Source organism: Demequina sediminis, from assembly GCF_039545075.1.
Lineage (GTDB): Bacteria > Actinomycetota > Actinomycetes > Actinomycetales > Demequinaceae > Demequina > Demequina sediminis.
Genome location: NZ_BAABRR010000002.1, coordinates 222,878 through 270,223, shown reverse-complemented (window position 1 = coordinate 270,223; position 47,346 = coordinate 222,878). Strand labels below are relative to the sequence as shown.

Genomic DNA, 47,346 nt, shown 5'->3' with positions numbered 1-47,346 from the left:
CCCTGGCAGGTCCAAGGCCGTGTTCAAAACATGGCTATCGGAACGGTCCAAGGCTTGGGCCGACGGAATCGAAACGATCGCGATGGACGGCTTCGCGGGCTTCAAGACCGCCGCAGCCGAAGAGTTGCCTGCCGCGACGGCCGTGATGGACCCGTTCCATGTCGTGCGTCTCGCCGGCGACGCCCTCGACCAGTGCCGACGCCGCATCCAACAGGCCATCCATGGACATCGCGGTCACGCGGGCGACCCGCTCTACATGTCCCGCCGGGTCCTGCACACAGGGCTCGAGTTCCTCACCGAACGCCAGTGGGATCGGCTCGACGCCCTCTTCGACGCCGACGACCACGCTGAGGTCGAGGTCACCTGGGGCGTCTACCAGCGCCTCATCACCAACTACCGCAACCCCGACCGGGCTGCTGCGCGCGCCGACTTCACGGCGCTGATCGAGTCGCTACGCACCGGCGTCCCTGCCGCACTGGTCGAGCTGCGACAACTCGGCCGCACCCTGAACAACCGCAAGTCCGACGTCCTCGCGTACTTCGACCGCCCCGGCACATCCAACGGACCGACGGAGGCGATCAATGGACGCCTCGAGCACCTGCGCGGCTCGGCCCTGGGCTTTCGGAATCTCACCCACTACATCGCCCGCTCACTCCTCGAGGCCGGCGGCTTCAGACCACTCCTACAGCCTCATCTGTGAAGAGCCCGTTTCGCGCCGACGAATCATCCAGGGTGCGGCGTGGGCGACGCCGGCGATCGTGCTCGCGACGGCGGTGCCGGCGCGTGCCACCAGCGACAATCTGGTCCACGTCGGTGCGTCGACCGATCCCGGCACGCTGACGCTTGACGTGACAGCGCCGCGCGCCGCCTCCGCGTACACCGTCACCGCGACGATCACCTACGAGTTGGGCCACTTCTCGTCTGCGGGCTCCTACAGCGGGGCGGCGTGGACCTTCGGCAACCCCGGAACCGTCGTGGCGCAGTTCACAGTGCCCGCCGGGTCGGGCGACGCCGTGTTCTCCGCGGAGTGGACGCCTGTATTCAAGTCGGCTCCTGACTCGGTTGTCCAGACGGTGACGTTCACTTCGGCTGGTCCGGCGGTGTTGAGCCCGAACCAGATCGTGGTCACGCTGACCGCGGCCTCCTAGGCCGTGTTGATCAAGAGGTTTCGTTCCTCGGTGGGCAAGTCTTGAACGGTGACGCGACAGGAGATCTCTGACGAGGTGTGGGCCGTGATGGAGCCGTTGATGCCGACGGCGACCGGGAGGTCGCGGCCGTGGACAGATCACCGACTCACTGTTGAGGGGATGGCGTGGAAGTACCGGACCGGGGCGCCGTGGCGGGACGTGCCGGATCGGTTCGGGAAGTGGAACTCGATCTACAAGCGGTTCAACCGGTGGGCCGAGGACGGCACCTGGGAGCGACTGCTCGCCGAGGTGCAGAAGCAGGCTGACGCTGCCGGGAAGATCGACTGGGTCGTCTCGATCGACTCCACGATCGCGCGTGTGCATCAGCACGGCGCGACCCTCGCCCGGGACACAGGGGGCTCTGCCGAATCACAAGAATCCGTGGTTCGAGCCGCCTGATCACGGGATCGGCCGCTCCCGGGGCGGGCTCACGACCAAGCTGCACCTGGTCTGCGACGGTCGCGGCCGGCCGCTGGGGATGATGATCACCGGCGGGAACATCAACGACACCACGATGATGACCGCCGTGCTCGAGGACATCCGCGTGCCCCGCGACGGGAAGGGCCGGCCCCGCACCCGCCCCGACCGTGTACTCGCCGATAAGGGCTACCCATCGAAGGCGAACCGGGCATGGCTGCGCGAGCGAGGGATCGCGGCGACCATCCCGGAGCGCGACGATCAGATCGCGCACCGCCGCAAGAAGCCGGGCCGGCCGATCGACTTCGGCGACCAGCAGCAGGAGCGATACAAGGGCCGCAACGTCGTCGAGCGCTGCTTCAACAGGCTCAAGCAGTGGCGTGGCATCGCGATGCGCTCCGACAAGCTCGTCCGCACCTACCGCGCCGCCGTCAGCCTCGCCGCCACGCTGATCTGGATCAAATCAGACTTGATCAACACGGCCTAGCCAGCCGGACCTCGCCCGCCCAGACGCTCGGCTCGCCCGGGCGTCTGGAAGGTAGCACCCCAGCAAGCGCTTCTTCAGATTCGCGCGCTGCATGCCGATACTCAGGTAGAGTTTCGTGCTCAGGATGTGGCGCTTGTCACATGCTTAGTTGATCTCTACCCTATGAGTGACCGAGTGGCAGCTGAGGGGCGGCCGCGGATCCCCGACCGAGGAGCGACATGACCGAGAAGACCACTGGCGTCTCCCGCCGACGCGTGATGCAGGGCGCAGCCTGGGCGACTCCGGCGATCATGCTCGCGGTCGCGAGCCCCGCGACAGCGAGTTCGACGGGCCTGACTGTCACGGGGGGGATCACCACGGGCCGTAGCAACGAAGTCAACTTGAACGCGAATGTTCCGCGCAACGTCACGTCGCTGTCACTGTCGCTTGTCTGGACCGTCACGTCGCCGGCGACGATCACGGGTGTGTCGATCAGCGGGTGGACGTATGTGAGCGGTGCTCTGGGCAACATGCAGTTCACGCGTTCTGTGACTGCGGGCACGGGAGCGACCGTAGATGTGCCGCTCGTCGCGGTATTCACCTACGCGAGCGGAACCGGCGCCTCGCCGATGGACGTGACGTTCCAGTTGACCTCGACGCCTTCGTACCCGAGCTGGAGCAACACGTTCAAGGTCAAGCGGCCATAGCGCTCCGAGGCGAGTTCCGCTTGACGGTTGTGACGCGCAGGTAAACTCTCGCGATCGCGCCTAGCGCATGTCCCATTTGTCACTTTAGAGTGCTGCCGTACCGGTGCGGGGCTCGGGGGGAGTTCACATGGGACGTCGACACGTGGGTCGCAAGAGGCATTCGCTCGACAAGCCGTGGATGATGCGTGATCACGCCGGTGCTCCTGGCTGGGCGATCGTGCTCACCGTTGTGGTGATCGCGCTGATCGCCGCGTACGCGTTCGTCGCCCCGGATACGGCGTCCCCGGCCTCGCTGGCTCCGACGCTCGGCGGGCTCGACCCGATCGCGTCCGGCGGCTGAACCGCCGCGCCCAGCCTCCGAACTTGCTGTGAGGTGCGTCTCGTTGCCGCACGTCCCAGGTATCACGCCGTGATGTTGGCGGGGTGTGGCGCTCGCTGAGGGGCGCCCCCGTCCTGCTGAGGTTGTGATGCCAGAGTCTGCACCCGCGACGTCGCGCCCGCGGTCCGTGTCGCGCCGGCGCGTCCTTCAGGGCGCCGTCTGGTAGGCCCCCGTGATCCTGATCGCCACGGCGGCTCCGGCCGCCGCCACCTCCGTGCGCGAGGCCGGCCAGCTCATCTTCGCGACGTCGGGCGCGACGTACGCGAACCAGACGGCGTCCAAGGTCAACGTCGGAGCGGTGCTCGGCTATCTCGACGACGGCGTCGCCCCCGACGGGTACCTCGTCGGCGACGTGACGCTCACGGTCGCGCTGCCCAAGTCGGTCGTCTCGACCAACGCCCCGAGCATCGTCGGCTCGGCGTGGACGCTCACCAGCGAGAGCAACACCTCGACCGACCGCGTGCTCGAGTTCACGTATCAGAGTGGATCCCTCGACGCGACCAGCTCGGTGACGGCCGCCCTCGAGTTCTCGGTCGACAAGAAGTCGAACGCCGGCCTGGGTGCCTTCACCGTCGCCTTCGCCGGCGACGGCACCTCGAACGGCGTGGCCGTTCCCCAGGTCACCACCACCCGCACCGCCGCCGTGCAGGGCGTGCTCGTCTGGAACAGCGCGTTCTCGTCGGGCCACAACGGCGGCGGCTACCGCGTCGGCTTCCGGTTTCGCCATGCCGGACCGTACAACCCCAATCCCGGCAGAGCGGTCTCGAGCATCGTCGCCATCGCATCGTTCCCCGCGACCGCTGCGGGCGCGCCGATGTCCGTGACCGGAGCCAACTGGACCTTCGAGGAGATCGGGGTCTCCGGCGGGGTGCGCAGCGTGCGCTTCCGCTACAGCGGGGCGGACCTGACGCCGAACGGGCAGACGTCCACCCTCAACGTCACGTTCCCCGAGGGCGCGAGCCCGACCGCGTCGCTCGCGGTCACGCTCAACGCCATGGCGAGCTCGGCGGGGTCCACGCTGACGCTGGCGCCCGTATCGCTCACGGTCCGCTGAGCCCGCGGCGTCGGGCCTCCCGGCGCGGTGTCCGCACTGTCCGAATCACCCCTGATGTTCCCCGGTGAGACGTTTCGCACTCGCGCTGTCGCACGGGCCGCATGACACGGTAATTTGCGTCTGTCAGGCACGACGACGGCCGCGGTGCCTGAGGGGGTACCCGGCCCGACTTACGGGAGAGGGCCCGGTGGACGCACATCTGACGCAGGGGCAGGCGCGCCGCATGGCGGCAGCCGCGCCGACCACCTTTGTCGACGCCACGCTCGCAGGCGGCGCCTCGCACGAGGCGCCGGTTGAGGCCGCGCCGATCGGCCAGCTGCACCTGTCCGACATCGCCGCGATGGAGGCCGCCGGCGACGGCGCCGCCGCACTGCTGCTGCGCGCGAGCGTGGTCTACGAATCCGCCGACGGCACCCCGATCCGTCGGGCCACCCTCACCGTCGACGCCCCCGGCGTGTGGTTCGACGCCGACCCCGCGTGGCACCTGCTCGACCGCGGCGCCGAGGAGGGCTGGAGCCTCGCCGTCGACGCCGCCCGCGGCCGCGCAACCTTCACCTACGTGGGCGCGCTCGGCCACTGCGGCAGCGCCGGGATCACCGCGCGGCTCGGCATCGAGCCGGGGACGCGGATCGCCGGGCGGGAGATCGTGCTCACGGCATCGGTGGACGATGCGGGCGCCGGGAACGCGGCGTCCGTGCGTCGCGTCACCGTCGCCTGACCGCTCGCGCACGCCCGATCGGGAAGGATGGGCGCATGAGCACGCCGTCCCCGTTGACCCGCCACGAGGGCCTCGCCGAGGTCACCTCCGAGACCCGCGCCACCGTGCTGAACCTCCCGCGGCTCGAGGAGCAGCAGGTGCCGTACATTTTCGAGGGCACCGCGTTCGAGATCTGGACGCGCATCGACGGCACGCGCACCGAGTCCGCCATCGTCGACGAGCTCGCCGAGGCCTACGAGGCGCGGGCCGAGGAGATCGCCCCCGAGGTGCACGCGTGCGTGCCATAGCCACTTGAGCGGCTCCGTTCGCGGTTGGAGCCTGGTTGTCGTTGGGCGCAACCGTGAAGTGTGGGCGAAACATCCAGGCGGTACACTTCCCGGGAAAAGCCCGAGCCGCGACGTCTGTGGCGCTGTCGGGACCGAGCGTCTCCGTGCCCGCGTCGTGCTCGGCAGGTTCGCAATCTGAGGGGGCTGCATGAGCGAGCGACGAAGTCCAGGCGCACCTGCCGTCGCCGATGCTGCCGCACCGAATGCCTCTGATCGGCCGAGGGCTGGGTCGCTCGTCCGCCAGATCATGGGCTACGGATGGACAGCTGCTGTCGGCCTCATCGTCGATTTCTGCACGTTGGCACTCCTTGCCGACGTGTTCTCTGTGCACTACCTCATGGCGAGCACGTCGGGTTTCTTGTCAGGCCTCGCAGTCGTCTTCGTCCTGAGCGAGCGGTTCGTGTTCCGGGACCCGCGCGTCGCTCATCCGTGGGTGCGTTTCTCGCTATTCGGCGTCATCGGCGCGATCGGACTCCTGCTGCTCAACGGTCAGATGTGGGTCTTTGTTGAGAAGCTTGGTTGGTACTACCTCGTCGCCAAGGCCGTCGCCACGGTGACCGTGTTCGCGTGGAACTTCCTCGCACGACGATGGATGTATCGCCGGTGACCGCACGCTCGGACGCGATCGTGATCGGTGCAGGTTTCTTCGGCCTGCGCATCGCGCTGTATCTGCGAGAGGAGCTGGGGCTGGCTCGGGTCACCGTCATCGAGGCCGAGTCCACGGCGATGGAGCGCGCCTCCTACGTCAACCAGGCGCGCGTCCACCACGGGTACCACTATCCGCGCAGCATCCTCACGGCCTACCGGTCGAGGGTGAGCTCGCGCGCCTGGTCCGACGAGCACTCGCCCGCGCTCTACACGTCCTTTCGCCACTTCTACGCCATCGCGTCGACCTTCTCCAAAGTCAATGCGCGTCAGTTCGAGACGTTCTGCGAGCGCATAGGCGCGCCGCTCTCCGAAGTGCGACCACCGCAGCAGGCGTGGTTCTCACCGGGACACATCGAGAAGGCTTGGGAGGTCGAGGAGTTCGCATTCGATGCGCGCGTCCTGCGCACGCTGATGCTCGACCGCGTCGCTCGGGCTGGCGGGGTGGAGATCCTTCATAACCGCAGGGTTGCGAGAATCGAGAGCTCCGGGTCGGTGGTCAGTATCACGACAGCGGACGGCGACGTCTATTGCGCTCCCCTCGCGATCAGCAGTGTCTACGCTTCCACCAACGAGCTCCACCGTTCCGCGGGGCTGCCGTTGATCCCTCTCCAACTCGAGATCACCGAGATGGCCCTGGTAAGGGTGCCCGACCAGCTGCGCAACGCTGCGATCACCGTCATGGATGGGCCCTTCTTCTCGCTCATGCCGTTCCCGGCGCGCGGGCTGCACACCCTCTCTCACGTCCGCTACACCCCTCACGCCCGCTGGTTCGACTCCGCGGAGGCGCCGGACCCCCGACCCATCGCGAGCCGGGTCGATCTGGCTGCACAGCCCTCCAACTTCCGCCCGATGATTGCCGACGCCCGCCGGTACGTTCCGAGTCTCGCCGATCTCGAATACGTCGATTCGGTCACTGAGGTCAAGGCGGTTCTCAGGTTGTCCGACGCCTCCGACAGCCGCCCGATTCTGGTTCGCAATGACGCGGGCATCGATGGCTACTACTATGTGCTGGGCGCAAAGATTGACAACGTGGACGATGTCCTCGAAGAGCTATCCCACGCCCTGGTCCAACACGGCAGAGGTGTGAAGACGGAGGTGCGCCAGTGATTCCCAGTGAGCCAGTCGTCGTGCGAGACGATGTGTTCGTGAGCGTGGTCGGAGTGTTCGATGCGACCACCTCGAACGCGATCGGGATCGTGAGCGATGTCCAGCGCACGCTGGCTGACCGCTACACGAACTTCGAGCTGGTAGTGGTGGACAACGGACTCGCCACCGCGCAGGTGGTGGCCCTGCGCGAGGAGTTGCGCACGCTGTCCTGTGTCCGCGTCATCCGACTCTCACGTCGCTTCGACTATGAGACCGCGCTCTTCAGCGGGCTGGACACCGCGATCGGTGACTTCATCGTGCTCTTCGATCCGTCTCTGGATCCGGTCGCGGAGATCCCTCTGGTCGTGGCGCGGGTGCAGTCGGCGGACATCGTGCAGGGCGTGAGCGTGGTTCCCCTCACTCGTGGCGCACGCGCCTGGGGCAAGGCGCTGTTCTACTGGTACAACAGCAAGATCCTCGGCATCCGTATCCCTGCTCAATCGACCTACCTGACCGGCTTCACGCGACGTGCCGCGAACACCCTGTTGAGCGCTCGACGCCGGCACCGCTATCTTCGGCACCTGATCCGCCACGTGGGCTTCGAAGTGGTCGAGTTCGACTACAGCCCGCAAACGCCGTCGGGCGAGAACACAAGTGCGGGCCGCAAGCGTCCCGGATCCGACTTCCGCGAAGCCGTGGAGATGATCACGAGTTACTCTCTCGCGCCCCTGCGGCTGGTCGCGACGACCGGAGTGATCGTCGCGCTCGCAAACCTCGGCTACGCGGGCTACGTGATCCTCACCTACTTGCTCGCTGATGGCGTCGAACGTGGGTGGGCGACCACCAACCTGCAGCTGGGGATCATGTTCTTCTTCACCTTCCTGTCGCTCGCGGTCGTCTCCGAGTACATCGGTCGGCTGTTGTCGGAGGCGCGGAACGAACCGGCGTACTACCTCATGGAGGAGATCGTGAGCGACCAGCTCATCGCTGACGAGACCAGGAGGAATGTTGCCTGAGAGCGCGCTGACCCGCGAGGTGCCCGCGTACCGGACAGACAAGCTGCGGCCCCGCAACCATCAATACGCGGTGTGCGTGTTCGTGATCAACGAAGGCGACAAGGTGCGGGCGCAGCTGCGCCGGATGCAGGACGTGGCGCCAGCGGCCGACGTCATCGTCGCCGACGGTGGGAGCACAGACGGGTCGCTCGACCTTTCGTACCTGGAATCGGTGGGCGTGACGGCGCTGCTGACCAAGCTCGGGCCCGGGAAACTCAGCGCGCAGATGCGCATGGCGTTCGACTTCTGCCTCGAGCAGGGGTATGCCGGTGTGGTCGTGATCGACGGGAACGGCAAGGACGGCGTCGAGGCGATCCCCACCTTCCTGGAACTGCTCGAGTCGGGCGTCGACCACGTCCAGGGGTCGCGCTTCATCCCGGGCGGCCGGGCCATCAACACGCCGCTGTCACGGCTCGTCGGGCTCAAGGTGCTGCACGCGCCGCTCATCTCGCTGGCCTCGGGCGTCCGTCAGACCGACACCACCAATGGGTTCCGGGCGTACAGCGCACGCCTCCTCGGCGACGCCGAGGTGGACACCTTCCGGGATGTATTCGTCACCTATGAACTGCACTATCACCTGGCGATCGAGGCCGGTCGCCTCCCGAGATTCGCGACCGCTGAGACGCCCGTGACCCGGACGTACCCGAAGGGCAAGGTCCCCACGAAGATCAGCCCGATCAGAGGCAACGCCCACGTCCTCGGTGTCCTGTTCCGGGCCGTCGCGGGACGGTATCGCTCGACCCGGTCACAGGAGGCGACGACAGCATGACAACAGCATTGATCGGCTATACGGGATTCGTCGGCAGCAACCTGCGGGCGGCTCGCGAGTACGACGAGCTCTACAACTCGGCGAACGTGGCAGAGATCGCCGGTCGCTCCTTCGAGACGGTCGTGTTCACTGCGGCCAAGGCGGAGAAGTGGCGGATCAACCAGAACCCGGACGACGACGTCGCGCACATCGAGCAGCTCAAGCGGACTCTCGAGTCGATCGATGCGGAACGTCTGGTGCTGGTCTCGACGATCGACGTGTACCGGGACCCCGTCGGGGTGACGGAGGAGACCGAACCGCCAACCGACGGTCTCCATCCCTACGGGCTCCACCGGCTCGGGCTCGAGGCTTTCGCGACGGGGCAGTTCCCGTCGGTCCACATCGTGCGCCTGCCGGGCCTGTTCGGGCCCGGGATCAAGAAGAATGTGATCTACGACCTGCTGCACGACAACAACGTGGAGCGCATCCATGCGGACGGGGTGTTTCAGTACTACGACCTGCGCTGGCTCGCCGAGGACCTCGACCGGATCATCGCGCACAATCTGCCGCTGGTGAACCTCGCGACGGAGCCCGTCTCGACCCGGGACGTAGCGCGTCACGCCTTCGGACGCGACTTCGACAACCGGCCCGACGGTATGCGGTCCGGCCTCTATGACATGCGCTCGGTGCACGCGCATGTGTGGAACGGACATGACGGCTACCTCTACGGCCGAGATGCAGTGCTTGACGGCCTCGCAGCCTTCGTGCGAAGCGAGCGCGCGGCATGACCGCACCGCGCTTGGCGATCTCCAACATCGCGTGGCCCGCGGAGGAGGAGGCAGAGGTTGCCCGTGCGCTCCAGGGCCTGGGGGTCGCCGCGGTCGAGATCGCGCCGACCAAGGTCTTCAAGGATCCGACCAATGTCTCTGACGTCGAGCTTGGCAGCTATGTGTCCTTTTGGAGTGATCATGGGATCGAGGTCGTGGCATTCCAGTCCATGCTCTTTGGGCGTGAGGACCTGACCCTGTTCCAGGACGCGTCGACGCGGCGTGCGGCCATCGATCACCTTGCGAGATTCGTCGAGCTTGCGGGCCGCATGGATGTCGGCGTCCTGGTGTTCGGCTCGCCTCGCAACAGGCAGGTGCCTGACGGCGCGACAGAGGCGAGCGTCTGGCCTCTTGCAGTCGAGGTGTTCTCCGAACTGGGCGCGATCGCGGCCGCAGCGGGCACGTGCCTATGCATCGAGCCCAATCCCCCGCAGTACGCCTGCAGCTTCGTCACGACCGCCGCCGCCGGTGCTCGCCTGGTCGAAGATGTCAACCACCCCGGCTTCGGGCTTCACCTTGACGCTGCCGGCATGACCTTGGCGGGAGACCACATCGGTGACGCGGTGCGCGAGCACGCCAGCTTGCTACGGCACTACCACGTGAGCGCACCTCAACTTGGGGAGATCGAGAATATGGTGGTCGACCATGCGGCGGGATTCTCCGCGCTCGGCGACGTCGGGTACCAGGGCGCCATCTCGATCGAGATGCGCCCCGGAAGTCCGGGTGAGGGCGCGGCGAGGGCCGCGGCGGCGATCGATCTGACCCGCTCGCTGCTCGCTGAGTCGCGCGGCGAGGGAGCGCTCCCGTGACCACCCCCGTACCTGTCACGCGCAGTCGTCAGCGATCACGAGATTCGCAGGATGTGCCGCGCTCGGGGGTCCGGCTCGTAGCCGAGATCGCGCTGGCTGCGGTGCTTGTCGGCGCGCTCGTCGCCTTCGGACAGGCGTGGTTGCGCGCGCCCGCGCTGGGCTATGCGCTCAACGACGATGCTCCGTCGCACGTCGCAGCCACGGTTCTCGCACTCAGCGAGCACGAGGTTGACGAAACCCGCCTGCTGCCCGTGTTCACGTTCGGAGACATCGCCGACCGGGGGATCGACAACCTCCCAGGTTCGAGCGTGGAATCGGACGCTGGGCTCCTCTTCTATACATCCTTCCCGCCGGGCGCTTTCGTCCTGGCTGCGGCGGTATCTGCCGTCGCCGAGCCTTCGTTGGCCGTCATCAGAGGTTTGGGGCTGACGCTCGCGGCAGCAACGACAGCTCTGCTCTTCCTGACCGCGCGTCGTCTCCTCGTGGGCCGACCCCGCGGCACGGCCTGGGCAATCGTCATCGCGGCGGCCTACCTCGTATCCCCCGTGGGTCTACAATCGGCCTTCTTCGGCTACTGGGGCCACTCGGTGGTGCAGGTCGCGTTGGCTGGAACCCTCCTCCTCCTCGCGACAGCTCCCGAGGCACGGTACGTGCCTGCGGTGCTCTTGACCGCCAGTTTCGCCGCAGCTTATAGCGAGTGGACCGGAATCCTGATCTTCGTGGTCATCGCGGTCGCGCTCTGGTTCCGTCCTGGGAGCGTGCGGCTGAATCGTGCCGCGGCGCTGAGCATTGGTGCGGGCGTCCTGACTGCGCTCGCGTTGACCGCTTACCAATGGAGTGGCCTCGTCCCGCTCTCAGAGATCGTGGCGCACATGACGCAGCGAGCTGATGCTCGAGGTCTCAACATCGTGCGTCTGGCGAAGGTTTTCTGGGCATGGGCGCTCGCGATGGTGCCGCTGGTTGCGATCACCCTGATGCTCCGCCCGCGAGTGCACCGCGTGATGACGATTCGCCTCCACCGGATCGACTGGTACGCCCGCTTGCTGTGCACAGTGCTCCTTGTGGGTGTGGCAGAGAACCTCGTGCTCGCGGGTCACGCCGGCACCTATGTCTACGACACGAACAAGGTCACGCTCGCGGTGGCGCTCCTTGCCGCCGTGGCTGTGCGAAGCTCTGGCGCGCCTAGGCTCCGGTGGGCTGCCGTCGTGCTGGTCGCGAGTCTGGTGGTATCGGTGGCGTACATCGATCTGACAGTTCGCAGCGCGCTCGAACATGCGTCGGCTCGGGTTGCAGTGTGGAGCGCGGCGAGGCAAATTGCGCAGCCCGGCGATCTGGTCGTATCGAGCGACTGCTCGGTTCGCGGAGCTCAACTGATCTATGTCCAACGTAATGTGGTTGAGTGCGCCGATAGCGAGCTTGTGGACGAGCTGACGCAGAGCGGCGTCGGGCTGGTCGACGTCAGCCGCGCCGGGGGAGATGACTATGCCATCCATCGATATGTTGACGGTCAGCTCGTCAGCGATTGGCTCGAGTCCGAACGCAACTAGACGTATGGGCGGCGCGGGCTCCGACTACCAGGGAGGATCGATGCTACCGATGAGCGGCCAAAGCGACGAGTTGACACAGCGAACCAGTGCGCCGACGGAACCCCGTTTCGCAGGTCCGCATCGTAGTGTTGCGAACACACGAGCGATCTGGTGGGTCCTTGGCGGCCTCCTCGCCGCCAACGCGCTGATCGCAGTGGCTCTGCCGGGCCGCCCCGATGAGGTGACCTGGTACCTGCCGGTTGTCGAGCACAGCGGCGCGGTGTGGCCCGCGCTCAACACAGAGGTGGTCGGTCAGGGCATCAGCCCCCTGTATTCGTGGTTGGTCGGAGGGATCGTCGCTACGGGCGCCCCCGCCCTGCTCGTGGGACGCCTCGTCTCCCTCGCCGCGGCGACGTGCGCGGCTGTCCTGGTCGGGCGCCGGCTCGGCGTGGTGGCTGTCCTTCCTCTCGCCGCGTACTCGCTCGCGCTGTTCAGCGCTCGGGTGCATCCGATCTGGCCCGCGGTGCTCGTCCTCGTCCTCGCATTCCTGACACGAAGGCGCTGGGGACAGGTCGTCTTGGTGGCGATCGCGGTCAACCTCCAGCCCTCGCTCGCGCCGCTGGCGCTGGGACTCGCCATCGTGGTGGTGGCCGAGTCGACACGGCGCCGACTCGTGGACTGGGCTGTGTGGCTCGGGGCATTCGGGCTAGCGGCTGGCGCGGGCATCGTCGCCACGTGGGCCGTCTACGGCGGCCAGTACACCGAGGAGTTCCTCGAGACATTCCCGGAGGCGCGCGATTTCGACGGCGTCACCGTCGCGTACGCACCGCTCGTCGCTCTCACTGCGGGAGTGCTGCTTCTCGTGGTCCTCCCGACGTTGCGCATGCCTCGTGGTTGGTCGAACTGGCTCGCGGTGGGTGCCGCAGGCGCTGCCATGGCGGTTGTCGCGGTGCTCGCGCCGATGCCAGTCGGGCCGCTCGGAAGGGTGCTGGGCGCCCTGGGCGGTCTTGGGTCGGTCGCCTACGGGGCGATGGTCGCGTTGGCGACAGGTCTGCTGGTCGCGGGGTTGCTCGGACTGTGGCGGGAGCAGGGACCAGCCGGGCAGGTTGCGGACCCATGGAGGGTCATCGCCTTGGTCGCGACGCTCGTCGCGGGCTTCACCGTGCTCTCGCAACTTCCCTGGCTGTACGAGCGGTACGCCACATTTGTGGTCGCTCCCGCTGTTGCGCTGCTGATGGGACCGGTCATGGCGGGTCGTTCGCGCGGACGACACGTTGCGATTGCCGGGGTGCTGGCACTCAGCGCGGTCGGCATGAGCCTGGTCGGATCGCTCTAGCTCTAGAACTGACGGACGTTGTTGACAGTTGGGTCTCGTGATTGGGAGGAAGACCTCATGTCATCAACAGAACGCGAGCTCGAGCGGCCCGGCCGTCGCGTCGTCGAGCTCCTCGCCGGGCGCGGGGACAACATCGCGGCCGAGCGGTACCGCTCACGGTAGGTGAGCAGGCAGGATGAACCCATGACCGAGCCGACCCCGCTGACCCGCACCGAGGGGCTTGCCGAGGTGGCCTCGGAGACCCGCGCCACCGTGCTCAACCTCCCGCGCCTCGAGGAGCAGCAGGTGCCGTACATCTTCGAGGGCACAGCCCTCGAGATCTGGGTGCGCATCGACGGCACGCTGAGCGAGGCGGCCATCGTCGCAGAGCTCGTGGAGGCCTACGATGTCCCCGCCGAGCAGATCATGCCCGAAGTGCGAGCCTTCGTCGCCCAGCTGCTTGAGCTCGGCCTGGTGGTGGGGGAGGCTTGAGCGTTGTGTGATCGGGCTGTTCCGGCCCTGAGCGGAACAGCGCCGACGGGACATCGGCGGTTGCCGGGGTAGCGGCAAAATCCCCACTACTGCGATTGCGGGATATTTCCCACATCGGGCAGTGTGGCGACATTCCCACATCTCGGAGACCGGGGCCGACGCCACGCAAGGAACGGTGCCATGCCGAAACTGACCGCACGCAAGCCGCAGGACCTCGCCGCCGTCGTCACGGACGCGCGTGAGGAGGCGGGCATCAGCCAGGCAGCGCTGGCGGAGCGGCTCGCGCTCACCCGCGACTACATGGTCGATCTCGAGTCGGGGCGCACGACCTTGTGCATGTCGCGCATGTTCCGGGTGCTGAACGAGCTCGACGTCGCCATCGTGGCCAGCTACGGCCGCGACGACGCCTCATCCAGAGGTCCGACCTGCTTGCCGCGCCCTTGTCGAACCACCCCAGCGTGGACCGAGCGATGTTGGACTCGACGCTCTACGCGCCCACCCCCACCGCCACCCGCTCGAGCAGCCCGGCCACCGCATCGTTCAACCCCGAATCGGGCACCAGGAAGCCGTCGTGCCCGATGTCGCTGTGGAGCACCACCAGCTCGGCGCGCGGGATCGCACCGGCGAGCCGCTCGGCGTCGGCCAGGGGGTAGAGGCGGTCGGAGTCGATCGCGACCACCAGGGCCTCGCCCTCGTAGCGTGACAGCGCGGCCTCGACGCCGCCGCGGCCGCGGCCCACGTCGTGCGTGTTGATCGCGTGCAGCATCCGCAGGTACGAGTTCGCATCGAACCGCCGCGCCAGCTTGTCCGCGTGGTGGTCCAGGTAGGACTCGACCTGGAAGAACCCCTCCGGGCGCAGCGGGTCGCCGTCCTGGACGGACCGGCCGAACCGCTCGTTGAGCTCGGGCGCGGACCGGTAGGTGGTGTGCGCGATCACGCGCGCCAGCCCGAGCCCGTGGTGCGGGCCCTCGCCGTCGGGCGCGTCGTAGTAGTCGCCGCCGCGGAAGTTCGCGTCCAGCCGGATCGCGGCCGCCTGCGACGCATGCCAGGCGATCTGGTCGGCCGTGGTGGCCGCCGTTGTGCCGATCGCCGCGATGGCCCGCACCCGCTCCGGGTACGTGGCCGCCCACTCGACGGCCCGCATTCCGCCCATCGACGGGCCCAGGATCAGCGCCCACGCGTCGATGCCGAGCAGGTCCGCCAGGCGCGCCTCCGCGACCACCTGGTCGTGGAGCGTGACGTACGGGAAGCTCGAGCCCCACGGGCGCCCGTCCTCGGGGTGCGGGTGCGCGGGCCCGGTCGAGCCCTGGCAGCCGCCCACCACGTTGGCGCTCACCACGAAGAACCTGTCGGTGTCGATCACCTTGCCCGGCCCGACCAGGTCGGACCACCAGCCGCCGGTGGGGTGGCCGGGGCCGGCGTCGCCCAGCACGTGGCTGTCGCCCGTGAACGCGTGCGCCACGTACACGGCGTTGTCGCGCGCGTCGTTGAGCTCGCCCCACGTCTCGTACGCGAGCGTCACGTCGAGCGTGCCGCGAGGGTCGCCCTCGAGTGGGATCTCGCCCAGGTGCGCGAACCTGCGTTCGCCGGGGTGGTCGCCCGGGCGCCAGGCGGACGATGCGGGAATGGGCCCGGCCTCATCCCTCGCCTCGCCCGCCGGCGCCCAGGCGGTGTCGACGTGGTCGGTCACGCCGGTGCTGCCACGTTCGAAACCGCCTCTGCCAGCGCATCGTCCTGCCGCCGCGCGACCGCGGCTGCGGCCTCGAAGCCCAGGGCGAGGTCGCCCAGGATGTCGTCGATGTTCTCGATGCCCACCGCGAGGCGCACCAGCGCGGGGGAGACGCCCGCGGAGAGCTGCTGCGCCTCGTTGAGCTGCGAGTGCGTGGTGGTCGCCGGGTGAATCGCGAGCGAGCGCACGTCGCCGATGTTCGCCACCAGCGAGTGCAGCTGCAGCGCGTCGACGAACGCCTGGCCCGCCTCCTTGCCGCCCACGATCTCGAACGCGAGCACGCTGCCGCCGCCCTTGGGGGCGTACTTCTTCTGGAGGTGGTTCCAGCGGGAGCTCGCCAGGCCGCTGTAGGCGACCGACGTCACCTGGGCGTGACCCTCGAGGAAGTCGGCGACCTGCTTGGCGTTCTCGACGTGGCGCTCGACGCGCAGGCTGAGGGTCTCGACGCCCTGGGCGATGAGGAACGCGTTGAACGGGCTGATCGCGGCGCCGGTGTCGCGCAGCAACTGCACGCGGGCCTTGAGGATGAAGCTGAGGTTCACCCCGAAGATGCCGTCGACGCCCAGGTCGCGGCCGTAGACCAGGCCGTTGTAGCTCGGGTCGGGCGTGTTGTAGTTGGGGAAGCGCTCCGGGTGGGCGCCGAAGTCGAACGAGCCGCCGTCGACGATCACGCCGCCGATGGCGGTGCCGTGGCCGCCGAGATACTTCGTGGCCGAGTGGGTGACGATGTCCGCCCCCCACGCGAGCGGGTTCACGAGGTACGGGCTCGCGACGGTGTTGTCGACGATCAGCGGAACGCCGACCTCGTGCGCCACGGCCGCGACCGCCTCGATGTCGAGCACGTCCTGCTTCGGGTTCGAGATGGACTCTCCGAAGAACGCCTTGGTGTTGGGGCGAACCGCGGCGCGCCACGACTCGGGGTCGTCCGGGTTCTCGACGAACGTCACCTCGATGCCGAACTTGGGCAGCGTGTGCGCGAACAGGTTGTGTGTGCCGCCGTAGAGCGAAGGGCTCGACACGACGTGGTCGCCCGCCTCCGCGATGTTCTGGATCGCGAGGGTGTTCGCGGCGGATCCGCTGGCGACCAGAAGCGCGCCGACGCCGCCCTCGAGCGCCGCGATCCGGTCCTCGACCGCCTGCTGGGTCGGGTTGCCGATGCGCGTGTAGATCGGGCCCAGCTCCGCGAGCGCGAAGCGGGCCGCGGCCTGCGTGGTGTCCTCGAACACGAACGAGGTGGTCTGGTAGATGGGCAGAGCACGGGCGCCCGTCTCTGAATCGGGGGTCTGACCGGCGTGGATCTGCTTGGTCTCGAAGGCCCAGGTGGGGTTCGTCATGATGGCTCCTTGGAAGTCGGTGTCGGTGCGGGTCTGGCGTGTCGCGTCTGGTGAGACTGCTGCTGGACTCGGATCCGCGGCCCTCGGGAGCGGTGCCGTGTCGCTGGCCACCGGGCGTGCAAGCGCACCGGCAGTCCGCGACCCCGAGGGGCGCGGCGCGCGACGAGGCGGTGCCCGCTACGGGAGAGATCTGGCCTGCCACTCCGTCGTGAGGAGGAGGCCGGCGCCCGTCACGGGCGCACGCCGAACGTGCGCGGGGTCAGCGACACATTCGACGGAACATGGGTGGGACTGTAGCCCGGACGCGGCGTGGCTGGCAAGCGGGCGGCGAGTGAGTGCTCGCGCGTGCTGCGGCTCCGCCACACGCTTTCGCGGTTGCGCCGTGCTGCGGCTCCGCCACACCGTTTCGCGGCTGCGCCACACAGGGCTCGGCGTGTCGTCGGCGAGTCGGCCGCTGCAGCCGCTGATTGCGCCCGTGGGGAGGGCTGTTGTGTGGCGGAGCCGCGGGGCGGGGGCGGAGCCGCGGGGCGGGGGCGGAGCCGCGGGGCGGGGGCGGTCGCTTCGCCGGGGGCACCCCCGCGATACGCTCGGCGCACCATGAGCCGCATGCCTCGCGCCCCGCGCACTCCCCGCACCCGCTCCTCCCGTCTCGCCCGCTCCTCCCGTCTCGCCCGCGCCGCGCGGGCGACCGCCGCCCTCCTGATGGCCGCCGCGCTCGGTGCAGCGGGCATCGTCCCCGCGCAGGCCGCGGAGACCTACTCGCTCTCCGGCACGGTCACGCTTCCGCCGTTAGTGCCGCCCGAGGCCATGGACGCGATCCAGGTGCAGGTGCGGTCGTACGACCCGTGGGTCGACCAGACCGTGTCGCCCGACGCGACCGGCGCGTACGTGGTCGAAGGGCTGCCAAGCGCCGTCTACACCGTCGAGTTCCTGGTGGGCACCTACGTGGACCCCGCCACGGATCTCAAGGTGACCCCCAACGCCGTGGGCGAGTATTGGCGCGGCGCGTCCACGTACCACCTGGCCACGCAGGTGCCGGTGGGCCAGGGCGCGAACCCGGGTGACGTCACGGGAATCGACGCGGAACTCGAGCACGGCAGGACCATCGCGGGCACCGTGACTCTCGCGCCCGGCGCGGACCCCGCCCTGCTGGCCCAGGGGATCGAGGTCTTTGCTGAGCCGGTCGATGCGGGGATTTCCACCACCGCGACCGCGGCGGTCGACCCCGCGACGGGGGCCTACAAGCTCACCGGGCTCAAGCCGGGCACGTACATCCTGGAGTTCGACGGGGCGGGCGAGGGGGCGGACCGCACCAACGTGATCCGCGAGTTCTACGCCGACGCCCTCACTCGCGAGGACGCGACCCCGGTCAACGTTGGGGGGAGCAATTTCATCGGGGTGAACGCCGAGCTCGCGCAGGGCCGCACCATCACCGGGGCACTCGCCGTCGAGGACGGCGCGGACCCGGCGGCGCTGCGGGGAGTGCAGGTGATGGCGTTCGGGCCCACGGGCACGACGTTCGGCGTGGTGGATCCCGAGGCCGGCACGTATTCGCTGTCGGGGCTGGTGCCGGGGGAGTACACCGTCGAGTTCTCCGACTCCGGCTATCGCGACCCGGGCTCGGGCGCGTGGGTCGAGTCGAGCCTCGCGATCGAGTACCTCGAGAACAGGCGCACGCAGGGCACCGCCAACGTGATCGACGTGAGTGGCGGCAGCGTCGAGCGCGACGTGCGGCTCGAGCTCGCCCGGACCATCAGCGGGACGGTGACGCTGGCATCGACCCTCGACCCGCGCGAGGCGGACACGCTCCACGTCCACGTGCTTGACCCCGTCTCGAAGCTCAGCCGCACGGGCTGGGTGCGTCCCGACGGCACGTACGCGATCCCGGGGCTTCCGCCGGGCGAGTACACGGTGCGCTTCTACGGCGAGGGCTATTGGGACGATGCCACCGGCAGGGAGGTCTCGCGCGTCCAGTCCGAGTATTGGGACGATGCCGAGACCCTCGCATCCGCGACCGCCGTCGACCTCACCGCGGGTGACGCGCGCGGCATCGATGCGGAGCTCGCCGAGCGCCCGCGGATCGAGTTCGCCGACGTGGATGGCTCCGCGTTCACGACGGAGATTCAGTGGCTCGCGGACGAGGGCATCTCGACGGGTTACCCCGTCGCAGGCGGGCAGCAGGAGTTCCGGCCGCTCGGCAGGGTCACGCGCGACGCGATGGCGGCCTTCCTGTATCGCTTCGCCGGCTCGCCGCACGTGGACCTCGACGAGGGCTCGCCGTTCGTCGACGTGCCGACCTCGCACCCGTTCTACGAGGAGATCGTGTGGCTCGCACAGACCGGGGTCACCACGGGGTGGGAGGTGCCCGGCGGACGCGAGTTCCGACCGTCCCGGCCGATCACGCGTGACGCCATGGCCGCGTTCCTCTACCGCTTCGCGGGGTCGCCCTGGTGGGAGACCCCGTCGATCACGAAGTTCTCCGACATCAAGCCGAGCACGCCGTTCTTCCACGAGATCACGTGGCTCGCGGAGATGGAGATCTCGACGGGCTGGACCGTGGGGCGGCGGACCGAGTTCCGTCCGCTCGAGAACATCAAGCGCGATGCGATGGCGGCGTTCCTCTACCGCTACGCGGGGCTGGGGCTCGGCGCGCCCGCCTGAGCTGGGTTCCGCGCCCGGCATCTCCGCGGCTCCGCCACACGCCGGACCCCCCATGGGACGCTGGTGGTCGCTTTTCGGAGGAGTCGGCGCGCCATGGGACGCTCACGGTCGCTGGCGTGTGGCGGAGCCGCGAATCCGTGTGGCGGAGCCGCGAGAGAGTCAGCCGCGACTGCGCGAACCCGCCCCTCACAGCTCGCGCTCGAACTCCTCCATGAACGCGTTCATCTGTGCCGTCTCGACCAGGAAGCCGTCGTGACCCACCGCGGAATGCACCACCTTGACTCCTGCGGAGCCCGACAGTGCGGCATCGAGCCGCTGCGAGTTCTGCAGCGGATACAGCCGGTCGGAGTCGATCGCGATGACCAGCGCAGGGTCGGTGTAGCGCGCGAGCGCGGTCTCGACGCCGCCGCGACCGCGTCCCACGTCGTGCGACTGGATCGCCTGCGCGAGGCGCACGTAGGTGTTGGCGTCGAAGCGCCGCGCAAGCTTGCGCGCGTGATGCTGGATGTAAGACTGCACCGCGAACAATCCGCCCCGGCCGATCGGGTCGCCTTCGCCCTGGTAGGAGCGCCCGAAGCGATCGTTGAGCTCCCCTGCACTGCGGTACGTGGTGTGCGCGATCATGCGCGCGATGCCTAGCCCCACGTGCGGCCCGTCGCCGTCCGCCGCGTCGTAGTAGTCGCCACCCCTGAACCTCGGGTCGGCTTCGATGGCTGCGAGCTGCGCGGTCGACCACGCGATCTGGTCCGCGGTCACGGCCCCCGTCGACCCCACGGGAGCGATCGCCCCGACCCGCCCCGGCGCCATGACCGTCCACTCAAGCGCCCTCATGCCGCCCATCGACGGGCCGGTCATGAGCCTCCACCGGTCGATCTCGAGATGGTCCATCAGGGCGATCTCCGCGCGGGCCATGTCGCGCATCGTCACGTAGGGGAAGCGCGATCCCCACGGTCGCCCGTCCTCGGGGTGAGGGGAGGACGGCCCGGTCGAGCCCTGGCACCCGCCCACGACATTCGCGCACACGATGAAGTGGCGCGCCGGGTCGATCGGCTTGCCCGGCCCGACCATCGCGTTCCACCAGCCGCCCGTGTGGTGGCCCGGCTCCGCGGGACCGAACACGTGGCTGTCGCCCGTGAGCGCATGCGCGACGTACACCGCGTTGTCGCGCGCGGCGTTGAGCTCGCCCCACGTCTCGTACGCGAGCGTCACGCCGGGCAGCACACCCAGCGGATCCGCCTCGAGCTCGAGGTCGCCCAGCGCGAAGAACAGCCGTCGGCCCGGGTGGTCGCCGTCGCGCCATGCGGCGCTCGCGGGGATCGGCGCGCCGGGGCCCGGCCCCTCGTCGGCGGCCCTCGCGTCGGTCTCGATGCCGTCGTCATCCATGGCGCTCAGCCTAGGGGACGGTCGCGCGCGCACGCCCGTGCTCAAGTGCGGTCTTGTGAATGCCGATGTCCGAAGAGAGGGACGATGCCGCGTGGACTTTCGCACACGGCGGTTCCGCGCGCGGATGGTCCGGTTTAGGATGAGCGCGGAAGTGACAGATGTGACAGATGTGACTCGCGAGACGAGAAGGAGGCAGGGGTGATCCTGCGCAGACGGGTGGCCGCCCTGGCCACCATCGCCGTGGCCGCGAGCGCGCTGGTGATCGCCGGACCTCCTCACCGTGCGACCGCGGACAACTACCCCGGCCAGGACCAGATCGATGCCGCCCGCGCGGCCGCAGCATCGGCCGCCGCGAGCGTCGACACGCTCGATGCCGCGATCGTCTCGCTCGAGACCGCACGCGCGGACGCGGAGACCGCCGCCGCGCTCGCCGCGGACGAGTACTCGCTCGCCAACGCCCACCGCGAGGAGGCGCAGGCCACGCTCCACGCGGCGCAGTCTCGCGCCGCGGAGGCCGAGGAGGCGCTCGCCGCCGCCCGTGCACAGCTCGCCGTCGTGGCGCAGGCCGCGTACCGCGACTCGGGTGCGATGAGCTCGCTCGGCGTCGTGGTGGGTTCCGAGACGGTCGAGCAGGTGGTGGTGCGTTCCGAGGCCATCACGCGCTCGTCCGACGAGGCCGACCTCCTCATTCAGGAGGTCAAGGCGGCCGAGCTGGTCGCGACCACGATGCGCGACCACGCCGCCCGTGCGGCCGAGGACGCGGAGGCCGCCGTCGCCGCGGCCGCCACCGCACTCGCCGAGGCCGAGGACCTCCAGCGCAACGCCGATGAGGCCGTCGCGGGAGCCGCCGCGGCGCGCGCCTCCGCGATCGAGCGGCTCGCGCGGATGCGCGGTGTCTCGGTCGCGCTCGAGGAGCAGCGGCAGGAGGGGCTCGAGGCGGACCGGCGCGAGGCGGAGCGCGAGGCGTGGGAGCAGGCGCAGCAGGAGGCCGAGCAGTCGGGCGGTTCGGGCGGTTCGGGTGGCTCCGACGGCTCGGGTGGCTCGGGTGGCTCCGACGGCGGGGCATCGACGCCGAAGCCGACCACCACGTCGACCCCGAAGCCCACGACCACGTCGACGCCCAAGCCGACCACGACATCGTCCCCCAAGCCCACCGAGACACCGGCCCCGCCGGTCACCGGCGGATGGAAGTCCTCCGCGGCGCAGGGTCAGCAGGCGGTCGACAAGGCGCTCACGCTCATGGGGACCGACTATCTGCTGGGCGGAAACGGCCCCGCGTATGACTGCTCGGGCGTGACGTATGCCGCGTGGCGCTCCGCGGGCATCATGATCCCGCGGTCATCGCAGACCCAGTACAACGCGCTGACCAAGGTGCCGATCTCGCAGATGCGCCCCGGTGACCTGGTGTTCTACGGCTCGGGGCGGTCGACGTCGGCGATCTATCACGTGGGCATCTACATCGGCGGCGGCATGATCGCTGAGGCGACCAAGCCGGGCGATGTGGCGCAGATTCGCGCGTACGACGCGAGCTGGCGCGTCGGCAACCTCATCCCCTACGTGGGACGGCCGTAGTCACGGGTTGCGGCTGTCTCAGCTCACGGCTCCGCCACACACGCCCTGCACCGTGCGACAACGAGCGTCCCATGGCGCGCTCGGACCTGCGAAAAGCGACAGTGAGCGTCCCACAGCGCGCGGGCGTGTGGCGGAGCCGCGATTCCGTGTGGCGGAGCCGCGAGGGAAAAGCAGAGCAAGAGCCGGAGAGAACCCGGGCTCAGTGGTCCTGCGGCGGGTGCAGCGGGTTGAGCGTCGCAAACGGCGTGCCCTTGGCGCGCTCGAAGGAGGACCGGATCTCCTCCTCGGCCTCCTCGCGCGAGACCCAGTGGGCGCCCTCGACGGACTTACCGGGCTCGAGGTCCTTGTAGACCTCGAAGAAGTGCTGGACCTCGAGGCGGTGGAAGTCGGAGACGTCGGTGAGCTCCTGGCGCCACGTCTGGCGCTGGTCGCCCACGGGCACGCACAGCACCTTGTCGTCGCCGCCGGCCTCGTCGCGCATGCGGAACATCCCGAGCGCACGGCAGCGGATCTGGCAGCCGGGGAACGTGGGCTCCTCGAGCAGCACCAGCGCGTCCAGCGGGTCGCCGTCCTCACCGAGCGTGCCGTCGATGAAGCCATAATCATCGGGGTAGCGCGTCGAGGTGAAGAGCATGCGGTCGAGGACGATGCGGCCGGTGTGGTGATCCACCTCGTACTTGTTGCGCGAGCCCTTCGGGATCTCGATGGTGACGTCGAATTCCATGCTGGGTCCTTAACGGTAGGTCTGAGGTCCTAGAGCGGTCCGGGTACTAGTGTGACGCATGTTCGGAGGTCGTGGGTGCGAAGAATCGTGGCGGGCGTGGCGGGCTCCGTCCTGCTGCTCGGCGGGGGGTACGCGTACGCCGACGCGCGCGACGTGGTCCCCGGCTGGATCACCGCCGCGCCCGTCGAGGTGCCGCAGGCGCCCTTCATCACCGCCGCGCCCGTGGCTGCGGCGCCCGATCCCACCGCCGCGCCCGTCGCCGACCTCGACCCCGACGCGCCTCGCCCTGACACCGCGACCGTTCAGTCGCTCGCCGAGGCAGTGCGGGCCGACCCGCGCACCGGCGAGTCCACGAACATCTCCGTGATCGACTACCTCGACGGCACGGTCTACGCCGACCTCTCCGCCGCGGACCCCCAGGTCCCCGCCTCGACCACCAAGCTGCTCACCGCGGTCGCGGCCGTCGGTCACCTAGGAGCGGACTTCCGCACCCGCACGACTGTCACCTGGAACCCAACCACCCGCACGCTCACGCTGGTCGCGGGCGGCGACGTCATGCTCGCGGCGGGCGAGGGACACGGCGGCACGGTGGGCGCTGGCGACGACCCCGCGCAGGGCTGGGCCGGGCTTGGGGACCTCGCCGCGCAGGTGGCGGCGGCGGTGGGGGACGATGCCGCGGGCCTCACCGTCGTCGTCGACGACCTCGCCTTCCCCGGCCCCGCGTGGCCCGAGGAGTGGCCCGACTACGCGTTCGACATGGGATACGCCGCCCCCGTCACCGGCCTCGCGGTCAACGGCGCGCGCCTCAGCGATGACAACTACGCCCAGCGCGCCGCCGACCCCTCGCTGCACGCCGCGGGCCTCTTCATTGCCGCGCTCGGGGAGCGCGGACTGACCGTCGAGGGAGAGGCGACCAGGGCATCGTCCCCCGTGAGGGACGATGCCGGGGCCACGGAGGTCGCGGCCGTCGAGTCCGCGCCGCTCGCGGAGGTCGCGCGGCACCTGCTGGCCGTGTCCGACAACACGGTGTCCGAGGCGGTCGCGCGCGTGCTGGCGCTCGCGATGGGCAGGCCCGCGACTCCCGCGGGTGGGGCCTCGGCGATCACGCTCGCGCTGCGCGACCTGGGGGTGCCGACCGCGGGACTGGAGTTGTACGACGGCGCGGGGTACTCGGACCGCAACCAGATCGCTCCCGCGATGCTCACCGCGGCGCTCACGGTCGCGCGTGAGGAGCCGGGACTGTTCGGGCTGCTGTCGTGGCTGCCGCTCGCGGGGCTCGAGGGCACGGTCGAGTCGCGCTACGTCGGCTCTCCCGTCGCGGGCTTCTGGCGCGCGAAGACGGGTTCCCTGACGGGGGTCACCTCGATCGCCGGGGTGATCGTCACGGCGGACGGTCGTGCACTCGCCGTCGCGATCCTTGCGGACGGCATGCCGTACGGGCAGGAGCGGCCGCAGTCGGCGTTCGACGAGTTCCTCGCGGCGCTGGCAGAATGCGGATGTGAAGGATGAGGGCAATCCGTTGACGGGACCGCATCCCGCGGTCGCGGCGTGCCGCGTGGCGGTGCGTGACGCCCTCGGCGAACTCGAACTCGGCACGCGCGTGTGGGTCGCCGTCTCGGGTGGCCCCGACTCGCTGGCGCTGGCCGCCGCGGTCGCCTTTGTGGCCCGCAAGCAGGGACTCTTCGCCGGCGCGATCATCGTGGACCACGGCCTGCAGCCCGACTCCGCGGTCGTGGCCGAGCGCGCGGCTCACCAGGTGCGTCGCGCCGGCATCCACACGGTCTACGTCGAGAAGGTGACGGTGGGACGCGCGGGCGGCATGGAGGCGGCGGCGCGCGAGGCGCGGTACGCGGCGCTCGAGGCGCGGATCGACGCGGAGGGCGGCCTCGCGCCGTTGCTGCTCACGGGACACACGATGGACGACCAGGCGGAGACCGTGCTCCTGGCCCTCGCGCGCGGCTCGGGTGCCCGCGCGCTCGCGGGGATCCCCGCCAGGCGCGGGCGCATCGTCCGTCCGTTCCTCACGATCCGTCGCAAGGACACGATGATGGCGTGCGAGGCGCTCGACCTCGAGCCGTGGCACGACCCCACGAACTTCACCGAGGACGGCCCGCGCCGCTCCGCGCTGCGCACGCGCGTGATGCCGTCGCTGGTCGAGGTGCTCGGGCCCGGGGTGGTGTCGGGGCTCGCGCGATCCGCCGCGCTGCTGCAGGCCGATGCCGACGAGCTCGACCGGCAGGCGCGCTCCGCGATGGGGGCGTCGGTGTCCGCGGTGCGCTCGGACGACTGGCGCTGCGACATGCTCGCGGCCCTGCCCGACGCGATCCGCACGCGCATGCTCAAGATGCTCGCGGAGAACCGCGGGGCCGGGCCGCTCACCGCGACGCACGTGGCGGCGCTCGACTCGCTGGTCACCGCGTGGAAGGGACAGGGCGCGATCTCGCTTCCGGGCGGATTCGAGGCGCGCCGCGAATATGGCAGGCTGGTCATCAGCCACCCATTGGAGGAGAACCAGCCGTGAGCTTCCAGTACGACATGAGCGACTTCTCCGAGGTCCTGGTCTCCGAGAACGCGATCGGGCGCAAGCTCGACGAGATGTCCGCCGCGATCCGCGCCGACTACGAGGGCAAGGACCTGCTGCTCGTGGGCGTGCTCAAGGGCGCGGTCATGGTGATGGCCGACCTCGCGCGCCGCATGCCGCCGAGCGTGCAGATGGACTGGATGGCGGTGTCCTCGTACGGGTCCGGCACCAAGTCCTCGGGCGTGGTGCGCATCCTCAAGGACCTCGACGCCGACCTCACCGGACGGCACGTGCTGATCGTCGAGGACATCATCGACACCGGAGTGACGCTGTCGTGGCTGCTGGGCAACCTGCGCTCGCGTGGGGCGGCGTCCGTGGAGATCGCGGCGCTGCTGCGCAAGCCCGCCGCCGCCGTGGTGGACGTGCCGGTGCGGTACATCGGCTTCGACATCCCGCCGGACTTCGTGGTGGGTTACGGGCTCGACTTCGCGGAGAACTACCGCACGCTGCCGTTCGTGGCGGTGCTCAAGCCCGAGGTCTACGAGCGGTAACCGGCTGCAGGTCTCTCGCGGCTGCTGGCGTCTTGCGCCTGCTGGCCGTGGAGACGCGGCTCCGCCACACCGCGCTGTCTTGCGGCTCCGCCACACGGATTCGCGGCTCCGCCACACAGCGCTCGGCGTGTCGCCGGCGAGTCGCGGGCGAAAGGCCGGGATAGCGCGACCTGGGGGGCTCCTTGTGTGGCGCAGCCGCGGGAGATGCCGGGCGGCACCGCTGCGCGGCGCCGGTGGTGCCGATGCTCACAGGGCCGGCGGTGCGGGGGCGGGCCGACCTGTTTTTGGGGATGAGGCGTCGCACACGCGCGGCGGGTCCACAGTCGATCCGTGGATGCGCGACGAGTCTTGGACGAATCTGGAGGCGCCGCGCGCCTGGAGACCTTGCTGGCGAGCGGCGTCACGGAATCGCGCCTGCGCCGCGAGGTCGCCGGTGGCCACGTGGTCCGTCCACTTCGAGGCTGCTACGCGTTGCCGCACGCGTCACGAGCGGCGATCCTCAGGGCCGCGTACCGCGCGGAACTCTGCTGCCTGAGCCTGTGCGAGGCGCTAAAGCTGCCCATCATCGCGGCCGACCCATGCGTGCATCTGGTCGTCCCCAGGGACCGAGCTCGGCGCGCCACGGACAAGCGACCGGTGTCGGGGGTGACGCTTCACCGCCTCGACACCCCGGGGGGATCCGACTCCGCGACCATTGCGGTCGGGCTTGACCTCCTAGGTCGCTGCGCGGACCGCATGCAGCAGATCGTCGCGCTCGATGCGGCGCTCAACCGTGGCTTCCTGGCCCGCGGCGACATCGCGGACTTCACCTTCACCGAACCGCACCGGCGCCAGTGGCTGATGGACATGGTTGATGCGCGAGCCGAGTCCTTGCTCGAGACGATCCTTCGCGTGGCGCTTGTCGAACGCGGATTCGAGGTTCGGCCACAGGTGCGGATCGCAAGCGCGGGGCGGGTGGACCTGGTGGTGTCTGGCAAGGTCGTTGTCCAGACCGATGGCAGCGAGCACCACAGTTCCCCGGCCCAAGTCATCGAGGACAAGCGGCGCGACCGCGTGTGTGTGGTCGCCGGCTACCGGGTGTTGCGCTTCTCCTATGCCGACGTCATGTTCCACCTCGACGAGGTCGTCGAGCAGATCACGGCGGCGCTCGCCTACTGAACCCGCGGGCCCGCGGCCCCGCCACACGACCCGGGCGCGGCTCCTGCGGCTCCGCCACACAGCGAGCCGGCGCATCGTCCCTCAGGAGGGCTTTCGACGGCGACACGCCGCCGACACGCCGAGCGGCGTGTGGCGGAGCCGCGAATCCGTGTGGCGGAGCCGCGGGACAAGCAGCGGTTGAAACACCCCCACCACGCCGTGAGCGAAACCTTTACCTTGCGTCGGTGCCACCGCGTAGAGTCGACCTCACGATGAAGAACGTCCTCAACTTGCGCCTGATTATCTTCTATGTCCTGGCAGCCCTGGTGGTCGGCTGGGCCGTGTCGGGTCTGCTCGGCCCCCGTGTCGAGAGTGTCGACACCTCCGAGGGGCTTGCCATGTTGCGCGCCCAGGTGGCCGAACAGGTGAAGATTGTCGACGGCGATCAGCGCGTCGAGATCACGCTGATCGACCCCGCGGAGTTCCCCGATGACTCCCCGGCGGAGTGGAGCGAGTTGGGCGACCGTGTGCAGTTCTTCTACGTCGCGCCGCAGGGTGACGAGGTCGTCGAGGCGATCCGCACCGCCGAGCCCGCGCAGGGCTACAACTCCGAGGTCCCGCAGAGCTCGATCTGGGCGACGCTCGCGTTCACGTTCCTGCCGATCCTGCTGCTCGTGGGCCTGTTCTGGTTCATCATGTCGAACATGCAGGGTGGGGGCGGCGGCCGCCTCATGAACTTCGGCAAGTCCAAGGCCTCCCTGGTCACGCCCGACACCCCCACCGTGAAGTTCGAGGACGTCGCGGGTGTGGACGAGGCCGTCGAGGAGCTCAAGGAGATCGAGGAGTTCCTCGAGAACCCCGCGAAGTTCCAGGCCGTGGGAGCCAAGATCCCCAAGGGCGTCCTGCTGTACGGCCCTCCCGGCACGGGCAAGACGCTGCTCGCGCGCGCCGTCGCGGGCGAGGCGGGCGTGCCGTTCTTCTCGATCTCGGGATCCGACTTCGTCGAGATGTTCGTGGGCGTGGGTGCGTCGCGCGTCCGCGACCTCTTCGAGCAGGCCAAGAAGAACAGCCCCGCGATCATCTTTGTCGACGAGATCGATGCCGTCGGCCGTCACCGCGGCGCCGGCCTGGGCGGCGGCCACGACGAGCGCGAGCAGACGCTCAACCAGATGCTCGTCGAGATGGATGGCTTCGACATCCACACCAACATCATCATGATCGCCGCGACCAACCGCCCCGACATCCTTGACCCCGCGCTGCTGCGCCCCGGCCGCTTTGACCGGCAGGTGGGCGTCGATGCACCGGACCTCAAGGGCCGCGTCAAGGTGCTTCAGGTGCACGCCAAGGGCAAGCCCATCTCTCCCGAGGTGGACCTCGACGGCCTCGCGCGCCGCACCCCCGGCTTCACCGGCGCCGACCTTGCGAACGTGCTCAACGAGGCCGCGCTGCTCACCGCGCGCCGCGAGAAGCAGCTGATCGGCCCGTCCGAGATGGACGAGGCGATCGACCGCGTCATCGCCGGACCGCAGAAGCGCACGCGCGTCATGAACGACCACGACAAGCGCGTCACCGCGTACCACGAGGGTGGACACGCCCTAGTAGCAGCGGCGATGCGCCACACCGACCCCGTCACCAAGGTGACGATCCTTCCCCGCGGCAGGGCGCTCGGCTACACGATGGTCATGCCGCAGGAGGACCGCTACTCCAAGACGCGCAACCAGCTGCTCGACAACCTCGCGTACGCGATGGGTGGCCGCATTGCGGAGGAGCTCGTCTTCGGCGACCCGTCGACGGGCGCCTCGAACGACATCTCTCAGGCCACCGAGATCGCCAAGCAGATGGTCACCGAGTACGGCATGTCCACGCGCATCGGCTCGGTGCGCCTCACGGGCAGCTCGGGTGAGGTCTTCCTGGGCCGCGACATGGGTCACGGCCGCGAGTTCTCCGAGTCGGTGGCGTCGACCATCGACCAGGAGGTGCGCGCGCTCATGGACAACGCGATGGCCGAGGCCACTCTCGCGCTCGTCACCAACCGCGCCATGCTCGACACGCTCGCGGAGGCCCTCCTCGAGAAGGAGACCCTCAACGAGGGAGAGCTCGCGGACATCTTCGCGAAGGTCGAGCAGATCCCCGCGCGCGACGAGTGGATCTCGGGCGCCTGGATCGAGGCGGCCCCCGCATCGGCCAAGGGCGGTGCGATCCCTCTCGTCGCCTCTCCCGAGGTGGGGGACGATGCCGCGGCTGGGTCGAGCGAGGACGGCACCGCCGCCGGCGGCGGCGAGGGTGAAGGCGAGGGCGGCGGCGAGGATGACGGCGACGACTCCGCACCCGCGCCCGACCTGATCGAGCCGAAGGACCAGTGACGATGGCGGTCGACAAGCCGCGCATCGAGGCCGCGGTCCGCGAGATTCTCGCGGCGGTCGGGGAGAACCCCGACCGTGACGGCCTGCGCGACACCCCCGCACGAGTCGCGCGCGCCTACGAGGAGTTCTTCGGTGGCCTCCACCAGGATCCCGCCGACGTGCTGTCCGCGGTGTTCGAGCTGGGCCACGAGGAGATGATCCTGGTCAAGGACATCGAGCTGTACTCGATGTGCGAGCACCACCTGGTGCCGTTCCACGGGGTCGCGCACGTCGCGTACATCCCGGGCACGGACGGCCGCATCACGGGCCTCAGCAAGCTCGCACGGCTCGTGGATGTGTTCGCCAAGCGCCCTCAGGTGCAGGAGCGCCTCACGACGCAGGTGGCCGATGCCCTGGTCGACGAGCTCGGCGCGCGCGGCGTGATCGTCGTGGTCGAGGCAGAGCACCTCTGCATGTCGATGCGCGGGGTGCGCAAGCCCGGCTCGCGCACGGTGACCTCCGCCGTGCGCGGAGCGATGCGCGACGGCGCCACCCGCGCGGAGGCGATGAGCCTGATCGTCGGGAAGTAGGGCGCGGCCGTGACGCTCGTCATGGGCATCCTCAACGTGACGCCCGACTCGTTCTCCGATGGGGGTCGGTTCTCGGAGCACGACGCGGCGATCGCCCGCGGCCTCGAGCTCTTCGCGCAGGGTGCAGCGCTGGTCGACGTGGGCGGCGAGTCCACCCGCCCTGGTGCCGTGCGCGTGCCGGTCGACGAGGAGATCCGCCGCGTGGTGCCCGTCATCCGGGCGCTCGCGAGCGAGGGCGTCGCAACCAGCATCGACACCATGAACGCGGTCACGGCCCGTGCCGCCGTCGAGGCCGGGGCGAGCATCGTCAACGACGTCTCCGGCGGGCTCGCGGATCCCGAGATGGCCGCCACCGTGGCCGGACTCGACGTCGACTTCGTCGCGATGCACTGGCGCGCTCACTCCACCGAGATGGACGGCCGCGACACCTACGAGGACGTGGTCGCCGAGGTGGGGCGCGAGCTCGACGCCCGCGTCGCCGCCCTGGTGGCGGCGGGCGTCCCCGACGACCGCATCGTCCTCGATCCCGGGCTGGGATTCTCGAAGGTGACCGACTCGAACTGGCCGCTGCTGGCCCGCATGGACGAGTGGGCGCGCGGCCGGCGCGTGCTGATCGGCGCGTCGCGCAAGCGGTTCCTGGGCGCCGCGATCGCGCGGCCGGGCGTCGACGCCGCGGACCCCTCCGCGCGCGAGCACGCGACCACCGCGGTGACCGCGCTTGCGGCGGCGGCGGGGGCGTGGGGCGTGCGGGTGCACGATGCGGGGGCGGCCGTGGATGCGGTGCGCGTCGTGTCGGCTTGGGAGAACGCGGCGCGAGCGCAAGGATGGGACGCATGACGACTCCGGCTGTGACTCCGTACCTCAAGGATGGGGTCGAACTCGACCAGATCATCGTGCAGGGCATCCGGGTGACCGGTTTCCACGGGGTGTACGCGCCCGAGAAGGAGACGGGTCAGCTGTTCCTCGCGGACGTGGTCGCCCACGTGTCGACGCGCGCCGCCGCGGGGCGTGACGACCTCGGGCGGACGGTGAACTACTCCGACATCGCGGACCGCGCCGCCGAGATCCTGGGCGGCGACCCCGCGGACCTGCTCGAGACGGTCGCCGAGCACATCGCGCGCGCGATCCTCGAGATGGACGGCGTGCACTGCGTCGACGTGATCGTCCACAAGCCGCAGGCACCGCTGCACGTCGAGTTCCGCGACGTCGCGGTCAAGATCCGCCGCGACCTGCGCTCCGGCGGGCTGTGGGCGGACAAGCGCATCGGGTCCTCGGCGGGCGCGCCGGGCGATCCCTTCGCGCCGGTGCTGGTGCCCAAGGGGCCGGCGGACACCCGTCCCGCACAGCCACTGCGCGCGTACCTCGCGCTGGGCGGCAACATCGGCGACGTCGACGCGACCTTCCGCGAGGCGCTGTGGGAGCTGCACCGCATCCCGGGGATCTCCGTGCAGAGGGCATCCTCCCTGTTCAAGACGCGGCCCGTGGGTGGTCCCGAGCAGGACGACTTCCTCAATGCCGTCGTCGAGGTCGAGACCGCCCTCGCGCCGCGCGAACTCCTGGCTGCGTGCCAGGGAGTCGAGGTGCTGCACGGGCGCGAGCGCCTGGTCGAGAACGGTCCGCGTACCCTCGACGTCGACATCCTCGCGTATGGCGACCTCGAGATCGACGCCGAGGACCTGGTCATCCCTCACCCGCGCGCGACCTCGCGCGCCTTCGTGCTGCAGCCCTGGGCGACTCTCGCCCCGGAGTTCGAGGTCGCCGGTGCCGGTCGCGTCGCCGACCTCGCCGCCGCGGTTGGCACGGAGGGCGTCGAGCTGGTGGCCGCGCAGTGGCCGGCGTCGCCCGAGGCGCCTCACCAGGCATGACGATGCCTGGCCCCGGTCTGTGTTCCCTCAGGCGACGCTCGAGCGAGAGTCCGCGATGACGCCGCTGAGCAAGACGCGCCTCGCGATCATCGCGGTCGTGATGGCCGCCGTCGCGTGGGGCATCACCCGGCTGGGACTCGCGGCGGGGCGCTCGCCGCTCGCCGTGCCATGGACCGTGGTCGTGGTGGCGGGTGCCGGCGCGGCGCTGGCCCTCGCCTTCGGGTGGTCCGTGCGGCAGTATCGCGCCGGGCACAACCCGGGGCTGAGCGCGATGCGTGCCACACGCACCGCGGTGTTCGCCCAGGCGTGCGCGTACACGGGCTCGATCATCGCGGGAGCGTTTGGCGGCTATGCGCTCGCGCTGGCCCTCGAGTGGTCGCATGCGCCGCGCCGGGAGGTCGCAATCTCCGCGCTCGTGGCGGTCGCGGGTGGCTTGGTGCTCGCGGTGGCGGGACTCGTCGCCGAGCACTGGTGCAAGCACGACGGCGGCGACCGCGAGGACTCCGCCCCCGCGTAGCGGGCTCACTTGCCTCTGCTCGCCCCCGTCCCTGTTTCGCGTGCCCCCCCGTCCCTGTTTCGCGTGCCCCCCGTCCCGCACGCTATGGGACGCTCATGGTCGCCTTTCGGAGTTCTTGGCGCGCCATGGGACGGTCATTGTCGCGGGGCGTCATCCCTCCGCGCCGACCATGGATGTCCCATGGGAGGCGCCAACCTCTCGAAACCGACAATGGCCGTCCCATGGCGCGCTCCGGTGGGTGAAGCGGCGGGTGGCGCGATGCTGGCAGACCCGGTGCGAAGTGGAACACTGATCCCATGACCTGGTACACCAACGCAGATGCCCCCTGGACCCACGTGTCGCGCCGCCTCATCACGGCTCGGCTCATCACGTTGTGGATCTGGATGGCGCCGCTGGTGATCGCGGGACTGGTGATCACCGCGCTCTCCTCCGAGCCCTGGTTCCTCGCCCTCACCGGCGCCGGGCTCGCGCTCGGTGCGTGGTTCTCGTGGATCGTGGTCCGTCAGGTCACCGTGCACGCCTGGGCCGAGGGCGAGGAGGACCTGCTGGTCCGCCGGGGACGCATGTTCCGCTCGGTCACCGTGGTGCCCTACGGACGCATGCAGTACGTCGACGTCAAGGCGGGGCCGCTCGACCGCGCGCTCGGCCTCGCGACGGTCCAGCTCCACACCGCGTCACCTGGCACGGACGCCTCGATCGCGGGGGTGCCTGCCGAGGAGGCCGCGCGCCTGCGCGACCGCCTCACCACGCGCGGAGAGGCGAGGCTCGCCGGGCTATGAGCGACACCCCCGTCTACGAGGCGCCTCGCGAGTGGACGCGGCTCCACCCCGTCTCCCCCCTGCTCGGCGGGTGGGCCGTGGTGGGTGCCGTCTTCGCCTATTTCCTCTACCAGAACATGCCGTCCTGGGTCGTGGGCGACGACTACGACTTCCTCGACGAGTTCCCCGTGCTGTGGGTCGCGATCGCGGCCGTGATCGGCTTCGCCGCGGTGCTGAGCGTCTCGTACTGGCAGTGGCGTCGCACCGAGTTCCGCCTGGGTGACGACACCGTGTACCTGCGCCAGGGCATCGTCACCCGTCAGCAGCGCCAGGCACGCCTGGACCGCCTCCAGGCGGTTGACGTGGTCCAGCCGCTGCTCGCGCGCGTGTTCGGGTTCGCGGCGCTCAGCATCCAGGTCGCCGGAGGAGAGGACTCGAGCGTCGAGCTCAAGTTCCTGCGCCTGGGCGACGCGGAGGCCCTGCGCAACGAGATCCTCTACCTCGCCGCCGGCCTCAAGCGCGAGCGACAGAACCAGCAGGACCCCCAGGCGCCAGGGGAGGAAGGCGCCCACGTCGCCCCGGCATCGTCCCTTCGCGACCTACGGGCACATCTGGGCGAGCGCGCGGAGGCGCTGGGCCGCCCGGAGGACATCCTGCGCGGCACCGAGACCGCGCGCACCGCGATCGCCGCGGCCGTCGAGCGCGAGGTCTATAAGGTGCCGACCGGGCGACTCGTCGTGTCGACGCTGCTGAGCGGCCCGGCGCTGCTCGTGATCGCGCTGCCGATCGTCGCGGGAATCGCGGTGCTGTTCTTCCACCTCGACATCGTCGAGGCGGTCGGCGCGATCGTGGGCACCAGCCTCGTCGCGATGTTGGGTGCGCTCGGCGCGCTGTTCAGCTTCTTCTGGACCCGTCTCAACGGAGGGTTCGGCTTCACGGCGGGCATCTCCGAGGACGGGTTGCGCTTGCGCCACGGGCTCATGGAGACGCGTCGTCAGACGGTGCCGCCGGGGCGCGTCCAGGCCATCCGCCTGCACCAGCCCCTGCTGTGGCGCTGGACCGACTGGTGGCGCGTGACCATCAACGTCGCCGGCTACGGCGAGGACAGCGAGTCCGTCTCGGTGCTGCACCCCGTCGCGACCAGGCAGGAGGCGCTCACCGCGGTGTGGCTCGTGCTGCCCGACCTGGGCGACCCGGACCCGCACGGCACGCTCGGCTACGCGATGCACGGGACGGGCGACGAGGGTGGGTTCCTCACGAGCCCGCCCGCCGCACGCAGGGTCGATCCGTGGCAGTGGCGCTTCCGTGGCGTGCGCGCGACCGAGCGGGCGCTGCTCATCCGCCGCGGCCGCTGGGAGAAGGAGCTCTTCGTGGTCCCGCACGAGCGCACGCAGTCGCTCGGCCTCTCGCAGGGGCCGATCCTTCGCGCGCTCGGACTCGCGAACGTCGAGGTCCACTCCACCTCGGGCCCCGTCACGCCCATCGCGGCGCACCTGTCGCAGGAGGACGCGTTCGCGCTGCTCGACGCACAGGCCGCGCGCGCCCGCGCGGGCCGGCGCCGCCAGACCCCCGAGCAGTGGATGGCGGCGGTGGGATTGGACGATGCCGTGGTCGCCGATGCCTGACACGACCGGTCCCGCCGCGCGCGGCCACGAGGTGCGCGGGAACACGCGCCGTCCCGGCCGCCTCCGGATCGGGCTCGTGGGGGCCGGCCGCGTGGGCGCGGTGATCGCCGCCGCCCTGCGCGAGGTGGGCCACGAGGTCGTCGCGGCCTCGGCGGTGTCGGACGCGTCGCTCGCGCGCGTCGAGGCGCTGCTTCCCGGCGTGCCGATCGCCCCGCCGGACGAGGTCGTGCGCGCCGCCGAGCTCGTGCTGCTCACGGTTCCCGACGACGAGATCGCTGCCGTCGCCGCCGGACTCGCGGCCGTCGAGGCCTGGCGGCCCGGGCAGCTCGTGGTCCACACGAGCGGCCGCCACGGGATCGCGATCCTGGCGGACGCGGCGACCCCTGGCATCGTCCCCTTGGCGATCCATCCCGCGATGACCTTCACCGGCACGTCCATGGACCGCGCGCGGCTGCACGATGCCGTGTTCGCCGTGACCGCGCCGCCGGGCATGCTGCCGATCGCGCAGGCGCTCGTGGTCGAGATGGGCGGCGAGCCGATCGTGGTCGAGGAGTGGGACCGGCCGGCGTATCACGCCGCGCTGGTGCACGGCGCGAATCACGTGGTGACCGCGGTGACGCAGGCGAGCGCGATGCTCGCGAGGATCGGCATCGAGGAGCCGGCGCGCGTGCTCGGGCCGCTCACGCATGCGTCCGTCGATGGGGCGCTGCGCGAGGCCCCCGGCGCGGTCGCGACGCTCACCGGTCCGGTGGTGCGCGGCGATGCCGGCACCGTCGCGGCGCACCTCGAGGCGCTCGCGCGTCAGCCCGAGGCGCTCTACGCGTACCGGGCCATGGCGCGCGTCACGGCCGACCTCGCGCTCAGCGGGGGACGCATCGGCCCCGCGCAGTACGCGGACATCATCGCGACGCTGGGGCCCGACGCGCCCCTCGTGGCGGGCGACACGGACACGGAGGCCTGATGCGCATCGTCCATACCGCGGCCGAGCTGCGGGGCCCCGCGATCCGTCCCGCGCGACGCGCGGGCGACCGCCCCAGCCGTGCCGTCGTCATGACGATGGGTGCGCTGCACGAGGGCCACCTGTCGCTCGTGCGCGCGGCCCGCGAGGCGGCGGACGAGGTCGTGGTGACCGTGTTCGTCAACCCTCTGCAGTTCGACGACCCCGCTGACCTCGATCGTTATCCTCGTACCCTTGAGGCGGACGCCGCCCTGCTCGAGCCGCTGGGCGTCGACGTGGTGTTCGCGCCCTCCGTCGAAGAGGTCTACCGCGGCTGGCCGCCGGTCGTGACGGTGTCTGCGGGGGAGATCGGCCGGGTCTTCGAGGGGGAGCACCGTCCGGGACACTTCGACGGCGTGCTCACGGTGGTGTGCAAGCTGCTGGGGCTGACGCAGCCCGACCTCGCGTTCTTCGGTCAGAAGGACGCGCAACAGGTGATCGCCGTGCGCACCATGGTGCGGGACCTGTCGATGCCGGTCGAGGTGGTCGCCGTCCCCACCGTGCGCGACGCGGACGGCCTGGCGCTGTCCTCGCGGAACGTGTTCCTGTCTCCCGCCGAGCGCACGCGCGCGCTCATCCTGTCGCGGGCACTTCGTGCGGCCGATGCCGTGGCCAGGTCGGGCGGCACGCTCGCCCAGGTGGTGGAGGCCGGGCGCGGCACGATGGCGGAGGTGCCCGAGGTCGAGCTCGACTACCTCGATGCGCTCGACCCGGTGTCCGCGCAGCCACTCGACGCGGGTTACCGTGGTGTGGCCGTGATCGCCGTCGCCGCCCGCGTGGGCGAGACGCGACTCATCGACAACGTCGTGACGCGCATCGGCCCCCTCGCCGACTGACGCGACCTCGGAAGGACCCCATGACCTCGCTTCAGCGCACCATGCTCACCGGCAAGATTCACCGCGCCACCGTGACGCAGGCGGACCTGCACTACGTCGGCTCGATCACGATCGACGCGGACCTGCTCGATGCCGCCGGTGTGCTGCCCGGGCAGCAGGTCGACGTGGTCGACGTCACCAACGGCGCGCGGCTCAGCACGTACGCGATTCCGGGCGAGCGCGGGTCCGGCGTGGTGGGCATCAACGGCGCCGCGGCGCATCTGGTGCATCCGGGCGACGTGGTGATCGTGATCGCATACGGCCTGTTCGCGGACGCCGAGGCGCGCGTCTTCGAGCCCAGCGTCGTGTTCGTCGATGCGTCGAACCGGATCGTGTCGCGCGGCGCCGACCCCGGCCAGGTGCCCGAGGGCTTCGGGCTCGAGGCGTCGGGCGTCCCGCTGAGCTGACGCGCGGCTCGCGCTCCTTCCCGGCCTGCGCCGCCTGCGCCGCCCACCCCGCCTGCGCCGCCTGCGCCGCCCTTCTTCGCGGCTCGACTGCGCTACCCCGCGGCTCCGCCACACGTTTTCGCGGCTCCGCCACACGGGCATCGGCGTGTCGTCGGCGTGTCGGGGCCTGAGCCCCGCGAACTGCGCCGATTCTCGCGTCCTCGTGTGGCGGAGCCGAGGGCGGGCGCAGGCGAATGCCGCGAGCGGGTGCGGGCGAATGGTGCGAGCGGGTGCGGGCGAATGCCGCGAGCGGAGGGGGCGAGTGCCGCGAGAAGGCGACACAGCGCGCCGGCGGTAGCCTGAGCGAATGACCGCCTTCGTGCGCCGCCTCGCCGCGCCTCAGCCCGGCTGGACCATCGACACCGACGTCATCGTGGTGGGATCAGGAATCGCCGGCCTCACCACGGCGCTCGACCTGCGCGAGCGGGTCGACCGCGTGCTCGTCGTGACCAAGGGCGTGCTCAGCTCCGGCAGCACGGTCTGGGCTCAGGGTGGAATCGCGGCGGCGATGGATCCCGATGACACCCCCGAGGAGCACCTCCAGGACACCCTGGTGGCGGGAGTGGGACTGTGCTCCGAGGAGGCGGTCCGCGTGCTTGTCACGGAGGGTCCGCATTCGGTGCGCAAGCTCCTGCGCCGCGGTGCGCAGTTCGACCTGGGTCCCGACGGCGACCTCACGCTCACGCGCGAGGGCGGCCACCACCGGGACAGGATCGCGCATGCGGGCGGCGACGCGACCGGAGCCGAGATCTCGCGCGCGCTCGTCGAGCAGCTTGAGGCGGTCCGCAACGATCCCGGCATCGAGGTGATCGAGCACGCGATGGTGGTCGACCTCCTCACGGCCGCGCCCGATGCCGACGGTCGCCCCGGTCCCGTGTGCGGCGTCACTCTCCACATCATCGGCGAGGGCTCGCGCGACGGCGTGGGCGCAGCGCTCGCGAAGGCCGTGATCATCGCGACCGGCGGAATCGGCCAGGTCTTCCGCTCGTCCACCAACCCGGCATCGTCCACGGGCGACGGACTGGCCGTGGGCCTGCGCGCGGGCGCGGCCGTCGCGGACGTCGAGTTCGTGCAGTTCCACCCGACCGTGTTGTGGCAGGGCGCGAATGCGCGCGGGCAGCTGCCCCTCATCTCCGAGGCCGTGCGCGGAGAGGGCGCGTACCTGCTGAGCGCCGCGGGTGAGCGCTTCATGGTGGGCCGCCACCCGCTCGCGGAACTCGCGCCGCGCGACGTGGTGAGCAGGAACATCGTCGACGTGATGCGCGAGGAGGACGCCGACTCGGTCTTCCTCGACTGTCGCCACCTCGACGGCGCGTTCCTCGAGAGGCGCTTCCCGTCGATCTGGGCGTCGCTCGCCGAGCACGGAATCGACATGTCCCGCGACCTCATCCCCGTTGCGCCGGCGCAACACTTCCACTCCGGCGGCATCCTCACGGACCTGCACGGACGCTCGACGCAGCGCGGCCTCTACGCGATCGGCGAGGCCGCATGCACCGGCGTGCACGGCGCCAACCGGCTCGCCTCGAACTCGCTCCTCGAGGGGCTGGTCTTCGCGCGCAGGGCCGCGCGGGACGCGGCCGCCATGGTGGACGATGCCGTGCTCGAGCAGCTCGAGCCCGTCGAGCGGGCGGGGGAGTCGGCCCTGGTACCGGCGACGATGCGCGCGAGGGTGCAGGCGATCGCCCACGAGGGCGCGGGGCCGGTCAGGGATGGCGACGGTCTCGACGATGCCGCGGCCAGGCTCGACCGCATCCGCGCGCGCTTCCACACGGAGCCGGTCACGGCGGTCATGCCCCAGACCGCCGAATGGGAGACCACCAATGTGGTCGCGACCGCGTCCGTGCTGGTCCAGGCGGCGCTGATGCGCGAGGAGTCCCGTGGCGGGCACCTGCGCGAGGACTTTCCCGACACCGATCCCGCGTGGGCCGTGCGCCTCGGGGCGCGGCTCGACCCGGACGGCGAGCTCGAGTTCATGAAGGCGCCGCTCGAGCTGGGGTGACGGGGGCTCTCTGCCTTGTTTTGCCTTGTTTTGCCTTGTTCTGCCCTGCTCTGCCTCGCTCACGGCTCCGCCACACGCCGGCGACCATGGATGTCCCATGGCGCGTCGCCACGTCGCAGAAGCGACCACCAGCGTCCCATTGCGGGTCAGGCGTGTGGCGGAGCCGCGAGAGCCGCGGGAGAGCGGCGCGTGTGGCGGAGCCGCGAGAGCCGCGAGAGCCGCGAGAGAGCGGCGCGTGTGGCGGAGCCGCGGGGCGGTCAGGCCGGTTGGAAGGCCCCCGTCGCGAGCTCGAGATCGCGGACGGCCTCGACGAGCGTGAACATGCCGCCATCGAGCGTGGCCGAGTCGAACCCGTGCTGCGCGAGCACGCGGTGCGCGTAGTACGACCGCACGCCCGAGGCGCACAGCACGCGCACGGGACGGCCGGCCGCGAGCTGCTTGACGCCCTCGATGTACTCCCTGATGTGCGTGTGCGGGAGGTTGATCGCCTCGGGCAGGTGGCCCATGGCGTACTCGCGCTCCGAGCGCACGTCGAGAATCAGGGCGTTGTCCCGAGCCCACGGGAGGTCACCCGCTGTCCACACCTTGGTGGTCCCGTTGACCACATTCTGCGCAAGGAAGCCCAGCATGTTGATGGGGTCCTTGGCGGATCCGAAGGGGGGTGCGTATGCGAGTTCGAGCTCCGCGATGTCATCGGCAGAGAAGCCCGCCCGCAGCGCGGTCGCGAGCACGTCGATGCGCTTGTCGACGCCCTCGGGGCCCACGGCCTGTGCGCCGAGTAGCGTCCCCTCGGGGGAGAATACGCCCATGAGGTGAAGCACCTCGGAGCCGGGGAAGTAGCCCGCGTGGTTCCCGGGGTGGGTGTGCACCACGAAGTACTCGATGCCGGCCTGGTCGAGCATGCGCGGGCTCGCGCCCGTCATGGCGGCGGTGAGGTCGAAGGCGCGCACGATCGCGGTGCCCAGGACGGGCTGCGCGGCGTCGGCGCGCCCCATGATCGCGTCGGCGGCGCGGCGGCCCTGACGGTTGGCGGGGCCCGCGAGCGGCACGGGTCCGACCTGGCCGGTGACGCCGTGGCGCACGGCGATCGCGTCGCCGGCGGCCCAGATGTGCGGGTCCGAGGTCTGCTGACGCTCGTCCACGAGGATCGCGCCACGCGGGTCGAGCTCGAGGCCCGCCTCGCGTGCCAGCGCGGTGTTGGGGCGCACTCCCACAGAGACCACCACGATGTCCGCGGGCACGCTCGAGCCGTCGGACAGCGCGACGGTAACCGCGGCATCGTCCGCAGCCGAGCCCCCGGCAGCGGAGTCCCCGGCAGCGGAGTTCGCCTGCACGCCCGTCGCCGCCACGCCCACGCGGACGTCGACGCCGTGAGCGATGAGCTCCTTCTCGACCAGCGCGCTCATCTCGGGCGCGAGTGGGGGCAGCACCTGCGGCGCGAGCTCGACCAGGGTGACGTCGAGGCCGCGGTGGCGGAACGCCTCGGCGGTCTCGAGGCCGATGAATCCGGCGCCCATCACGACCGCGCGCTTCGCGGTCGAGGCACGGGCCGCGAGCTCGCGTGCCTCGTCGACCGTGCGCAGGTGCGTCACCTGCGGCAGGTCCATGCCGTCGATCGGGGGCAGGATCGCGTCCGCGCCGGGGGACATCACCAGCGCGTCATACTCAAAGGTCTCGGTGCCCTCGGGGGTCGCGACCAGGACGGTCTGTGCGTCACGGTCGATCCCGATCACCTCGTGCTCGATGCGCACGTCGAGGTCGAGTTCCGCCTTGAGGGAGGCGGGGGAGTGGAGCAGCAGGTACGACTCCTGCTCGATCTCGCCGCCCACGTGGTACGGCAGCCCGCAGTTGGCGAACGAGACGTACTTGCCCTTCTCGAACACGATGATCTCGGCCTGCTCGTTGAGCCTGCGGGCGCGGGCCGCGGCGCTCATGCCGCCGGCGACGCCTCCGATCACGATAATGCGCATGGGAGTCCTTCCGGTGAGGGGGGGGTTGCACCCATGCTAACAGATACCCCCGGGGGTATATTCCGACCTTGGTCCCAGGTGCTCCGCGACGGCCGTCAGGCCAGCGACATGAACATCTTCTGGAGGCGCTCCTTGGCCTCCGTGGTGTCCTCGTCGGCGCGCACGCACTGCTCGAGGCCGGTCGCGATCATGGTGAATCCGGCGCGGTCGATCGCCTTCGACACCGCCGCGAGCTGGGTCACGACGTCGGCGCACTCGCGACCCTCGTCGATCATCTTCAGCACTCCCGCGAGCTGGCCGTGGGCGCGGCGCAGGCGCTTGACCACGGGGTCCATCTCCTCCGCGGACAGGTGAATCTCGGCCATCGCATCCTCCAGATGGGGTCGGCTTGTGGGGATCAGGATACCCCGTGGGGGTATATCGGGGAATGCCCGAAAGGTCCCGGGTATGCCGCGCGTAGTCCCCACCTGCCCCGTGCCCCCGAGAGCCTCCGCTCCCGCGCCCCCGAGAGCCTCCGCGCCCGCGACCACGCCGCGCCGCGCCACAATGGCCCCATGACTCGCGTCCCGCATCCCGAGGAAGTTGCCCTGGCCGCCGCCACGATCGCCCCGCTCGACCGCGCCGCGCTCGCGCGCATCGTCCGCACGTCTCTCGACGAGGACCTGGGCAGCGACCCGGGCCGTGACGTCACCACCCAGTCGACCATCGCTCCCGAGGCGCGCGTCGCGGGCGTGGTCGCGGCACGCGAGGACTGCGTCCTCGCGGGCATCGACGCGATCGAGGAGACCCTCGCGCAGGTCGCCGAGCGGCTGAGCCTGCCCGCCCCTCACGTGACGCGCGAGGCCAGCGACGGGGACCGCCTCCCCGCCGGGGGGGTCGTCGCGCGCCTCGAGGGGCCCGGACACGTGGTCCTCATCGCCGAGCGCACCCTGCTCAACCTGCTGTCGCGCGCGTCGGGCGTCGCGACGCACACGCGTCGCTGGGCGGACGCGCTCGAGGGCACGGGTGCGCGCGTGCTCGACACGCGCAAGACCACGCCGGGCCTGCGCGAGCTCGAGAAGTACGCGGTGCGCGTCGGCGGCGGGACGAACAAGCGGATGGGCCTGTTCGACTGCGCGATGGTCAAGGACAACCACATCGTCGCCGCGGGCTCCGTCGCGGCCGCGATCGCGCGCATCGGTGAGCGCTTCCCCGACGTCCCCGTGCAGGTCGAGGTGGAGTCGCCCGCGCAGGCGCGAGAGGCGATCGCTGCCGGCGCGCGCTTCCTCATGCTCGACAACATGAGCGCCGATGCCATGGCCGCGCTGGCGGCCGAGGTCCGGTCGGGCGAGCGCGGGTCGGGAGAGGGCGAGTCGGGAGAGGGTGGGCCGGGCGGCACGGGCAAGGTGTGGCTCGAGGCGACCGGAGGCCTCACGCTGGCGAACGTGCGCGACGTCGCGGCCACGGGCGTCGACTTCATGTCGGTGGGCGCGCTGACCCACAGCTCGCCGATCGTCGACCTGGGTCTCGACCTCGCCTGACCCCGAGGCCCATGAGTGCCGCACTCACCGCCGCCGATAGACTTGCCGCCGTGACTGAGCAGACCGCCGCGCCCGCCGCGCCCCCCGCCCCCGCCGAGGACATCCCCGAGCAGATGCGTGTGCGCCGCGAGAAGCGCGACCGGATCATCGCCGCGGGAGGCGAGGCCTACCCCGTCGCCGTGGACCGGACGCACGAGATTGCGGACGTCAAGGCGACCTACGCGGGCCTCGAGGACGGCGAAGAGACCCAGGACATCGTGGGTGTCGCGGGCCGCGTGGTGTTCATCCGCAACACCGGCAAGCTGTGCTTCGCATCGATCCAGGACGGCGCGGGCGAGCGCCTGCAGATCATGCTGAGCCTCGCCGAGGTGGGAGAGGAATCCCTCGCTGCGTTCAAGGCGGACGTCGACCTGGGCGACCACCTGTTCGCCAAGGGGCGCGCGATCAAGTCGCGACGCGGAGAGGTGTCGGTCTTCGCTCACGAGTGGGCGATCGCCGCGAAGGCGCTTCGCCCGCTGCCGGTGCTCCACAAGGAACTCTCGGAGGAGTCCCGCGTCCGTCAGCGCTACGTCGACCTCATCGCGCGGCCGCTCGCGCGCGAGACCGCACGCAACCGCGCCGCGATGATGCGCAGCCTGCGCGAGAGCCTGCACGCGCGCGGCTACATGGAAGTCGAGACGCCGATGCTGCAGACGCAGCCGGGCGGCGCCGCTGCCCGTCCGTTTATCACGCACATGAATGCGTTCGATATCGATCTCTACATGAGGATTGCCCCCGAGCTATTCCTCAAGCGCGCCGCCGTGGGCGGAATCGAGAAGGTCTTCGAGATCAACAGGAACTTCCGCAACGAGGGCGCGGATTCCTCGCACTCGCCCGAGTTCTCCATGCTCGAGGCGTATGAGGCCTACGGCGATTACGACACCATGGCGACCCTCACGCGGGACTTGGTGCAGGGTGCGGCGGACGATCTCTTCGGCACCCGTGTGGTGACGCTCGTCGACGGCACGGAATATGACCTGTCGGGAGACTGGACGAGCCTCACGATGTATGGCTCGCTCTCCGAGGCGCTGGGTGAGGAGATCACGCCCGACACGACGGTCGCTCGCCTCCAGGACCTGTGCGACGCGGTCGAGCTCAGCGTCGACCCGAAGCGCATCAACCACGGCAAGCTGGTCGAAGAGCTGTGGGAGCACCACGTCGGGTCGACGCTGAGCGCCCCCACCTTCGTGCGCGACTTCCCCGTCGAGACCAGCCCCCTCACCCGCGACCACCGGTCGATCCCTGGGATCGTCGAGAAGTGGGACCTCTACGTGCGGGGCTTCGAGCTCGCCACCGCGTACTCGGAGCTGGTCGATCCTGTCATCCAGCGCCAGCGCTTCGAGCAGCAGGCACTCATGGCGGCGCAGGGCGACGACGAGGCGATGCGCCTCGACGAGGACTTCCTCACCGCCATGGAGTACGCGATGCCGCCGAGCGGCGGCATGGGCATGGGGATCGACCGCCTGCTCATGGCGCTCACCGGACTGGGCATCCGCGAGACCATCCTCTTCCCCCTGGTCAAGCCCACCGAGGACTGACGTGGACACGTGGGTGGCGGTCACCGTCGGCATCATCCCGTCGATCGGGGTGGGCCTGCTGTTCTGGTTCTCGATCCGCGCCGTGATTCGTGCGGATCGCAATGAGCGGGCCGCTCTCGCCCGCGAGGATGCCGCCTTGTCGGCACAGGATCGCGCCGAGGCTCCTGACGAGCCGCCCGCGGCGTAGTCCCCACTCGCACCGCCGCGCATACAGCACCGAGGTCCAAAATTCTCCGCGCGCGATTTATTCCCGGGCATTTCGCATGGCATCAAATTGACGCCCTAAGTCAAAGGTGCGAATATCGGGTCACCCCCCTGTGAAAGGAATTCCCCGTGGCTCAGAAGGTTCAGGTTGTTCTGGTGGACGACATCGACGGCTCGGCAGCCACCGAGACTGTCGCATTTGCCCTTGATGGCTCGTCGTACGAGGTGGACCTCACCGCGGCCCACGCCGCCGAGCTTCGCGACGCCCTCGCGCCGTGGATCAAGGCTGGCCGCCGGGTGTCCGCCCGCAAGTCGCCCGCGCGTTCGCGTCGCGCCGCGTCGGACGCCTCGACCATCCGCACGTGGGCCAAGGCCAACGGCGTCGAGGTGCCCGAGCGTGGACGCATCCCCGCCAAGGTCCGCGAGGCCTACGACGCCGCCCAGTAGGACGGTGTGGTGACGCTGCTCTGGGGCACCTACCCGGCGGCGGGGCTCGGCACTCCCGCCGGGTTGGGCGAGGGCATCTGGGCCCAGGCCGGCACCGGCGTGGGTGGTGCGGCGCAGGTCCTCGACCTGCCCGCGCCGTCCTTCCTGCTGGCCCACCCGCGGCTTCCGCTCGCCTACGCGGCGAGCGAACTGCCCGCCAGCACCCTCACGGTGCTGGATGTCTCGCGCCCCGCCAGCCCGCGCATCGTCGCGTCGCTGTCTACCGGCGGCGCGGACGCCTGTCACCTCCTGCTCGCCCCCGACGCACGCACGCTCTACGTCAGCCACTATTCGAGCGGCGACCTCGCGGTCGTGCGGCTCGGCGAGGACGGCCTGCCGGTGGACGATGCCCCGGCACAGTCGTTCTCGCACGCGGGCTCGGGCCCGAATGAGGACCGCCAAGAGGGACCCCATGCGCATTCGGCGGTGCTCGCGCCGGGCGGGGGGCACCTCCTGGTGTGCGACCTGGGCACCGACGAGCTGCGCCGCTACCGCATCCTGGAGGACGGACTGCTTGAGTCCGACGGGATCGCCGCGACGTTCCCTCCGGGGGCCGGTCCGCGCCACGCCGCGGTGCGCGGCCATCTCATTTACGTGACGTGCGAGCTCGACCACGTGCTGCGCACGCTGCGCTGGGACGCGGCGAGCGCGACGGCGCAGGTCGTCGCGGAGACACCGGCGACCCTTGCGCCCGCGCGCTCGGCCGAGCCGCAGGACGCGCACGTCGCGCTCGTGACGGCCGAGTCACGCCGTCACGGCGGCGACCTTGTGCTCGTGAGCGTGCGCGGGGCCGACGTCATCAGCGTGTTCGACGTCGCACCCGAGGGCGAGCTCACGTATCGCGGCGCATTCGACGCCGGCCACTGGCCCCGGTACTTCGCGGTCGTGGGCGACAGGCTGCTGGTGGGGGAGGAGCGGGGCCACCGGGTGAGGGCGTATGCGCTCGCGGACGTGGTGGGACTGCCGCCCGAGCGGGGCATCGGCGACATCGCGCAGCTGCCGTGTGCCGTGGCGGAGGTCACGAGCCCCGCATGCGTCATCGCGGTCTGATACGCCGCACGCGAGAAGGCCGGGCGCCGGGACGTTGGCCACACCCGCACGGGTCGCGCCTCCGGTTAGGCTGGGCACCATGACCTACACCCTCATCCTGCTCCGCCACGGCGAGAGCGAATGGAACGCAAAGAACCTGTTCACCGGCTGGGTGGACGTCCCGCTGAACGAGAAGGGCTGGGGGGAGGCCAAGCGCGGCGGCGAACTCCTCAAGTCCGAGGGCATCCTGCCGGACGTGGTGCACACCTCGCTCCTGCGTCGCGCGATCATGACCGCGAACCTCGCCCTCGACGCGGCGGACCGTCACTGGATCCCCGTCAAGCGCGACTGGCGCCTCAATGAGCGTCACTACGGCGACCTTCAGGGCAAGAACAAGGCCGAGACCCTCGAGCAGTTCGGCGAGGAGAAGTTCATGATCTGGCGCCGCTCGTACGACGTGCCGCCGCCCGTTATCTCGGACACCAACGAGTTCACGCAGGAGGGCGACCCGCGCTACGCCGGTGAGGCCATCCCGAAGACCGAGTGCCTCAAGGACGTCCTCGAGCGCGCGCTTCCGTACTGGGAGTCCGCGATCGTTCCGGACCTCAAGGACGGCAAGACGGTCCTGGTCGCCGCGCACGGCAACTCGCTGCGCGCGATCATCAAGTACCTCGACGGCATCGCCGACGACGACATCGTGGGCGTCAACGTTCCCACCGGCATCCCGCTGGTCTACCACCTGGACGAGGAGACGCTGAAGCCCACCAACCCGGGCGGCACGTACCTCGACGCCGAGGCGGCCGCTGCGGCCATCCAGGCCGTCGCGAACCAGGGCAAGAAGTAACCCCAGGCCACACAAGCGAAGCGCCCCCGACCGCGAGGTCGGGGGCGCTTCGTTGTCTCGCGAGGGCTCAGATCTTGGAGCGGTCGCCCGAGTGGTCGCCCGTCACCAGGTAGACGATGCGGCGGGACACGCCCACGGCGTGGTCGCCGAAGCGCTCGAAGTAGCGGGCGAGGAGCGCGAGGTCGAGCGTCTCCTGCGGAGAGCCCGTGTACGAGCCGTCGATGATCGCCTTGTAGGCGCGCGAGTGCAGCGCGTCGAGGTTGTCGTCGTCCGACACGATCGCGGCCGCCACGTTGAGGTCGCGGGTCTCGAGCAGGCGCACGGTCTCCG

Annotated in this window: 47 protein-coding genes and 1 pseudogene (1 of these 48 running past the window's edge); 41 read left to right on the top strand and 7 right to left on the bottom strand. The window is 70.3% G+C overall.

Features of this window, described 5'->3' with window-relative positions:
* The 18 genes and pseudogenes from ABEA62_RS03305 to ABEA62_RS12675 form a co-directional block, all read left to right on the top strand.
* The coding region (locus ABEA62_RS03305) for an ISL3 family transposase (protein ID WP_345378547.1) at positions 1 to 700 on the top strand (700 nt) is incomplete at its 5' end.
* Positions 701 to 758: 58 nt separating this feature from the next.
* Positions 759 to 1,148, top strand: a complete 390-nt coding sequence (locus ABEA62_RS03300; RefSeq protein WP_286214141.1) for a hypothetical protein — start codon at positions 759 to 761, stop codon at positions 1,146 to 1,148.
* A gap of 87 nt (positions 1,149 to 1,235) precedes the next feature.
* A protein-coding gene (locus tag ABEA62_RS03295; RefSeq protein WP_412926097.1) for an IS5 family transposase occupies positions 1,236 to 2,091 on the top strand; the annotation gives its coding sequence in 2 pieces (ribosomal slippage) (positions 1,236 to 1,553 and positions 1,555 to 2,091; 855 coding nt in all).
* 218 nt (positions 2,092 to 2,309) lie between these two features.
* On the top strand, positions 2,310 to 2,777 hold the full coding sequence (locus ABEA62_RS03290; RefSeq protein WP_345378543.1) for a hypothetical protein: 468 nt from the start codon (positions 2,310 to 2,312) through the stop codon (positions 2,775 to 2,777).
* Between the two features lie 127 nt (positions 2,778 to 2,904).
* Complete coding sequence (locus tag ABEA62_RS03285; RefSeq protein ID WP_286214138.1) at positions 2,905 to 3,117, top strand: hypothetical protein; 213 nt, start codon at positions 2,905 to 2,907, stop codon at positions 3,115 to 3,117.
* Between the two features lie 211 nt (positions 3,118 to 3,328).
* Positions 3,329 to 4,210: a hypothetical protein gene (locus ABEA62_RS03280; RefSeq protein WP_286214137.1), complete on the top strand. Its 882-nt coding sequence runs from the start codon at positions 3,329 to 3,331 to the stop codon at positions 4,208 to 4,210.
* Between the two features lie 223 nt (positions 4,211 to 4,433).
* Positions 4,434 to 4,928: a hypothetical protein gene (locus tag ABEA62_RS03275; RefSeq protein ID WP_286214136.1), complete on the top strand. Its 495-nt coding sequence runs from the start codon at positions 4,434 to 4,436 to the stop codon at positions 4,926 to 4,928.
* A gap of 35 nt (positions 4,929 to 4,963) precedes the next feature.
* Entirely contained in the window at positions 4,964 to 5,215 is a 252-nt protein-coding gene (locus ABEA62_RS03270; RefSeq protein ID WP_286214135.1) for a PqqD family peptide modification chaperone, read from the top strand.
* Between the two features lie 187 nt (positions 5,216 to 5,402).
* Entirely contained in the window at positions 5,403 to 5,861 is a 459-nt protein-coding gene (locus tag ABEA62_RS03265; RefSeq protein ID WP_345378539.1) for a GtrA family protein, read from the top strand.
* Entirely contained in the window at positions 5,858 to 7,009 is a 1,152-nt protein-coding gene (locus tag ABEA62_RS03260) for an FAD-dependent oxidoreductase (RefSeq protein ID WP_286214134.1), read from the top strand. The genes ABEA62_RS03265 and ABEA62_RS03260 overlap by 4 nt, the downstream gene beginning before the upstream one ends.
* A 38-nt stretch (positions 7,010 to 7,047) precedes the next feature.
* On the top strand, positions 7,048 to 8,004 hold the full coding sequence (locus tag ABEA62_RS03255; protein ID WP_286214133.1) for a glycosyltransferase: 957 nt from the start codon (positions 7,048 to 7,050) through the stop codon (positions 8,002 to 8,004).
* Entirely contained in the window at positions 7,994 to 8,812 is an 819-nt protein-coding gene (locus ABEA62_RS03250) for a glycosyltransferase family 2 protein (protein WP_286214132.1), read from the top strand. Before ABEA62_RS03255 ends, ABEA62_RS03250 begins: the two co-directional genes overlap by 11 nt.
* Positions 8,809 to 9,579 (top strand): NAD-dependent epimerase/dehydratase family protein, encoded by a 771-nt coding sequence (locus tag ABEA62_RS03245; protein ID WP_286214131.1) that lies wholly within the window; start codon positions 8,809 to 8,811, stop codon positions 9,577 to 9,579. The genes ABEA62_RS03250 and ABEA62_RS03245 overlap by 4 nt, the downstream gene beginning before the upstream one ends.
* The gene (locus ABEA62_RS03240) at positions 9,576 to 10,427 is read left to right on the top strand and encodes a sugar phosphate isomerase/epimerase family protein (protein WP_345378534.1); all 852 of its coding nucleotides are present in this window, start codon (positions 9,576 to 9,578) and stop codon (positions 10,425 to 10,427) included. Before ABEA62_RS03245 ends, ABEA62_RS03240 begins: the two co-directional genes overlap by 4 nt.
* A complete protein-coding gene (locus ABEA62_RS03235; protein ID WP_345378531.1) occupies positions 10,424 to 11,974 on the top strand; it encodes a hypothetical protein in 1,551 nt (516 codons plus the stop codon). Before ABEA62_RS03240 ends, ABEA62_RS03235 begins: the two co-directional genes overlap by 4 nt.
* Before the next feature lie 193 nt (positions 11,975 to 12,167).
* Positions 12,168 to 13,289, top strand: a complete 1,122-nt coding sequence (locus ABEA62_RS03230) for a hypothetical protein (protein WP_286214127.1) — start codon at positions 12,168 to 12,170, stop codon at positions 13,287 to 13,289.
* A gap of 183 nt (positions 13,290 to 13,472) precedes the next feature.
* Complete coding sequence (locus tag ABEA62_RS03225) at positions 13,473 to 13,760, top strand: PqqD family protein (RefSeq protein WP_286214126.1); 288 nt, start codon at positions 13,473 to 13,475, stop codon at positions 13,758 to 13,760.
* Positions 13,761 to 13,940: 180 nt separating this feature from the next.
* Positions 13,941 to 14,084, top strand: a pseudogene (locus tag ABEA62_RS12675) (helix-turn-helix domain-containing protein); the annotation flags it as partial.
* Positions 14,085 to 14,247: 163 nt separating this feature from the next.
* On the opposite strand, the gene metX (ABEA62_RS03220) reads toward ABEA62_RS12675, so the two are convergent.
* Positions 14,248 to 15,450: a homoserine O-acetyltransferase MetX gene (gene metX / locus ABEA62_RS03220; protein ID WP_286214125.1), complete on the bottom strand. Its 1,203-nt coding sequence runs from the start codon at positions 15,448 to 15,450 to the stop codon at positions 14,248 to 14,250.
* Positions 15,447 to 16,823 (bottom strand): bifunctional o-acetylhomoserine/o-acetylserine sulfhydrylase, encoded by a 1,377-nt coding sequence (locus tag ABEA62_RS03215; RefSeq protein WP_286214124.1) that lies wholly within the window; start codon positions 16,821 to 16,823, stop codon positions 15,447 to 15,449. The genes metX (ABEA62_RS03220) and ABEA62_RS03215 overlap by 4 nt, the downstream gene beginning before the upstream one ends.
* Before the next feature lie 597 nt (positions 16,824 to 17,420).
* Here ABEA62_RS03215 and ABEA62_RS03210 point away from each other — a divergent pair.
* Positions 17,421 to 19,484 (top strand): S-layer homology domain-containing protein, encoded by a 2,064-nt coding sequence (locus ABEA62_RS03210; RefSeq protein ID WP_286214123.1) that lies wholly within the window; start codon positions 17,421 to 17,423, stop codon positions 19,482 to 19,484.
* Positions 19,485 to 19,670: 186 nt separating this feature from the next.
* Here the strand turns inward: ABEA62_RS03210 and metX (ABEA62_RS03205) are convergent, their stop codons facing one another.
* A complete protein-coding gene (gene metX / locus ABEA62_RS03205; protein ID WP_286214122.1) occupies positions 19,671 to 20,867 on the bottom strand; it encodes a homoserine O-acetyltransferase MetX in 1,197 nt (398 codons plus the stop codon).
* Positions 20,868 to 21,065: 198 nt separating this feature from the next.
* Here metX (ABEA62_RS03205) and ABEA62_RS03200 point away from each other — a divergent pair, with 198 nt between their 5' ends.
* Positions 21,066 to 22,439, top strand: coding sequence for a C40 family peptidase (locus ABEA62_RS03200; RefSeq protein WP_286214120.1), 1,374 nt, complete (start codon positions 21,066 to 21,068; stop codon positions 22,437 to 22,439).
* A 199-nt stretch (positions 22,440 to 22,638) separates the two neighbouring features.
* On the opposite strand, the gene ABEA62_RS03195 is transcribed toward ABEA62_RS03200, so the two are convergent.
* Complete coding sequence (locus ABEA62_RS03195) at positions 22,639 to 23,163, bottom strand: inorganic diphosphatase (protein WP_286214119.1); 525 nt, start codon at positions 23,161 to 23,163, stop codon at positions 22,639 to 22,641.
* A 75-nt stretch (positions 23,164 to 23,238) separates the two neighbouring features.
* On the opposite strand from ABEA62_RS03195, the gene dacB reads away from it, so the two are divergent.
* From dacB to ABEA62_RS03120, 15 genes are all read left to right on the top strand, one after another.
* Positions 23,239 to 24,672: a D-alanyl-D-alanine carboxypeptidase/D-alanyl-D-alanine endopeptidase gene (dacB, locus tag ABEA62_RS03190; protein ID WP_345378525.1), complete on the top strand. Its 1,434-nt coding sequence runs from the start codon at positions 23,239 to 23,241 to the stop codon at positions 24,670 to 24,672.
* On the top strand, positions 24,662 to 25,684 hold the full coding sequence (gene tilS, locus ABEA62_RS03185; RefSeq protein ID WP_286214117.1) for a tRNA lysidine(34) synthetase TilS: 1,023 nt from the start codon (positions 24,662 to 24,664) through the stop codon (positions 25,682 to 25,684). Before dacB ends, tilS begins: the two co-directional genes overlap by 11 nt.
* Before the next feature lie 14 nt (positions 25,685 to 25,698).
* On the top strand, positions 25,699 to 26,235 hold the full coding sequence (gene hpt / locus ABEA62_RS03180) for a hypoxanthine phosphoribosyltransferase (RefSeq protein ID WP_286216734.1): 537 nt from the start codon (positions 25,699 to 25,701) through the stop codon (positions 26,233 to 26,235).
* 735 nt (positions 26,236 to 26,970) lie between these two features.
* Complete coding sequence (locus ABEA62_RS03175) at positions 26,971 to 27,393, top strand: endonuclease domain-containing protein (RefSeq protein ID WP_286214116.1); 423 nt, start codon at positions 26,971 to 26,973, stop codon at positions 27,391 to 27,393.
* Positions 27,394 to 27,644: 251 nt separating this feature from the next.
* Positions 27,645 to 29,735, top strand: a complete 2,091-nt coding sequence (gene ftsH, locus ABEA62_RS03170) for an ATP-dependent zinc metalloprotease FtsH (RefSeq protein ID WP_286216733.1) — start codon at positions 27,645 to 27,647, stop codon at positions 29,733 to 29,735.
* A 2-nt stretch (positions 29,736 to 29,737) separates the two neighbouring features.
* On the top strand, positions 29,738 to 30,304 hold the full coding sequence (gene folE / locus ABEA62_RS03165) for a GTP cyclohydrolase I FolE (protein WP_286214115.1): 567 nt from the start codon (positions 29,738 to 29,740) through the stop codon (positions 30,302 to 30,304).
* Between the two features lie 9 nt (positions 30,305 to 30,313).
* Positions 30,314 to 31,141, top strand: a complete 828-nt coding sequence (gene folP / locus ABEA62_RS03160; RefSeq protein WP_286214114.1) for a dihydropteroate synthase — start codon at positions 30,314 to 30,316, stop codon at positions 31,139 to 31,141.
* The gene (gene folK / locus ABEA62_RS03155; protein ID WP_286214113.1) at positions 31,138 to 32,169 is read left to right on the top strand and encodes a 2-amino-4-hydroxy-6-hydroxymethyldihydropteridine diphosphokinase; all 1,032 of its coding nucleotides are present in this window, start codon (positions 31,138 to 31,140) and stop codon (positions 32,167 to 32,169) included. Before folP ends, folK begins: the two co-directional genes overlap by 4 nt.
* A gap of 55 nt (positions 32,170 to 32,224) precedes the next feature.
* Positions 32,225 to 32,686: a DUF3180 domain-containing protein gene (locus ABEA62_RS03150; protein ID WP_345378520.1), complete on the top strand. Its 462-nt coding sequence runs from the start codon at positions 32,225 to 32,227 to the stop codon at positions 32,684 to 32,686.
* A gap of 296 nt (positions 32,687 to 32,982) precedes the next feature.
* Positions 32,983 to 33,465: a PH domain-containing protein gene (locus tag ABEA62_RS03145; protein WP_286214111.1), complete on the top strand. Its 483-nt coding sequence runs from the start codon at positions 32,983 to 32,985 to the stop codon at positions 33,463 to 33,465.
* On the top strand, positions 33,462 to 35,069 hold the full coding sequence (locus ABEA62_RS03140) for a PH domain-containing protein (protein ID WP_345378516.1): 1,608 nt from the start codon (positions 33,462 to 33,464) through the stop codon (positions 35,067 to 35,069). The genes ABEA62_RS03145 and ABEA62_RS03140 overlap by 4 nt, the downstream gene beginning before the upstream one ends.
* Positions 35,062 to 36,030 carry a Rossmann-like and DUF2520 domain-containing protein gene (locus tag ABEA62_RS03135; protein WP_286214108.1) on the top strand — a complete coding sequence of 323 codons (969 nt, stop codon included), beginning with the start codon at positions 35,062 to 35,064 and terminating at the stop codon, positions 36,028 to 36,030. Before ABEA62_RS03140 ends, ABEA62_RS03135 begins: the two co-directional genes overlap by 8 nt.
* On the top strand, positions 36,030 to 36,902 hold the full coding sequence (panC, locus tag ABEA62_RS03130) for a pantoate--beta-alanine ligase (protein ID WP_286214107.1): 873 nt from the start codon (positions 36,030 to 36,032) through the stop codon (positions 36,900 to 36,902). Before ABEA62_RS03135 ends, panC begins: the two co-directional genes overlap by 1 nt.
* 20 nt (positions 36,903 to 36,922) lie before the next feature.
* Positions 36,923 to 37,348, top strand: a complete 426-nt coding sequence (gene panD, locus ABEA62_RS03125; RefSeq protein WP_286214106.1) for an aspartate 1-decarboxylase — start codon at positions 36,923 to 36,925, stop codon at positions 37,346 to 37,348.
* A 346-nt stretch (positions 37,349 to 37,694) separates the two neighbouring features.
* Positions 37,695 to 39,386, top strand: coding sequence for an L-aspartate oxidase (locus ABEA62_RS03120; RefSeq protein ID WP_286214105.1), 1,692 nt, complete (start codon positions 37,695 to 37,697; stop codon positions 39,384 to 39,386).
* A gap of 257 nt (positions 39,387 to 39,643) precedes the next feature.
* Here ABEA62_RS03120 and ABEA62_RS03115 read toward each other — a convergent pair whose 3' ends face one another.
* The gene (locus ABEA62_RS03115; RefSeq protein WP_345378509.1) at positions 39,644 to 41,356 is read right to left on the bottom strand and encodes an FAD-dependent oxidoreductase; all 1,713 of its coding nucleotides are present in this window, start codon (positions 41,354 to 41,356) and stop codon (positions 39,644 to 39,646) included.
* 95 nt (positions 41,357 to 41,451) lie between these two features.
* Complete coding sequence (locus tag ABEA62_RS03110) at positions 41,452 to 41,712, bottom strand: metal-sensitive transcriptional regulator (RefSeq protein WP_286216732.1); 261 nt, start codon at positions 41,710 to 41,712, stop codon at positions 41,452 to 41,454.
* 198 nt (positions 41,713 to 41,910) lie between these two features.
* Between ABEA62_RS03110 and nadC the strand changes: the two genes are divergently transcribed.
* The 6 genes from nadC to ABEA62_RS03080 all read left to right on the top strand — a co-directional run bounded on the left by nadC (position 41,911) and on the right by ABEA62_RS03080 (position 47,016).
* Positions 41,911 to 42,876 carry a carboxylating nicotinate-nucleotide diphosphorylase gene (gene nadC, locus ABEA62_RS03105; RefSeq protein WP_345378507.1) on the top strand — a complete coding sequence of 322 codons (966 nt, stop codon included), beginning with the start codon at positions 41,911 to 41,913 and terminating at the stop codon, positions 42,874 to 42,876.
* A gap of 113 nt (positions 42,877 to 42,989) precedes the next feature.
* Positions 42,990 to 44,453: a lysine--tRNA ligase gene (gene lysS, locus ABEA62_RS03100; RefSeq protein ID WP_286214104.1), complete on the top strand. Its 1,464-nt coding sequence runs from the start codon at positions 42,990 to 42,992 to the stop codon at positions 44,451 to 44,453.
* 1 nt (position 44,454) lies between these two features.
* Positions 44,455 to 44,640: a hypothetical protein gene (locus tag ABEA62_RS03095; RefSeq protein WP_345378505.1), complete on the top strand. Its 186-nt coding sequence runs from the start codon at positions 44,455 to 44,457 to the stop codon at positions 44,638 to 44,640.
* 146 nt (positions 44,641 to 44,786) lie between these two features.
* Positions 44,787 to 45,104 carry a histone-like nucleoid-structuring protein Lsr2 gene (locus ABEA62_RS03090; protein WP_286214101.1) on the top strand — a complete coding sequence of 106 codons (318 nt, stop codon included), beginning with the start codon at positions 44,787 to 44,789 and terminating at the stop codon, positions 45,102 to 45,104.
* Positions 45,105 to 45,113: 9 nt separating this feature from the next.
* Complete coding sequence (locus tag ABEA62_RS03085) at positions 45,114 to 46,193, top strand: lactonase family protein (protein ID WP_345378502.1); 1,080 nt, start codon at positions 45,114 to 45,116, stop codon at positions 46,191 to 46,193.
* Between the two features lie 79 nt (positions 46,194 to 46,272).
* Positions 46,273 to 47,016: a phosphoglyceromutase gene (locus ABEA62_RS03080; RefSeq protein ID WP_345378500.1), complete on the top strand. Its 744-nt coding sequence runs from the start codon at positions 46,273 to 46,275 to the stop codon at positions 47,014 to 47,016.
* Between the two features lie 67 nt (positions 47,017 to 47,083).
* Here the strand turns inward: ABEA62_RS03080 and phoU are convergent, their stop codons facing one another.
* On the bottom strand, positions 47,084 to 47,346 hold the 3' end of the coding sequence (gene phoU / locus ABEA62_RS03075) for a phosphate signaling complex protein PhoU (RefSeq protein WP_286214100.1). The gene runs 397 nt beyond the window's last position; the window shows 263 of its 660 coding nt (coding positions 398-660); the start codon falls outside the window, past its right edge; its stop codon occupies positions 47,084 to 47,086.

Coding starts and splice junctions, on each gene's coding strand:
- folE (WP_286214115.1), top strand. CDS start 29,738: ATGGCGGTCGACAAGCCGCGCATCGAGGCCGCGGTCCGCGAGATTCTC.
- ABEA62_RS03195 (WP_286214119.1), bottom strand. CDS start 23,163: ATGGAATTCGACGTCACCATCGAGATCCCGAAGGGCTCGCGCAACAAG.
- ABEA62_RS03290 (WP_345378543.1), top strand. CDS start 2,310: ATGACCGAGAAGACCACTGGCGTCTCCCGCCGACGCGTGATGCAGGGC.
- ABEA62_RS03080 (WP_345378500.1), top strand. CDS start 46,273: ATGACCTACACCCTCATCCTGCTCCGCCACGGCGAGAGCGAATGGAAC.
- ABEA62_RS03210 (WP_286214123.1), top strand. CDS start 17,421: ATGAGCCGCATGCCTCGCGCCCCGCGCACTCCCCGCACCCGCTCCTCC.
- ABEA62_RS03135 (WP_286214108.1), top strand. CDS start 35,062: ATGCCTGACACGACCGGTCCCGCCGCGCGCGGCCACGAGGTGCGCGGG.
- ABEA62_RS03120 (WP_286214105.1), top strand. CDS start 37,695: ATGACCGCCTTCGTGCGCCGCCTCGCCGCGCCTCAGCCCGGCTGGACC.
- ABEA62_RS03240 (WP_345378534.1), top strand. CDS start 9,576: ATGACCGCACCGCGCTTGGCGATCTCCAACATCGCGTGGCCCGCGGAG.
- ABEA62_RS03270 (WP_286214135.1), top strand. CDS start 4,964: ATGAGCACGCCGTCCCCGTTGACCCGCCACGAGGGCCTCGCCGAGGTC.
- lysS (WP_286214104.1), top strand. CDS start 42,990: ATGCGTGTGCGCCGCGAGAAGCGCGACCGGATCATCGCCGCGGGAGGC.
- ABEA62_RS03265 (WP_345378539.1), top strand. CDS start 5,403: ATGAGCGAGCGACGAAGTCCAGGCGCACCTGCCGTCGCCGATGCTGCC.
- ABEA62_RS03140 (WP_345378516.1), top strand. CDS start 33,462: ATGAGCGACACCCCCGTCTACGAGGCGCCTCGCGAGTGGACGCGGCTC.
- nadC (WP_345378507.1), top strand. CDS start 41,911: ATGACTCGCGTCCCGCATCCCGAGGAAGTTGCCCTGGCCGCCGCCACG.
- ABEA62_RS03275 (WP_286214136.1), top strand. CDS start 4,434: ATGGCGGCAGCCGCGCCGACCACCTTTGTCGACGCCACGCTCGCAGGC.
- ABEA62_RS03175 (WP_286214116.1), top strand. CDS start 26,971: ATGCAGCAGATCGTCGCGCTCGATGCGGCGCTCAACCGTGGCTTCCTG.
- ABEA62_RS03150 (WP_345378520.1), top strand. CDS start 32,225: ATGACGCCGCTGAGCAAGACGCGCCTCGCGATCATCGCGGTCGTGATG.
- ftsH (WP_286216733.1), top strand. CDS start 27,645: ATGAAGAACGTCCTCAACTTGCGCCTGATTATCTTCTATGTCCTGGCA.
- ABEA62_RS03225 (WP_286214126.1), top strand. CDS start 13,473: ATGACCGAGCCGACCCCGCTGACCCGCACCGAGGGGCTTGCCGAGGTG.
- panC (WP_286214107.1), top strand. CDS start 36,030: ATGCGCATCGTCCATACCGCGGCCGAGCTGCGGGGCCCCGCGATCCGT.
- ABEA62_RS03250 (WP_286214132.1), top strand. CDS start 7,994: ATGTTGCCTGAGAGCGCGCTGACCCGCGAGGTGCCCGCGTACCGGACA.
- ABEA62_RS03285 (WP_286214138.1), top strand. CDS start 2,905: ATGGGACGTCGACACGTGGGTCGCAAGAGGCATTCGCTCGACAAGCCG.
- ABEA62_RS03115 (WP_345378509.1), bottom strand. CDS start 41,356: ATGCGCATTATCGTGATCGGAGGCGTCGCCGGCGGCATGAGCGCCGCG.
- hpt (WP_286216734.1), top strand. CDS start 25,699: ATGAGCGACTTCTCCGAGGTCCTGGTCTCCGAGAACGCGATCGGGCGC.
- ABEA62_RS03145 (WP_286214111.1), top strand. CDS start 32,983: ATGACCTGGTACACCAACGCAGATGCCCCCTGGACCCACGTGTCGCGC.
- folK (WP_286214113.1), top strand. CDS start 31,138: ATGACGACTCCGGCTGTGACTCCGTACCTCAAGGATGGGGTCGAACTC.
- ABEA62_RS03215 (WP_286214124.1), bottom strand. CDS start 16,823: ATGACGAACCCCACCTGGGCCTTCGAGACCAAGCAGATCCACGCCGGT.
- panD (WP_286214106.1), top strand. CDS start 36,923: ATGACCTCGCTTCAGCGCACCATGCTCACCGGCAAGATTCACCGCGCC.
- ABEA62_RS03245 (WP_286214131.1), top strand. CDS start 8,809: ATGACAACAGCATTGATCGGCTATACGGGATTCGTCGGCAGCAACCTG.
- metX (WP_286214122.1), bottom strand. CDS start 20,867: ATGGATGACGACGGCATCGAGACCGACGCGAGGGCCGCCGACGAGGGG.